This is a genomic window from Anaerovibrio sp. (assembly GCF_045637405.1).
Taxonomy (GTDB): domain Bacteria; phylum Bacillota; class Negativicutes; order Selenomonadales; family Selenomonadaceae; genus Anaerovibrio.
The window spans coordinates 1-57671 of sequence record NZ_JAZTZI010000091.1; the positions used below are offsets into that span (position 1 = coordinate 1).

General features: G+C 44.7%; 52 protein-coding genes and 1 riboswitch (1 of these 53 running past the window's edge). Of the genes, 3 read left to right on the forward strand and 49 right to left on the reverse strand.

Going from position 1 to position 57671, the window contains the following annotated elements; all coding sequences use genetic code 11:
- Positions 1-86: 86 nt before the first annotated feature.
- From hemZ to ACKI5G_RS06610, 24 genes are all read right to left on the reverse strand, one after another.
- Positions 87-1580, reverse strand: a complete 1494-nt coding sequence (hemZ, locus tag ACKI5G_RS06495; protein ID WP_407398749.1) for a coproporphyrinogen dehydrogenase HemZ — start codon at positions 1578-1580, stop codon at positions 87-89.
- Positions 1570-2034 carry a Fur family transcriptional regulator gene (locus tag ACKI5G_RS06500; protein WP_407398751.1) on the reverse strand — a complete coding sequence of 155 codons (465 nt, stop codon included), beginning with the start codon at positions 2032-2034 and terminating at the stop codon, positions 1570-1572. The genes hemZ and ACKI5G_RS06500 overlap by 11 nt, the downstream gene beginning before the upstream one ends.
- Positions 2035-2329: 295 nt before the next feature.
- Entirely contained in the window at positions 2330-3154 is an 825-nt protein-coding gene (locus tag ACKI5G_RS06505; protein WP_407398753.1) for a PD-(D/E)XK nuclease family transposase, read from the reverse strand.
- A 308-nt stretch (positions 3155-3462) separates the two neighbouring features.
- Positions 3463-4449 carry a group II intron maturase-specific domain-containing protein gene (locus tag ACKI5G_RS06510; RefSeq protein WP_407398755.1) on the reverse strand — a complete coding sequence of 329 codons (987 nt, stop codon included), beginning with the start codon at positions 4447-4449 and terminating at the stop codon, positions 3463-3465.
- Between the two features lie 178 nt (positions 4450-4627).
- Positions 4628-5251, reverse strand: a complete 624-nt coding sequence (locus ACKI5G_RS06515) for an MBL fold metallo-hydrolase (protein WP_407398757.1) — start codon at positions 5249-5251, stop codon at positions 4628-4630.
- A gap of 17 nt (positions 5252-5268) precedes the next feature.
- On the reverse strand, positions 5269-7554 hold the full coding sequence (locus ACKI5G_RS06520) for a RelA/SpoT family protein (protein WP_407398759.1): 2286 nt from the start codon (positions 7552-7554) through the stop codon (positions 5269-5271).
- 205 nt (positions 7555-7759) lie between these two features.
- Positions 7760-9739 carry a single-stranded-DNA-specific exonuclease RecJ gene (recJ, locus tag ACKI5G_RS06525; RefSeq protein WP_407398761.1) on the reverse strand — a complete coding sequence of 660 codons (1980 nt, stop codon included), beginning with the start codon at positions 9737-9739 and terminating at the stop codon, positions 7760-7762.
- A gap of 145 nt (positions 9740-9884) precedes the next feature.
- Positions 9885-10382 carry a cob(I)yrinic acid a,c-diamide adenosyltransferase gene (locus tag ACKI5G_RS06530; RefSeq protein ID WP_407398763.1) on the reverse strand — a complete coding sequence of 166 codons (498 nt, stop codon included), beginning with the start codon at positions 10380-10382 and terminating at the stop codon, positions 9885-9887.
- Positions 10383-10430: 48 nt separating this feature from the next.
- Positions 10431-10847, reverse strand: coding sequence for a nucleoside-diphosphate kinase (gene ndk / locus ACKI5G_RS06535; protein WP_027396191.1), 417 nt, complete (start codon positions 10845-10847; stop codon positions 10431-10433).
- 46 nt (positions 10848-10893) lie between these two features.
- A complete protein-coding gene (locus tag ACKI5G_RS06540; RefSeq protein WP_407398765.1) occupies positions 10894-11418 on the reverse strand; it encodes a gamma carbonic anhydrase family protein in 525 nt (174 codons plus the stop codon).
- A 59-nt stretch (positions 11419-11477) separates the two neighbouring features.
- Complete coding sequence (locus ACKI5G_RS06545; protein ID WP_407398767.1) at positions 11478-12710, reverse strand: HD domain-containing protein; 1233 nt, start codon at positions 12708-12710, stop codon at positions 11478-11480.
- A gap of 122 nt (positions 12711-12832) precedes the next feature.
- Positions 12833-13750: a homoserine kinase gene (gene thrB, locus ACKI5G_RS06550; protein WP_407398769.1), complete on the reverse strand. Its 918-nt coding sequence runs from the start codon at positions 13748-13750 to the stop codon at positions 12833-12835.
- Positions 13751-13774: 24 nt separating this feature from the next.
- Entirely contained in the window at positions 13775-15064 is a 1290-nt protein-coding gene (locus ACKI5G_RS06555) for a homoserine dehydrogenase (RefSeq protein ID WP_407398771.1), read from the reverse strand.
- Between the two features lie 18 nt (positions 15065-15082).
- On the reverse strand, positions 15083-15538 hold the full coding sequence (locus ACKI5G_RS06560) for an ACT domain-containing protein (RefSeq protein WP_407398773.1): 456 nt from the start codon (positions 15536-15538) through the stop codon (positions 15083-15085).
- A gap of 157 nt (positions 15539-15695) precedes the next feature.
- A complete protein-coding gene (plsY, locus tag ACKI5G_RS06565) occupies positions 15696-16301 on the reverse strand; it encodes a glycerol-3-phosphate 1-O-acyltransferase PlsY (protein ID WP_407398775.1) in 606 nt (201 codons plus the stop codon).
- Positions 16301-17632, reverse strand: coding sequence for a ribosome biogenesis GTPase Der (gene der / locus ACKI5G_RS06570; RefSeq protein WP_407398777.1), 1332 nt, complete (start codon positions 17630-17632; stop codon positions 16301-16303). The genes plsY and der overlap by 1 nt, the downstream gene beginning before the upstream one ends.
- Positions 17625-19028, reverse strand: coding sequence for a DUF512 domain-containing protein (locus ACKI5G_RS06575; protein ID WP_407398779.1), 1404 nt, complete (start codon positions 19026-19028; stop codon positions 17625-17627). Before ACKI5G_RS06575 ends, der begins: the two co-directional genes overlap by 8 nt.
- A 121-nt stretch (positions 19029-19149) precedes the next feature.
- Positions 19150-20232: a 30S ribosomal protein S1 gene (locus ACKI5G_RS06580; protein ID WP_407398781.1), complete on the reverse strand. Its 1083-nt coding sequence runs from the start codon at positions 20230-20232 to the stop codon at positions 19150-19152.
- Entirely contained in the window at positions 20217-21044 is an 828-nt protein-coding gene (gene ispH / locus ACKI5G_RS06585) for a 4-hydroxy-3-methylbut-2-enyl diphosphate reductase (RefSeq protein WP_407398783.1), read from the reverse strand. Before ispH ends, ACKI5G_RS06580 begins: the two co-directional genes overlap by 16 nt.
- A gap of 70 nt (positions 21045-21114) precedes the next feature.
- A complete protein-coding gene (locus ACKI5G_RS06590; RefSeq protein WP_407398785.1) occupies positions 21115-21717 on the reverse strand; it encodes a lysophospholipid acyltransferase family protein in 603 nt (200 codons plus the stop codon).
- 4 nt (positions 21718-21721) lie between these two features.
- Entirely contained in the window at positions 21722-22378 is a 657-nt protein-coding gene (cmk, locus tag ACKI5G_RS06595; RefSeq protein ID WP_407398787.1) for a (d)CMP kinase, read from the reverse strand.
- Between the two features lie 25 nt (positions 22379-22403).
- Positions 22404-23720 carry a 3-phosphoshikimate 1-carboxyvinyltransferase gene (gene aroA / locus ACKI5G_RS06600; RefSeq protein ID WP_407398870.1) on the reverse strand — a complete coding sequence of 439 codons (1317 nt, stop codon included), beginning with the start codon at positions 23718-23720 and terminating at the stop codon, positions 22404-22406.
- Positions 23707-24957, reverse strand: a complete 1251-nt coding sequence (locus ACKI5G_RS06605; protein WP_407398789.1) for an NAD(P)/FAD-dependent oxidoreductase — start codon at positions 24955-24957, stop codon at positions 23707-23709. Before ACKI5G_RS06605 ends, aroA begins: the two co-directional genes overlap by 14 nt.
- The gene (locus ACKI5G_RS06610) at positions 24950-25690 is read right to left on the reverse strand and encodes a pseudouridine synthase (protein WP_027396205.1); all 741 of its coding nucleotides are present in this window, start codon (positions 25688-25690) and stop codon (positions 24950-24952) included. Before ACKI5G_RS06610 ends, ACKI5G_RS06605 begins: the two co-directional genes overlap by 8 nt.
- A 273-nt stretch (positions 25691-25963) precedes the next feature.
- On the opposite strand from ACKI5G_RS06610, the gene ACKI5G_RS06615 reads away from it, so the two are divergent.
- Together ACKI5G_RS06615 and ACKI5G_RS06620 are read left to right on the forward strand one after the other, a co-directional pair.
- The gene (locus ACKI5G_RS06615) at positions 25964-27913 is read left to right on the forward strand and encodes a peptidase U32 family protein (RefSeq protein WP_407398791.1); all 1950 of its coding nucleotides are present in this window, start codon (positions 25964-25966) and stop codon (positions 27911-27913) included.
- 32 nt (positions 27914-27945) lie between these two features.
- Positions 27946-29238: an aspartate aminotransferase family protein gene (locus ACKI5G_RS06620; RefSeq protein ID WP_407398872.1), complete on the forward strand. Its 1293-nt coding sequence runs from the start codon at positions 27946-27948 to the stop codon at positions 29236-29238.
- A gap of 76 nt (positions 29239-29314) precedes the next feature.
- On the opposite strand, the gene ACKI5G_RS06625 is transcribed toward ACKI5G_RS06620, so the two are convergent.
- Positions 29315-31075, reverse strand: coding sequence for a diguanylate cyclase domain-containing protein (locus ACKI5G_RS06625; protein ID WP_407398793.1), 1761 nt, complete (start codon positions 31073-31075; stop codon positions 29315-29317).
- Between the two features lie 211 nt (positions 31076-31286).
- Between ACKI5G_RS06625 and lexA the strand changes: the two genes are divergently transcribed.
- Entirely contained in the window at positions 31287-31901 is a 615-nt protein-coding gene (gene lexA / locus ACKI5G_RS06630; protein WP_027396209.1) for a transcriptional repressor LexA, read from the forward strand.
- 110 nt (positions 31902-32011) lie between these two features.
- On the opposite strand, the gene ACKI5G_RS06635 is transcribed toward lexA, so the two are convergent.
- The 24 genes from ACKI5G_RS06635 to yqeK all read right to left on the reverse strand — a co-directional run.
- Complete coding sequence (locus tag ACKI5G_RS06635; RefSeq protein ID WP_407398796.1) at positions 32012-33259, reverse strand: aminotransferase class I/II-fold pyridoxal phosphate-dependent enzyme; 1248 nt, start codon at positions 33257-33259, stop codon at positions 32012-32014.
- 21 nt (positions 33260-33280) lie between these two features.
- Complete coding sequence (hflX, locus tag ACKI5G_RS06640; RefSeq protein WP_407398798.1) at positions 33281-34600, reverse strand: GTPase HflX; 1320 nt, start codon at positions 34598-34600, stop codon at positions 33281-33283.
- Between the two features lie 14 nt (positions 34601-34614).
- Positions 34615-35616 carry a nucleoid-associated protein gene (locus ACKI5G_RS06645; protein WP_407398800.1) on the reverse strand — a complete coding sequence of 334 codons (1002 nt, stop codon included), beginning with the start codon at positions 35614-35616 and terminating at the stop codon, positions 34615-34617.
- Between the two features lie 137 nt (positions 35617-35753).
- Complete coding sequence (locus ACKI5G_RS06650) at positions 35754-36437, reverse strand: DUF554 domain-containing protein (protein WP_407398874.1); 684 nt, start codon at positions 36435-36437, stop codon at positions 35754-35756.
- A gap of 65 nt (positions 36438-36502) precedes the next feature.
- Entirely contained in the window at positions 36503-39364 is a 2862-nt protein-coding gene (locus tag ACKI5G_RS06655; RefSeq protein WP_407398802.1) for an ATP-binding protein, read from the reverse strand.
- A 315-nt stretch (positions 39365-39679) separates the two neighbouring features.
- Positions 39680-40360 carry a hypothetical protein gene (locus ACKI5G_RS06660; protein WP_407398804.1) on the reverse strand — a complete coding sequence of 227 codons (681 nt, stop codon included), beginning with the start codon at positions 40358-40360 and terminating at the stop codon, positions 39680-39682.
- A gap of 18 nt (positions 40361-40378) precedes the next feature.
- On the reverse strand, positions 40379-41344 hold the full coding sequence (locus ACKI5G_RS06665; RefSeq protein ID WP_407398806.1) for a GTP-binding protein: 966 nt from the start codon (positions 41342-41344) through the stop codon (positions 40379-40381).
- A gap of 24 nt (positions 41345-41368) precedes the next feature.
- Positions 41369-42496, reverse strand: coding sequence for a CobW family GTP-binding protein (locus tag ACKI5G_RS06670; RefSeq protein ID WP_407398808.1), 1128 nt, complete (start codon positions 42494-42496; stop codon positions 41369-41371).
- 170 nt (positions 42497-42666) lie between these two features.
- Positions 42667-44103, reverse strand: a complete 1437-nt coding sequence (locus ACKI5G_RS06675; protein ID WP_407398809.1) for a carbon starvation protein A — start codon at positions 44101-44103, stop codon at positions 42667-42669.
- A 198-nt stretch (positions 44104-44301) separates the two neighbouring features.
- Positions 44302-45576 carry an MATE family efflux transporter gene (locus tag ACKI5G_RS06680; protein WP_407398811.1) on the reverse strand — a complete coding sequence of 425 codons (1275 nt, stop codon included), beginning with the start codon at positions 45574-45576 and terminating at the stop codon, positions 44302-44304.
- Positions 45577-45695: 119 nt separating this feature from the next.
- Positions 45696-46484, reverse strand: a complete 789-nt coding sequence (locus tag ACKI5G_RS06685; RefSeq protein WP_407398813.1) for an ABC transporter ATP-binding protein — start codon at positions 46482-46484, stop codon at positions 45696-45698.
- A complete protein-coding gene (locus ACKI5G_RS06690; RefSeq protein WP_407398815.1) occupies positions 46477-47265 on the reverse strand; it encodes an ABC transporter ATP-binding protein in 789 nt (262 codons plus the stop codon). Before ACKI5G_RS06690 ends, ACKI5G_RS06685 begins: the two co-directional genes overlap by 8 nt.
- A gap of 10 nt (positions 47266-47275) precedes the next feature.
- On the reverse strand, positions 47276-48865 hold the full coding sequence (locus ACKI5G_RS06695) for an ABC transporter substrate-binding protein (RefSeq protein ID WP_407398817.1): 1590 nt from the start codon (positions 48863-48865) through the stop codon (positions 47276-47278).
- 37 nt (positions 48866-48902) lie between these two features.
- Positions 48903-49802: a nickel transporter permease gene (gene nikC, locus ACKI5G_RS06700; RefSeq protein WP_407398819.1), complete on the reverse strand. Its 900-nt coding sequence runs from the start codon at positions 49800-49802 to the stop codon at positions 48903-48905.
- Positions 49802-50737, reverse strand: a complete 936-nt coding sequence (nikB, locus tag ACKI5G_RS06705) for a nickel ABC transporter permease (protein ID WP_407398821.1) — start codon at positions 50735-50737, stop codon at positions 49802-49804. Before nikB ends, nikC begins: the two co-directional genes overlap by 1 nt.
- A 134-nt stretch (positions 50738-50871) precedes the next feature.
- Positions 50872-51079: riboswitch (cobalamin riboswitch) on the reverse strand.
- Between the two features lie 172 nt (positions 51080-51251).
- Positions 51252-51644, reverse strand: a complete 393-nt coding sequence (gene rpsI, locus ACKI5G_RS06710) for a 30S ribosomal protein S9 (protein ID WP_027396224.1) — start codon at positions 51642-51644, stop codon at positions 51252-51254.
- Positions 51645-51668: 24 nt separating this feature from the next.
- Entirely contained in the window at positions 51669-52109 is a 441-nt protein-coding gene (gene rplM, locus ACKI5G_RS06715) for a 50S ribosomal protein L13 (RefSeq protein WP_027396225.1), read from the reverse strand.
- 266 nt (positions 52110-52375) lie between these two features.
- Complete coding sequence (gene thiM / locus ACKI5G_RS06720) at positions 52376-53206, reverse strand: hydroxyethylthiazole kinase (RefSeq protein WP_407398824.1); 831 nt, start codon at positions 53204-53206, stop codon at positions 52376-52378.
- Positions 53106-53684: an energy coupling factor transporter S component ThiW gene (gene thiW / locus ACKI5G_RS06725; RefSeq protein ID WP_407398826.1), complete on the reverse strand. Its 579-nt coding sequence runs from the start codon at positions 53682-53684 to the stop codon at positions 53106-53108. Before thiW ends, thiM begins: the two co-directional genes overlap by 101 nt.
- A 343-nt stretch (positions 53685-54027) precedes the next feature.
- The gene (locus ACKI5G_RS06730) at positions 54028-54957 is read right to left on the reverse strand and encodes a chemotaxis protein (RefSeq protein ID WP_407398828.1); all 930 of its coding nucleotides are present in this window, start codon (positions 54955-54957) and stop codon (positions 54028-54030) included.
- 157 nt (positions 54958-55114) lie between these two features.
- Positions 55115-55987, reverse strand: a complete 873-nt coding sequence (locus ACKI5G_RS06735; RefSeq protein WP_407398830.1) for a S1 RNA-binding domain-containing protein — start codon at positions 55985-55987, stop codon at positions 55115-55117.
- Position 55988: 1 nt separating this feature from the next.
- Positions 55989-56339 carry a ribosome silencing factor gene (gene rsfS, locus ACKI5G_RS06740; RefSeq protein ID WP_037329628.1) on the reverse strand — a complete coding sequence of 117 codons (351 nt, stop codon included), beginning with the start codon at positions 56337-56339 and terminating at the stop codon, positions 55989-55991.
- A 21-nt stretch (positions 56340-56360) separates the two neighbouring features.
- The gene (locus ACKI5G_RS06745) at positions 56361-57371 is read right to left on the reverse strand and encodes an LCP family protein (RefSeq protein ID WP_407398832.1); all 1011 of its coding nucleotides are present in this window, start codon (positions 57369-57371) and stop codon (positions 56361-56363) included.
- Between the two features lie 9 nt (positions 57372-57380).
- A protein-coding gene (yqeK, locus tag ACKI5G_RS06750) for a bis(5'-nucleosyl)-tetraphosphatase (symmetrical) YqeK (RefSeq protein ID WP_407398876.1) crosses the window boundary here: on the reverse strand, positions 57381-57671 show its 3' portion. 282 nt of this gene lie beyond the right edge of the window; only the last 291 of its 573 coding nucleotides appear in the window; its start codon lies off the right edge, out of view; the stop codon is at positions 57381-57383.

A 57671-nucleotide genomic window follows, 5' to 3' on the forward strand; every position in this document is an offset into this window, starting at 1 on the left:
GTCCTTGGTGCCCCGTGGAGCATTTGTCAACATATCTTATAAAACCTCCTTTGCTTTGTAAAAAGCAAGGTATTGCAATCTATTTATTATTCAGGACCGCCGTAAGCCTCAGCTATCAGCTTTGCCCTTTTATCAATGTAAATATCAATATCCCTTAGATAAGTAATCAGATCCTTGGCATTAAATGAAGATTTCAGCCGCTTTTCACGGAAATTTACCACCTTGCTGGTGGCCGCCCCGCCAATACCAAGTATGGTCTGATGTTCCTCCATTATCTGGATATTGTAAATGCTCTCTGCCCCTTCACGGCAGCAGCCAACATTTTCCAGCTGACCGCTCATGTACCCCTGACGATAGAGGTAATATGGCTTCATGCCAGCCTCATCAATATAGCTCATGGCAGTATGGAACATCTCCCGACAGGTCTTGTCATCCGGCAGCTCGTATTCCTCAAGGTTCATTTTTAAAACTGAACCCCGTTTCAGTGCCAGAGAATGAAGGGTGATGTCATCCGGGCCAAGGGCCACTATTTTCTTCATTGTATCCTCAATATCAGCCACCCCTTCACCGGGAAGGCCAATAATAAGGTCCATATTTATTTCCGGAATGCCAGCCGACCTTAAGTCGTTAAACATGGTCACAATGGCCTCCGGAGTATGATTGCGCCCAATACGCTTTAGTGTACGGGGCTGCATGGTTTGCGGATTTACACTGACTCTGGTGACATTCATATCCACCATGGTCTGAATTTTATCCGGGGACATACTGTCTGGACGTCCGGCTTCTACAGTGAACTCAATAGTATGCTCACAGTAAAAAGCCTCCCGTACTGCACTAAGCATTTCCCGGAAATATTTATCCGGCAGGCTGGTGGGAGTACCTCCGCCTACATAAATGGACTGAACCTTAAAGCCATAGTCAGCCACGGCCTGCTTTACTGCCGCCAAATCCTTATGGAATACCTCCATAAACTCCTTTAGGCCATCCTCTTTTGGAAGAATATTGGCTGGGAAGGAACAATAGAGGCAACGGCTCAGACAGAAGGGAATACCCACATAAATACTGATAGTCTTTTCATCAGATTTTGCCAAAAATGGCAGCTGACGAATAGCCATATCCACAATGGTGGTTGCCTTTTCCTCACTGGCCTCATAATCGTGAAGCAAGCGCTCCACCACCTCATCCCTGGATAGGCCACCATCCAAAAGGCGATGAACTATCTTGGTGGGACGAACCCCGTGAAGAATTCCCCAAGGGGCAGCCTCAAAGCCAAATTCCTTCCTAAAGAGCTGATAGAGATTCAGCTTTATCAGGCGATGCTTACCGGCAGCAAACCTTTCATCACTGCGTCCTCTGGTAGTCTGGGTGAGATGAACTCTCTCCCCCGCCATACCATTCATGGTAATAATGGTTTCCACAATAGGCACATCACCCGGCTTAAGGTTATTTTCTATATTCAGTGTCTCCCAGCAGTAGTCTTCCTGGCAGCCTGTCTCAATCTTAAAAAGATTCAGGACTTCGCGGACAACCTTGACCACCACCTGGTCCTCACTATTTAGGGTAAACTCTTTAATTTTCAAGCTTCTTGGCACACTCCTGACAGTATCCGTAGAATAGCACCTGATGATCGATAATGTTGAAGTTACAGGTTTCAGCAATCTTCTGCTCCAACCCCTCCAGCATATCCTCAGAGAATTCTATAACCTTATCGCAATTTTTGCAAATAAGATGATGGTGCTGATGACCATTTTCCTCGATTTTCTTCAGCTCATAACGGGCACGCTTCTCACCGAATTCCATCTTTTGGAGAATGTTCATTTCAGGGCTGCACATTAATTCGAGAGTACGATATACAGTGGCCAGACCAATGTCATATCCCTTATCTCGGAGAGTACGGTGTACTTCCTCAGCACTAAGGTGTTCTCCTGTACTATTTAAGAAAACCTCCAGCACGTCCTGTCTCTGATGAGTCAGCTTGTACCGGCTGTTCTGGAGTCTTTTTTTCAGTTCTTCAATGCTAAATCCATCACGCATTTCTATATCCCCCGCATGCCAAAATTTTGTAATTAACATTACTCTCCCAATTTACACTCCAATTATTGTATTATAACGTAATTGTTCAAGAATTTCCATAACTAGATGGAAATTCTTCCTATTAGACGTTTCGACGAGCCCAAAAGCTTACTCGTCATAACGCAAAAATTCAATATTTTCCATAACTAATATGGAAATCAAATTAAAAAGAACTACAGCCCTCACGGATGTAGTCCTTTTTTATTGGCATATTAAGTTTTAGGCCGCCAGCGGCATTAGCCCTATGCAATGCGAATTAGTTCTGACCAGCAAGCTCCAAAATTTCATCTTTAGACAAATTAACACATTCCAATACTTCTTCAACGGACATATTTTTGGCGAGCAATTTGGAGGCAGTGCGACGGTCAGCAATCTTTTCACCCTCAGCGAGTCCAGCCTGATGGCCCTCACGACGGCCCTCTTCCTGTAGCTTTTCCATTATTTCACACAAGGTGGACACCCCCTTCTCATCATTTTTAAAGAAATCTACACGTTTTGCTAATTCCGGATAATGCATTTTAGATGGATCAGGACAGAAGAAATCACGCATCAACAGTCCTAATTCATCATTTGCTTTGTAGTCACCGTTTACATAGATAACGTGAGCAGCGTCACTAAAAGGTTTGTTGAGTTCCATAATATTTCGCTCTACATGATACATCGGTAAATTCGCACCGAAAATGTCATGTTCAGTAATGAAAATAATCCAAACTTCCGGGAAATCCTTATATGCTGTATTTTTGTTAATTTCCCTGGAATCTATTAGTGAGTTATTAAATCTGGCCCTTTTGGGATTTGCGCCTTCATTGGAACGCTGAATTTCAACATTGTAAATTTTCCCCTTGCTATCCACAGCAATTACATCAAAACTGGTACTACGTCCATAAAGATTAGTGGCTGAACGTTGAGATATAACCTCTTTTACAATAATGTCATCCCGATGGAAGAATATACGCAGCAAAAGCTGCATACCTTCGATATTGCCATCAAAGCACACATCAAAAAAGGTGTCATCAATAAGGCGAAACTGCCCAATAAGTTCGAGATACCTTTGGGGCGGGTCAAATTCAAGCAGGCCCATACAGATCATCCTTTCCTAAAGTATAACATATTATAAAAAATGTAAAAACAACGCAGATGTCGTTTTTTGATATTTTGATTATATCACGATTATTATTAAATATCTATTGTGTGTATATAAAACCAGATAATATTATTATGTATCACGCATATAGATATATATTATATTTAGATAGTAACAATTTTAAGCACTCCTTCGAACCTCTTTATTGCCCACCATTTTCACAATTAATCGAGTAGGAGGGAAATTTGAATAAATTTCCCGACCTCTCACACCACCGTGCGTACCGTTCGGTACACGGCGGTTCTCTAGTTTTCAAAAATTTGCAGATAATAGCTAGTCATAGGTGTATAGCCTTGGCTGGCTATTTCTTTATCTGAAAGAATTTGGTTCAGCATCAGTGCCGCTCGCCATGGGCCTTTGCGACAATTTGCCAGCTCGTGTACCTTCCACTCAGAGATGTTATACCTGTGTATCATGCGGTATCTCGTTTTTACCTTCTTCCATTGTTTCCAGTACACCGCTCTAATCCTGCGCCTAATCCAGCCGTCAGTTTCTCTTAATATCTCCTTCATGTCGGCCATTTTGAAATATTGAAGCCAACCACTTATAAATTGTAGATATTTTCTTTGACGCGCCTCATTACTAACCCCTTTGTTACGGTTTAGAATTTCGCGTAGTCTGCTTTTCATCTTCGTCTTGGATTTAGAATGAAGCCTCAGACGGCATTTTCCCTTGTAAATGTAAAACCCATATCCAAGGAATTTTACCTTGTTTATGTGTGCCACAACGGTTTTATCCCTGTTGACCTTAAGAAATAATTTTCTTTCAATAAACTTGGTTATGCTTAACATAAGTCGCTGATTGATCCACTCTTTGGTATATCCCTTTCGTTCATAGGTAACCACCAATCTATCAGCTATAAGCTCCGGATCGAGGGTTTCATCAATACGCTCTTTGCCCACCTGGGCCAGCCATAATTTAAACGGTTCTGCCTTTTTCGATGGTATTGACTGTATAATACGCAGCAGCTGCTCTGTATTTGCCACATCAGTACGTCTACGTTTACCATCGGCGGCTTTCATTTTCAATGCGTTACAATTTGTAACGGTTTCATTTCCTTCATCTTTTAATCTTTTTTTCAGAACACGCCAATACGTTTGCGGATTATCACTTTCTGTTAATACCCGCACCACATCCACAATAGAAAAATACCATTCTCCCTCCGCCTCATTCCAAGCAGTGCGAATAGGCTGGTCCTCAAACAGCTGCATATTTTCCATTTTTTCACTCATTATCCGTTTCTGCCTTTCTTACGTCCTCAAAACAGAACAACAATTCTTTTATCTCTATTATATAAAACACATATTCTATAAATCAAGTTTTTTATCAGAAATGTGCAATTTCCAAAAAAATACCCTGTAGCTTCAATTACAAAGCTGCAGGGTATCTTGCGTATAAATTATCAATTTTTCAGAAAAATGGATTTGTTTCCCGCTCTATTCCCATGGTTGAAGCCGGGCCGTGGCCTGGGAAGACCTTGGTGGCATCGGATACCTTTGCCAGCCTGTTGCGTATGGAATCCAAAATTTCCTCGGTACTGCTGCCGGGGAAATCCGTGCGGCCGATGGAGCCGACAAAGAGGGTATCACCACTAAATAAGGCACCTCCCCCATAGAAGCACACACCGCCTGGGGTATGTCCCGGAGTATGGATAACCCTGAGGCTGCAGCCACCAAAGGAAATATTGTCACCATCCTTCAACAGCACCTCTGCTCCTTCCATTTCGCCTGGTGCACCTACAAATGCCGACAAATTCTTCTTTGCATCTGTCAGCATTTCCCCATCTTCCTCATGAATTGCCACAGGCACATTCAAGGCTTTCTTCACCTTATCCAGTCCCCCGATATGGTCAAAGTGACCATGGGTCAGGGCAATGAGCTTCACCTCTACGCCCATTTCCTTAATGGCGGATAATATCTTCTCCGGATTTCCGCCGGGATCTATTACCATTCCCTCGTTGGAGCTGTTGTCTTTAAGTATATAACAATTAGCGGCCACAGGGCCCACCTCAAAGCTCTTTACAGAAAAATCCATAGGCTGCGAACCTCCCATCAGTCATTGCGCTTATCCGGATTGCTGGTCATGGCACGGCTTACGCTGTAAATATCCTTCAAACGACGGATTTTAGCCATAATCTGTTCCACCTGAGAAGTAGCATGAACCTCAATACCCAGAATAATCATGGAAGTCTTATTGTTGCGGTTAGTCTTGGCATTTACAGAGGAAACATTAATCTTCATTTCTGTAGGAACTGCCAAAATACTTGCCAAAATACCAGGATTATCATTGCAGTGAATCTCGATCTCTACTGTATAGTCACGGTCAAGGCCCACATCCCAGTTTACGGCAATAACTCTGGTGGCCGCATCACTGGTAACTGCCACATTCGGACAATCCGCACGATGAACAGATACGCCACGTCCTTTGGTAATAAATCCAGTAATCGGATCTCCCGGAATCGGGTTACAGCACTTGGCAAGACGCACCAGCATACCGCCTTCGCCCTCAACCAAAATTCCATGGCTGGCCCTGGACTTCTTGGATGATCCCTGCCCCTGAGGACGCTTCAGCTTCTCCAGCATTTCAGAAACATCCTGTGGAGTATTCTCCTTCACCAGCTTTTTATGCAGCTCAATGAGCTTGGCAATAACCCCGCTTACGGTAACACCACCATAGCCAATGGCTGCCAATAAATCCTCGGCATTATTAATATTAAATCTGAGACATACCTCATTAAGCCACTCATCGCGAAGAAGGTCCTTAGGTTCATAGCCCAGCTTCTTGCCTTCCTTCTCCAGAAGCTCCTGGCCCTTGGCCACATTTTCCTCGCGGCGTACCTTCTTGAACCAGCCACGAATCTTGCTCCTGGTATCTGATGCTGCCACAATATTAAGCCAGTCACGGCTTGGCCCCTGATTGGCCTTGTTGGTAATAATGGAAACAATATCGCCGTTTTTCAGCTTGTACTCCAATGGCACAATCTTGCCGTTTACCTTGGCACCAACGCAGTGATGACCGATTTCCGTATGGATTCTGTAGGCAAAATCAATTGGTACAGACCCCTTTGGAAGGTCAATAACATCCCCCCGGGGAGTAAATACAAACACCTCGTCGGAGAAAATATCCATTTTCAAGGCCTGAATGTACTCACTTGGGTCGTTAAGCTCCTGCTGGAGATTTACCATCTGACGCAGCCAGGACAGCTTTTTGTCGTAATCATTGGCTGCAGTGGCTCCCCTGCCATTTTCCTTGTACTTCCAATGGGCCGCAACGCCGTACTCGGAAATCTTGTGCATGGCAAAGGTACGAATCTGAATTTCCAACGGAAAGCCACGGGTCATAACAGTGGTATGCAATGACTGATAGCCGTTGGATTTTGGCATGGCAATATAATCCTTGAACCGCCCCGGAATCGGCTTCCACATGGCGTGGATAACACCAAGAACCGCATAGCAGTCCTTGACACTTTGAACCAAAACCCGGATAGCTGACAAGTCATAAATTTCACTTATATCCTTATTATCCCGCTTCATCTTGCGGTAAATACTGTAAAAATGCTTGGCACGACCGCTGATTTCTGCTTTTATGCCGCTTCTTATGAGCTTAGTATGAATCTGTAAAATAGAATCCTCAATAAAACGCTGACGCTCCTGCCGCTTTTGCTTGACCTTTTCCACAAGATCATAGTAATGCTCACGGTCAAGATAGCGCAGGCACAAATCCTCCAGCTCCCATTTAATGCTGGAAATACCCAGACGATTTGCCAAGGGTGCATAAACCTCAATGGTTTCCCGGGCAATACGCTGCTGTTTTTCCTCCTTCACGAACTTCAGGGTACGCATATTATGAAGCCGGTCCGCCAGCTTTATAATAATTACGCGAATATCCTTGGCCATGGCCAAAAACAGCTTGCGGTAGTTCTCTGACTGCTGCTCCACCTTGGACTGAAATTTAATTTTGCCCAATTTGGTAACACCGTCAATCAACATGGCCACTTCAGGACCAAACATTTCCTCCATCTGCTTAATATCGTAGATGGTATCCTCCACCACATCATGTAGCAGAGCTGCTGTAATGGTTACGGCATCAATCTGAAGCTCTGTGAGTATCTTGGCCACACAGAGAGGATGAATAATATATTCTTCACCAGAAGCCCTTTTCTGCCCCTCATGGGCCGAGTGAGCCAGTTCATAAGCCCTGCGGACGAGGTCCACATCCGCATTGGGCTGGTATTTCAACAACGCATTTATAATATCATCAATTGTAACATCCGCCGTTGCTCCGGCTGGAACTGGGGTATAAATATTCACATTTACAGAAGTTGAATTGGCATCCATTGTTATCACCGCCATTCAAAACACAAATTAAAGTCAAACTTTTAATAATTATAACGCCATTGTTCAAATTTTGCCACAGGCAAATATTCCAATTAGCGTTTTCCTTACAGGACCAGATTCGCATCACACGAGGTTCGGAGACATCATAAAGGAAAGGGAATAGCACCTGGCTATCCCCCATGCTTTAATCATAAGATTATCTAAACTATCCATTGAGACGGCAAAAGGTCTCAGAGTCCTGTAAATTCATTTTGCCGGTGCCTTCCACCAAATGACACACACCAGCATTATCCACACTCATCAGCCCCAGCTCCTGAAATATTGTTAATCCATATTCTGTAGCCTTGCTCTCTGACTGTCTGCCATCCATACGCATCCTCATAGCCAGCCAGGCCGGATCCTTTAACACGGGCTTTTCTTCATCGTTACACTGTTTGAGATACAGATAAAGCTCCTTTAAAAACTCCCTGTCAACGTTTATAGGCTTTTCATCCTCCAGAGGAGTGTCCAGACTTCTTACTATACACTGAAGGTTACGGTTGCCTTCCCATTCGTTTATCCCCAGTTCATATACAAGATTCTGAGGCTGAGAATTCATTTTATCAAGATCCTCATTCATATTGAAGGCAACAGCCTTTACATAACGATTACCGTCTGTAATGCTAAAACGCATGTGGCGGTTTTCTGTTCCCATATAGGAAGCATAAGCAGTCCTGACGCCCTTACAGCCAAATAACGGACTATCATTTTTCATGCCGCAGGGCTCCAACAACGCTAGTTCATCCACCATTTCCATGGTAACATCCAATGGGGAAATCTCCTGATCCAATTCATAAAATGGAATGTATTGCTCTGCTGCCATCTGGCGCTTGGCCTCAAGCTCCATAAGCCGTCTGAACTCTGGAATGTTTTCTTCTTTAATTGTAAGACCTGCCGCCCCTTCATGACCACCGAACTGCACCAGCACATCCTTGCAATGTTCCAGGGCCTCATAGAGATTAAAGCCCTCTATACTACGGGCAGAGCCCTTTCCTATGCCATTCTTCAAGCTGATAACAATGGTTGGCTTATAATATTTGGAATCCAGCCCTGCTGCTGTTAGTCCAATAACGCCATGGTGCCAGTCCTCTCCGGCTACTACCAACACTCTGGTATTGTCCACGTCCATACCTTTAAGCTGTTCCTCAGCCTCCTGCTGCATATCATCCTTCAGCTTTTTCCGTTCTTCATTGATACCATTAAGCTCCAATGCTATGGCATCCGCTTTGGTGCTGTCCACAGCAGTCAAAAGGTCAACTCCCAGTGTTGCACTGCTAAGCCTCCCTGCTGCATTAATACGTGGGGCCAGCATAAAGCCCACCACCATACTGGTAACAGGCTTACCAAGGCATCCTGCAGCTACCAGCAGGGCTTTTACCCCCACCATATTGGAGTTTTCTATAGCCTTCAATCCCAAGCTTACAATTCTTCGGTTTTCCTTGGTAAGGGGCACCGCATCGGCCACCGTCCCCAGGGCAACCAGCTCCAAGCCACGGTCATTGAGGGGCTCTCCCTTTATTCTTTGCCAAAGGGCCTGACACAGCTTAAAGGCAACACCAACACCTGCCAGCTCAGGGCATGGATACTTGGAATCCTTTCTGTGGGCATCCACTACAGCCACTGCCTCCGGAAGCTCATCTCCCGGAAGATGGTGGTCAGTAACAATAACGTCCATTCGCCCGGCAACGCTCTTTATTTCATCCACGGATTTAACACCGCAGTCCACAGTGATTAGAAGTTCAATTCCCTTATCCACCAGCTTCTCTATGGCATCAGCATGAAGGCCATATCCCTCTGTGAGCCTGTCAGGAATATAGTAGTCCACCTTCACCCCCAGCTCCTTAAAGGTAATCATCAACAGGGAGGTGGCGGTAATTCCATCACAATCATAGTCGCCATATATGGCAATATTTTCTCCTTTATCAATGGCGTCAACTATACGCTCTATTGCCTTATCCATATCCGGCAGCAAATAGGGATCGCAATATTCAAACCTTTCAGGATGAAGAAATATCTCTCCCTTTTCCCTGGTATCAATTCCCCGATTTATCAAGGCCCCTGCCAGCAGCTGGGATATGCCCAGCTCAGCCGCCAGCTCTGCGGTTCGTTCCCCGGAATAGGGCTTAATTCTCCATTTTTTTAACATCAAAAACCAACTCCTATAACTATTACCTTAAAAACTTCGAGAAAACTTTTCAAAATCCTCTTTTATGTACAAAACACCCAGAGAGTCAGTTTTCAATAAAATACTCATTAAAAAGGAGCCCCAAAATTTTGGAGCTCCGATTATTTCACCGATTTTCCTCAAGTCTCATAAGTACGAAGCACAGGTCTGAAACCCTGTTAATATATAATCTGTCACTATCATGGACTATCTCCTGCTCCGCCAGGTCCAAAATAGCCCTTTCAGCTCTTCTTATAAAGGTTCTGGCCAAATCCAAACATGAGCCTCCCTGGGATTCTCCCGCAATCAGGAACTCATGCAAAGACGGAATCTTTGCCTCAATGCCGTCAATTATTGACTCCAGTTCATTCACATGCTCATTGGTAATCAACGGCTCTTGATCCAGAGAGGCCAAATCTGCCATGAGCAAGCCATTGTATTTCTGAAGCTTCAGAATAATTTCCTTTACCTCATCATTTTTACAAAAGGCTCTTGCCATACCAAGGGCTGAACATACCTCATCAATTGTACCGTAGGCTTTAACCCGCAGGGAATTCTTCGCAACACGCTGACCTGTAAACAGGCCAGTGGTACCCTTATCACCGGTTTTGGTATAAACACTCATAACTTCATAGCCTCCTATTTCATATTTCTTATGCCTATCCTATACTTATCAGTCAAAAATCTCAGTAGCACTAAAGTATAAGGAAATCTCTCTTGCTGCACTCTCAGGTGAGTCGGAAGCATGAACTGCATTGCGGCTGCCACTGGAAGCATAGAGCTTACGGATAGTTCCCTCATCAGCATCTGCCGGATTAGTTTTACCGTTAATCTTACGTACATTGGCAATAGCATCCTCACCAGCCAATACCATGGCAATAATAGGACCAGAGGTCATAAAGCCTACCAGATCGTCATAATATGGGCGGCCAATATGCTCCACATAGTGCTGGGACGCCAGCTTCTCATCCATCTGAAGCATCTTGACAGCCAGAACCTCCAGGCCCTTTTCCTCGTAAATCTTGAAAATGTCACCAATGTGATGTGCCTTCATGGCATCTGGCTTAATGAGTACCAATGTCTTTTCCATTTTGATATAAATCTCCTTTTTAATACCTCAATTTATTAACTTGTTTTTACAAGTCCTTTAGCCCCTCACTGTACATCTTGGCAATATCACTATAGGCATCGGCAGATTCCTGAAGGGCACTGATTTCCTCTTCTGTGAGAGGTCTGATCAGCTTGGCAGGATTGCCGTATACCATAGAGTTTGGCGGAATCTTCTTGTTCTGTGGAATAAATGAGTTTGCACCAATAATACAGTTTTCGCCAATCTCAGTATACCCCATAATCACTGTTCCCATACCAATAAGGCAATTATCATTTATCTTGCTGCAATGAACCACCACATTATGGCCAATGGTAACATTGTTGCCAATAATTGTCGGCGTATCCCACATTGTGTGAATGGTGCTGTTATCCTGGATATTGGAGTTATTGCCAATAACCACCTTGTTGATATCACCACGGACAACGGAGCTGAACCAAACACTGCTGTTATCACCGATTTTAACATCACCGACCACTACAGCATTAGGTGCAACATAAACATTCTTGCCTAACTCAGGCTTTTTATCAGCCAATGCAAAAACATTTCCCATAAAAAAACCTCCCTCAAGATGTATCCTTAATTAATTATAGCAAAGTTGTCATACAAATTCTAGTCTTTCAGCCATTGTGCACAGGCCCTGACCCGCTTTTGCCATAGCCAGTCTCCCAGTGCCTTTCCCCTGACTCCTTCAGGAGCCATATTTCCATCAATAGATAAGAGCTCATCCCTAAGCTCTGTGTACCGCTCCAAATATTTTGGTAGCTGCCCATGGTCAGCCCGTATAATATGGCAAAAATCCTCAGGCGGAAGATAACTGGACATTTTGTGCAAATGAAGAATCAGCTCTGTTATTTTTCCAGGCTTTTGCATCAGTGGAGCCCGCATGTGCTCCTCAATAACCAGATTACCTGCCCGTATCCACTGATTCGGAAACCTTGCCCGTTTATTCCACTCCTTAAGGACCTCCAACCCCTTTTTTTCGTGGTCATAATGATGTGGCAGCATTTCTTCCGGAGTAACACTTTTTCCAATATCGTGGACAAGGCCCGCAAAGACTGCCACCACATTATCTGTGGAGGTTGCCACCTTATCTGCCAACAGCATGGTGTGATTATAGGCATCTCCCTCCGGGTGGAAGTCCACAGGCTGAATCTTTCCAATGAGAGCATAAATCTCAGGAAATAGTGTTTCCAAAAGCTCTGACTTCCTAAGGACTTGGAAGAACACTGACGGCTTGCTGGTTTCCAATGCCTTCTTCAACTCCCCAAAAATTCTTTCCGGTGGCTCACCCTTTAGCTCCTCACGGCAACCTTTCATGGCATCTATAAGCTCATCTGAAACATCAAAGCCCAACTGCGTTGCCTGTCGTGCAACTCTTAAAGCCCGCACCGGATCCTCGGAAAAGTGCTTTGATATAGGGCGCAGCATTTTATCTTCAATATCACGTCTACCCCCATATAAATCAATGATATTTCCAGTGAGCACCTCCATAGCTATGCTGTTCACCGTGGTATCACGCCTATAAAGATCCTCCTCAATGGTAATATCCTCATGGGCCAATATTTCAAAGCCTGTGTAGCCTGTACCAACCTTTCGTTCCTTTCTGGCAAAGGCCACCTCACAGCTTATTCCATCTATTTTTACAAGAAAAACGGGGAACGCATTACCTATAAGCTTGGCCTCAGGAAAGCATATTGCAAAATTCTCCTTGGATAAGCCCACTACCACATAATCCTTGTCATGGGGATCCTTGCCCATGAGCTTGTCTCGAACCCAGCCTCCCACTATATACAGGGTTCCCCCGGCATCTCTTATCTGTATGGCGAATTCATTTTCTGTCATTTATTCACCGCCCTAACTCTTTTATCTTTTAAAATTCGTTGCTTTAATTTAAATTCCTGCATAACTGCACCAAAAAACTGCCGCAACCATGTCACAGCAGTTTCCACATTGAAGCTCATTTTCTATTCAATAAGGCGGGCCCCTTCTTTATCAATATCAAGAATCATATAAGTGGACTCCACATTATTCTCCTTAAAGGCTCTCTGCATAGCTTCAGCTACCTTCCTCTCATCACCGGAGGCAAGCGCCATAAGGCATGGACCAGCCCCGCTCAGAAAAGCACCCAGGGCCCCTTCCTTCCTGGCTGCCTTAAACACATCATACATGCCTGGAATGAGTTCAGCCCGATAAGGCTGGTGGAGAGCATCGTCAAAGGCATTTCTCAGAAAATGTCTGCTCCCCTTTATAAAAGCCGCTATCATCATGGCCGTACTACCAATATTAACTATAGCATCAGCCCGATCCACCTTCTCTGGCAGCACTTCTCTGGCTGCCTTGGTAGGCAAAAAGAAATCCGGAACCACAACCACCATCTTGAAACGAATCTTTGGAATAAATCTGAAGGTTTCAGGCCAGCCATTTCTCACGGTGCTTATGGTCATGCCGCCAAAGATAGCCGGTGCCACATTATCTGGGTGACCCTCAATATCCGTGGCTATTTTTAAAAGGTCACGATTCTTTAATGGATTCCCCAGTGCCTCATTAGCTGCCTTAATACCGCCCACAATGGCTGTAGCACTGCTCCCCAGTCCTCTGGAGAGAGGCACATTGTTGTCCATCACAATTCTGGCACCCTTAAATTCATCAGTACAGCCCACTCTGCGAAGTACCTTCTGAATTGAACGCCATACAATATTGCGGGAGGTTCTGGGAATATTATCCGCACCCTCACCGTTAATCTCAATCTCCAGGCCTTCCTCCCTAAGGAGTGTAAGCTCCAGATCGTTGTAGCAGGAGCATGCTATTCCCAAAGTATCAAAGCCCGGCCCCAAATTTGCCGATGTTCCCGGAACTCTTACTTTAACTGTCTTTGCATCCATAACATTGCCCCCTAATAAATTTTATCAGTCTCCCTCAACGCGAATAATATTGCAGATTTTGTCCACAACCGAGAGACTGCGTAAAAGCTCTGCAGCCTTTTCCAATTTTTTATGCTTTACCACATGAGTAACAGCCACAATCTCCGCATGATTATTTACCATACGGGTCTGAATAACGGATTTTAAGCTTACCTTGCTGTCCCCAAAGGCTGTGGCAATGGCAGCCAGAACACCTGGCTCATCATCCACATGAAGACGAACATAATAAGAGGATTCCGTATCCGCCAAAGGGCAGATTTCCCGCTTATTATAGCAGGTACAGCTAACCACAGCAGAATTCCCCGTAACCATATTACGGGCCACTGCAATAATATCAGCCAACACAGCAGAAGCCGTTGGCAAGGAACCGGCACCACGACCGTAGAACATGGCATCACCGATGGCATTGCCCCTAAGGAATATGGCATTGAATACATCATTAACCGATGCCAACGGGTGAGTCTGTGGCAAAAATACAGGATGAACCCGTACATTAACCCCTTTATCACCATAATCCTTGGCCACAGCCAACAGCTTTATGACATAATCCAGCTGCTTGGCATAGGCAATATCAGCAGCCTCGATTTTGGTAATACCCTCCACGTAAACGCTGTCCAGATGAATTCTCGTGTTAAAGGCAATGGACCCCAAAATAGCAGCCTTTCTAGCTGCGTCCATTCCTTCCACATCAGCCGCCGGATTGGCCTCAGCATATCCCTTGGCCTGTGCCTCCTTTAGCACTTCATCATAATCACTGCCATCCTGGGTCATCTTTGTAAGCATATAATTGGTGGTGCCATTTACAATACCCATAATGGAGCTGATTTTATTGCCGGTAAGGCATTGCTTTAACGGGGTAATAATCGGAATACCGCCGCCTACGCTGGCCTCAAACATGAAGTCTACCTTATTGGCCTCTGCAGCAGAAAACAGCTCCTCCCCGGACTGGGCCACAGCATCCTTGTTGGCGGTTACCACATGCTTGCCAGCATTCATGGCCCTAACCATGTATTCAATGGCTGGGTGAAGTCCACCCATGAGCTCAACTACAATACTGATATCAGGGTCATTTAATATTTCATCGATGTTATCAGTGAGCTTAATACCATCGAGATTTTCCCGCTTCTTGGTCAAATCACGCACCAACACGGTTTTGATGCCAATTTCACAGCCCACGCGCTGCTCGATATCCCTTACATTTTTCTTTAAGACCTCAACAACTCCGGATCCTACTGTACCGGAGCCCAACAGTCCAATCTGAATTTTTTTCCCCATAAAGCCCTGTTACTCCCCTCACGCCTGAGCCTGTCCAAGAACCTCTAATCTCTTAACTCCATCAACCATACGAAGCTTATCAAGTAAGGCCTCCAGGTCTACAGACAGATTTACAGTTTCAATGGAAACGGTAGCATTTGCCACACCCTGGAGAGGAATACCCTGATTAATGGTAAGAACGCTGCCAGAGTCACTGGAAATAGTATTGAGAACGCTGGAAAGAACTCCCTTCTTGTGCTCCAAAAGGAAGGTCAGGGTAACAATCTTGTTCTGACTTGCCTCATAAAATGGGAATACATAATCCTTGTACTTGTAATAAGCACTACGGCTAAGCTCCATCTTCTCAACTGCCTCATTAATGGTGCGGGCATTTCCACGCTTCAGCATTTCCTTAACACGAATGGTCTTTTTTATTGCTTCTGGTAAAATCTCTTCTCTAACAAGGAAAAATCCGCTTTTCTCTTTTGATGTCATATCTTTTCCTCCGTACACTATAAGTGGATATATTTCTACATACAAGGGATATTATACACTGTATCCTCTGGGATGACAATAGTGTTTTCACTTAAAACGTAAAAAATGGGCGCTCATTATACATACGAGCACCCATTTTGTCTACATATCAAATACATTATTTGGCAGCTTTAATCTTACTCTCCGTACCATTCAGGAGACGTTCAATATTTGATTTATGACGATAAATAATAAAGATTGCCGCCAGGGTACCAAAGCCGATATAAACCATCGGCATATCGAAAATAAAGGCCAGAACAGGCACCAGTGCTGCGCCCACGATAGAGCCCAAGGATACAAACCGGGTTACAAAGACAATTGCCAGCCAAACCAGAAAAACGATGGCCGCAACCACTGGCATAAGCATAATAAGAACGCCCAGACCAGTGGATACACTTTTTCCGCCCTTAAACTTAAGAAAAAGTGACCAGGAATGGCCTACAACGGCCAAAATTCCGCAAATAACGCCATACTCAGGATGATCAGGGAGACCGCCGGCGAAAAAAATACCCAAACCTGCCCCCAAAAAGCCCTTCAGCATATCCAATACGAAAATGGAGATGCCCGCAGGCTTGCCGATAATTCTCCAAGCATTAGTTGCACCAATATTTTTGCTGCCATGCTCCCTAAGGTCTACTCCCCAAACGGCCTTTCCTAAAATAAGACCATTTGGAATAGAACCAATTACATAGCTTAATAAACAGGCAATTATCAGTTCCAGCATCAGATATCCTCCTCTTCCTTACGACCACGAACAATCAGCTTCAACGGAGTACCCTCAAAGCCGAAGCTCTCACGCAGGCGGTTCTCCAAAAATCTCAGATAAGAGAAATGTATAAGCTCTGGGTCATTTACGAAAACAATGAACTTAGGAGGTCGGATATCCGCCTGAGTCATGAAATAAATCTTCAGCTGCTTGCCCCTATGGGATGGTGGCGGATTTACAGAAACCGCATCACGAATAAGCTCATTCAATACACTGGTCTGAATGCGCATGGACTGCTGATCAGCCACATACTTTACCAGCTCCACAATACGAGGAATACGCTGATGGGTCAGAGCAGAGGTATACAAAACTGGTGCATACTGCAAAAAACCCAGCTCATCGCGAAGATCCTCTGTAAATCTTAAGGTGGACTTATCATCCTTGTCCGGGAAAATATCCCATTTATTTACGATAATTACCACGCCCTTGCCAGACTCATGGGCATAGCCCGCAATTTTCTTGTCCTGCTCGGTAATTCCCTCAAAGGCATTAATAACCATAAGAACCACATCGGCACGGTCCACAGCACGGAGGGATCGCATTACGCTATAACGCTCCACTGCTTCATCAATTTTCCCCTTGCGACGCATACCAGCAGTATCAATAAGCATAAACTTGTTGTCATCGGACACAAAATGGGTATCAATGGCATCTCTGGTTGTACCGGCCACATCACTTACGATAACACGTTCTTCACCAATGAGGGCATTTACGATGGAGGACTTACCCACGTTTGGACGGCCGATAACAGCAATACTGATTTCGTCCTCTTCCTTTTCCTCATAATCATTCTTAGGGAAGGATTCTACTACCGCATCCAAAAGGTCACCAAGACCAAGGGCGTTGGAGGCAGAAATACCAATAGGGTCACCGAGGCCCAAATTATAGAACTCGTAAATATTGGCCTCAAGCTGAGGACTGTCAATCTTATTAATGGCCAAAACCACTGGCTTCTTGGCAGAACGCAGCATGTGTCCCACTTCTTCATCAGCGGAGGTGAGACCTACACGACCATCTACCACAAATACGATAACATCAGCCTCCTCCATGGCAATCTTTGCCTGCTGGCGCATAGAGCGAAGTATCTGATCGCTTTCATCAAATTCAATACCGCCTGTGTCAATCATGGTAAAGGTATGATTGAGCCATTCAGCATCCATATATATGCGGTCTCTGGTAACGCCTGGCATATCATCAACTATGGATACCCGGCGCTTGCCAATCTGATTAAATAAAGTGGACTTGCCCACATTCGGGCGTCCAACGATAGCTACTATAGGCTTACTCATTGTTGTGGCCTCCTCTCTTGGTATATGCAGCATTACTCTGCCACATATAAGCAGCTGCCTCACCATCTACTCCCTGATAATTCTCAAAACCAGCAAGGGCATTGAAATAGTCATTGCCATCTCCTACTGTCTCCACACGACCATGGAACCAGCTCTTGAAATCATCCAGAGAAACATCATCTAAAAATATATTATCTCCAGCTCTAAGGGCAGACTCAGGAATCAAAATCCCGTCAAAGGTCTCCCCTAAAGCATCCATTGCACTTTTCATATCATGGGCAGTCAGCAACCCGGATACATTTACTGTGGTTCCAAAATGGTGATTTGGAACCGGAACTATGGTAACCTCAAGATTTTCCACTGCCAGTTCATCAGCCAGCTTTCTGAACATTGGAGCTACAGCAGTTCCTGTCATAACTGCCAGCCTGATTCTTTTATCGTAACCCTTCTGCTGATGTTCAGCTTCGTTACGGGCAGAGGAAAACTCCTCCATAAAATTACGGGCCAGACCTATACCATTATCCAGCTGTGGAAACCCATCATAAGCTTCTGCAGGAGGTACCTCTTTTCCTGCCAAAAAATAGAATTCGTCACCTAAATATACAAAGGTTCTGCCTGTAGCCTCACGTTCCTGCTTCTGGAACTTTTCCACTTGTTCAATCACCCTTAGGGCGCTTTCCCTATCAAATCCCTTTAAAGGGTATTTATCCTGTCGAAACTTTGTAAGTCCCACGGGAACAATAGCCATGGACAGGGCATGGGGCTTTCTTGCCAGAATATCCCGTATGGATCGGTCCAATTCCTCACCGTCATTGAGGTCACGGCAAAGGACAATCTGGGTGTGATACTCCACATCAGCCTTCTCCAGCTTATCCAGCTGGGTCATCAGATTTCCCGCCGTTTTACAGCGAAGGATCTGACATCTAAGCTCCGGATTGGTACACTGTACTGAAACAAACAAGGGTGACAAATGATATTGCTTTATGCGCTTAAAATCATTGTCCACCATATTCGTCATGGTAACAAAATTACCGTACAAAAATGACAGACGATAGTCGTCATCCTTTATATTCAAAGTCTCACGCATACCGGGAGCCACTTGGTCCACGAAGCAAAAATAGCAGTTGTTGGCACACTTGCGGATACCATCAAATACTGCAGATTCGAACTCAACCCCCAGCTCCTCATCGTAATCCTTATCAAATTCCAGCATTTCCTGATCGCCATTCTCATGTTCAACCAGCATATCTATTTCTTCATCAGCGAAGGCAAAGCTAAGGTCTATAATGTCCCGGAGCTTCATACCATTCACTTCGATTATCTTGTCTCCCGGAACCAGCTCCAGCTCCTCAGCCAGACTACCAGGCTCCACGGACAGTATTTTACCGTAGCCCATACATTCTCCTGTTTTTTATCTATAAACATATCTGATTAAACTGTAAATAGGGAGTGATGAAATCATCACTCCCCAATAATAATCGTTATACAATTAAAACCTAAGGCTGCAATCCCTTTGATTACTCAGCCTCGTTGGACTCGCCAGCCTGCTTAATGCTGAGAGAAATACGCTTTCTGTCAACATCGATGTTCAGGATCTTAACAGTAACCTTGTCACCGATAGCAACTACTTCATCAGCACTCTTGATGCGTCTGTCAGCAAGCTCACCCATAGGAATGAGGCCATCGAGACCCTGCTCAATGCGCATGAAAGCACCGAAAGCCTTCAGGCCAACGATCTCACCGGAGATAACATCGCCAGCATTATACTTCTCAGCCTTAACTACCCATGGATCTGGCATGGTGTCCTTAACGCTCAGGGAAATACGAACCTTGCCATCCTCAGTCTCAGCAATGCTCTTAATCTTAACGTCAAGCTCCTGGCCCTCTTCCAGAACATCTGCTGGATCCTTAACACGGTTCCAGGAGAGATCAGAAATGTGAACCAGACCATCGATACCACCGATATCAATAAACGCACCGTAGTTAACAAGTCTCTTAACAGTACCCTTAACTACATCGCCTTCCTTAACGTTCTCCAACCAGGACTTGAGCTCAGTCTCAAGAAGCTGACGACGGGAGAGAACCAAACGCTGTTTAGCTGGGTCCAAATCAATTGGAACAACCTTTACAGTCTGGCCAACATACTTGGAGAGATCCTTAACAAAGTTAAGCTCAATCTGGGATGCTGGGATAAATGCACGAACGCCGAGAGCACGGGCAACCAAACCACCCTTAACAACCTGAGTAATCTCAGCCTCTATTGGCTCAGCCTTCTCAACGATGCCATCCAGCTCCTTCCAGGATGCAAGGCGATCAGCCTTAACCTTGGAAACAGTGAGGCCATTCTCGCCACCCTTGGCAACTACAAGAACCTCAATAACATCATCAACCTTAACAATGTCCTTTGCGGACTCTGGAGCAGGCTCAGCAAGCTCAAACTTGGAAATTGGAACATCGTTCTTGTTGCCCTGAATATTAACGATTGCTTCGCTATCATTTACAGCAACGACTGTAGCCTTAACTAAATCGCGCTCATGTATCTCCTTCATAGAATCTTCTGCTGCTAACCAAGCTTCCATTGAATTCATTTCTTCTGACACTTTTTATAAACCTCCTTGATAATCCAGTCCGGTGTAGAAGCACCAGCTGTGATACCAATTTTTTTAATTTTATCAAACCAATCGTCACGAAGCTCATCTGCTGTTTCGATGTGGTAAGTTTTGCATTTATCACCGCAAAGCTGAGCCAGCCTTGTAGTGTTGGCGCTGTTCTTGCCGCCAATAACAATCATCAGGTCAACCTCAGCTGCCAGCTTCATGGCTGCCGACTGACGCTGATCCGTTGCTGTACAGATAGTTCTCAGTATCTTCATGTCGCTGGACTTGTCCAAAAGCCGCTCAACAATCAGCTTAAATTTTGGAGCAGAAAAGGTTGTTTGAGCAACGATGCCCAGCTTACCATATTTTGGTAAAGCATCAGCCTCTTCCTCTGTCTCAATTGCAACGGCTCCATCACCAGCCCATTCGATAATACTCTTTACCTCCGGGTGACGCTTTTCGCCGATGATAACTACCTGATATCCTTCATCAGCAAGCATTTGGGCTGATGACTGGGCTTTGCGAACATGTGGGCACGTGGCATCAACCATATTCAGTCCCATGGCTTCAACACGGTCATATATCTCAGGACCTACGCCATGTGATCTGATAATAATGGTCCCTTCCTTGACCTCATCCAGGGAATCCACCGTTCCTACGCCATTTTCCGCAAGCTTTGCAACCATCTGGGGATTATGGATAATCGGACCAAGTGTATTGGTCACCTGACCAGGAGCCGCTGAATCTTCTGCCAGCTGTATGGCTCTCTTCACTCCATAACAAAAGCCCAGGTTGTCTGCAAGGATCACTTCCATAACATATCACCTTGTATGCTGATTATTGTTATTATTTGTCCAACATACCTATGTATTATATCATTATTTTTCAAGCTTGGCTATTCATTTTTATTAAATTATCAATTTTCTCCATAATTTTTTTAGAAAAATCTACCAAAGCTTCCTTATCATTGTGTTTTCCTTCAAAATACATTGGCTCTCCATAAATTATTTGGAGTTGTGGCAAAAAACCACCATTTTGAAGGATTTTGTTTGTGCCAATAATAGCCGTTGGCACCACAGGAACCTTTGACATAGCTGCCAAAAGGGCCACTCCGGACTCTGCCTTGTGGGTTTTGCCATCCTTACTGCGAGTTCCCTCCGGGAATACCCCAAGACAAAGGCCCTGCTTTAAGATTCCCAAAGCTGTTTTTATAGCCCCCCGATCAGCGGCACCACGCTTTACAGGGAAAGCATACAAGCTTCTGATTATTGCCCCTGCAATGGCTGGCTTAAACAGCTCCTCTTTTGCCATATAGGCCACTGGTCGTGGCATATAGGTTCCAACAATTGGAGGATCCCAGTTACTGAGATGATTGGCAGCCATAATCATGCCACCTTCCATAGGAACATTTTCCTTGCCCTTAACCTTTGGACGGAACAAAATACCGAATAATATCTGAAATATAACCTTTAATATATTGTAAAACATCTAATCACCTGCATCTGTCAAGAATAGCCTTAACTACTTCCTCAATGCTCATATCACTGGTATCCAGCAGCTCCGCATCCTCGGCCTGCACCAGTGGGGAAATTTCACGCTCGCTGTCAGCCTTGTCCCTGGCAGCGATTTCCTCCTGAAGTTTTTTCAAATCCACATCATAGCCCTTGGCCTTCATTTCCTTGTAACGGCGGTCAGCACGCTCCTCAATGGAGGCTGTGAGGAAAATCTTAATATCCGCATTTGGCAATACATTGGTGGCAATATCACGGCCATCCATTATAACGGAGCCCTGAGTAGCCATTTTGCGCTGCAGGTCTGTGAGTCTTTCACGTACAGGACCAAGTGCTGCCACCTGGGAAACTATACCAGTTACCTCAGGAGTACGAATTTCAGCTGTTACCTCTGTGCCATCCACAAAAACCCTGGTTTTACCCTCTTTATAATCGAGAACAATATCGATATCCTTTACTACATCATTAATCAAATCATCAGTTACAGCTTTTCCCTGCTGAAGGCTCTTCCATGCCACAGCTCTGTACATGGCACCAGTATCAATATATGTAAATCCAAGCTCCTTTGCTGCCATCTGGGCAACAGTGCTCTTGCCTGCTCCTGCAGGACCATCAATTGCAACTACTAATTTTTTCATTTACAATTACCTCTTTTTGTATTTTTTATTTTGTTAATCTATCAAGTTCTTCATAAAAATTAGGATAAGAAATATCCACACAATCCGGGTTCTGAATTTCCACACCTGCCCCGGCAATACCCAATACTGCCAGGCACATGGCCATACGGTGGTCATCATAGCTGAAGCACTCCGCCAGCTTAGGGGTACTGCCACCATGTATAATCAGGCCGTCCTCTTTGCCTTCAATGCTGCCGCCCAGCTTGGTAAACTGATCACAGATAGCTTCCAACCGGTCTGTTTCCTTGACACGAAGCTCCCCGGCACCGGTAATAATTGTATCGCCCTCAGCAAACATTGCTGCCACAGCAATAATAGGGATCTCATCCACCAACCGGGGAATGATATCTGCCCCGAAGCTGGTGCCATGAAGCTTCGCATATTTCACCAAAATATCTGCCACCAGTTCACCGCCACTCTTGCGTCGGTTCTGAATTTTAAGCTCTGCCCCCATATCCTTCAGCACATCTATAATACCAGTTCTGGTTTCATTGATGCCCACATTTTTCAAAAGGAGCTCACTGCCCGGAATAATGGACGCCGCCACCAGCCAAAAGGCCGCAGAGCTAATGTCCCCTGGCACTACCAGCTCCTTTGGAGCAACCATCCGTTCAGGTGCCGTTATAGTAATGCTTGTCCCCTCATATTTCAGCTTTACGCCAAAGGCCTCCAGCATAAGCTCAGTGTGATTTCTGGAAGGATATGGCTCCACCACAGTGGTTTCTCCCTCGGCAAAAAGTCCCGCTAAAAGCATGGCTGATTTCACCTGGGCACTGGCCACAGGCATATTGTATTTATAGCCCTTCAGCTTCCCATCCACGGGAACTATGGTAATTGGCAATTTTGTATTATCCGCCCTGCCCACTATATGGGCCCCCATCTGGCTCAAAGGCTTGATAACCCTTCCCATTGGCCTCTTATGCAAGGAGCTGTCTCCCGTAAACACTGACACGAATTTCTGTGGGGCCAGCATCCCCATCATAAGGCGGAGAGTGGTACCGGAATTTCCTGCATCCAGAATAGTGGCTGGCTCCTGCAAGCCATGAAGGCCATTACCTTTTACAATAAGCTCAGTATCACTTATTATATCCACCTTGGCACCCAAAGCCCGCATAACCCCCACAGTAGACAAGCAATCCGCTGAAGGAAGGAAATTTGTAATATGTACAGGAGTATCACCCAAAGCAGAAAGCATTACACTTCTATGGGAAACGGACTTGTCCCCCGGAATTATAACCTCGCCCCTTAATGCCTTTAAGGCCTTATTTATAACTCGATTTCCCACTTGCTTACTCCTCCTCATCATTCCATACAGACCAGTTACCAGCTGCCGCCCCCATAGAAAAGGCTGCCTGCAGATTATAGCCCCCGGTATAGCCGTCCACATCCACTACCTCACCGGCAAAATACAAACGCTTTATCAGCTTGGATTCCATGGTCTTGGGATTTATTTCCTTTACATCCACGCCCCCGGCTGTAACGATAGCCTCTGCTATAGGCCGTGTTTTGGTTACAGTTACCAGCAAGCCCTTTAATACATTTACAAGACGGTGACGCTCCTCCTTGGTTATGGAATTCACCATTCTGTCCGGCTCAATATATGCTCCGTCAAGGACAGGCGGAATCAACCTTCCAGGCAGTAAATCCTTCAGGGCATTCTTCATTTCCTTACGCTGATACTTTTCAAAATCCCTTAAAACTCTGGCATCCAATTGCTCGAAGGAAAGAGCAGGCTTCAGATCAATCATCAGCTCCACAAAGCTGCCATCCTCCAACAGCTGGGCAGTTTTACGACTAAGGGATAGAATTATAGGACCGCTAACCCCAAAATGGGTAAACAGCATCTCCCCAAACATATCCGTTACTTTCTTTTCATCAGCAAAAAGAGTAACCCGCACATTTTTTAGTGATAAGCCCTGTAAATCCTTCACCCATTCCTCCTCCAGCTCCAGAGGAACCAGGGCTGGAAGGGGTGTCACCACCTTATGGCCGATTTTATCTGCCATTTTATAGCCATCCCCTGTGGAGCCAGTTCCAGGATAAGATGAACCGCCTGTGGCAATAATTACCGCCTCTGCCTCGAATTTTTGTCCATCATCAGTTTTCACACCCACAGCTTTATTATCCTGTACCAGTATTTCTGAAACCTTCACATCAGTGTACAGCTTAACTCCCAGCTCATGAACCTGAAGCACCATGGCATCCACCACATCGGCAGCCTTGTCGCTGACCGGGAACACCCGGCCTCCCCGCTCCACCTTGGTGGGCACCTCGATTCCATTAAAGAAGTATTGCACATCCTCATTATCAAAGGCCCGAATACAGCTGTTCAAAAACTTGCCATTACCAGGAATATTTTTTATCAGCTCGGGGATTTCCGCAACATTGGTAATGTTGCAGCGTCCCTTGCCTGTTATTAGCATTTTCTTGCCGGCCCGCTTCATTTTTTCCAGTAGCACCACACTGGCACCGTTTTCCGCCGCCTTTATGGCCGCCATCATGCCAGCTGGACCTGCTCCAACAACAACAATTTTATCCATTGGTTGCACCTTGCTTTCCCGCAATATGCTTTAGCATTGACAATTCGTCGGTGGTAAGCTCACGATACTTTCCCCGACTAACCCCCTCCAGAGTTAGCCCTCCAAAGGCAATACGCTTTAAGGCGGTAACCTCGTGACCAACTGCGCTAAACATTCGTCTCACCTGACGGTTACGGCCCTCATGGATTACCACCTTAACCTTGGACCAATGCCCCTGCTCATTATATTCCACCAGCTTTGCCTCCGCTGGGGCTGTCATGCCGTCCTCCAGCTTGATGCCACTGCGGAATTTCTGCAGTGTTTCCGGGGTAACCATGCCTCTCACTTTAGCAAGATAGGTTTTCTTTACCTCATAACGGGGATGCAGCAAACCGTTCATCAGCTCACCATCGTTTGTCAGCAATAGCAAGCCTTCCGTATCATAGTCCAGCCGACCGATAGGGTAAATGTATTCCTGCACATCCGCCAGCAGATCAACCACCGTTTTCCTGCCCCTATCGTCCTTTACGGTACTCAGATATCCCTTTGGTTTATTCAATAAAAAATACAGCTTGGCCTTTTCCTTACCAATGGCCACGCCGTCTATAGCTATTTCATCAGTTTCATCGGCCTGAATGCCCAGTTCTGTAACCACCTGGCCATTAAGACTTACTCTGCCTTCTTTAATCAGCCGCTCTGCCTCACGGCGTGATGCCGCCCCAGCCCGGCTGATGAGTTTTTGTATCCGTTCCATCTGTAGACACTCCTTCGTATAGATTAAAGCATAAGCCTTAATATGTGTCTAGTTTTTTGTTAAATTTAAAGAAGACAATGGCGACAAAATCCACTGTCTTCTCTTGCATTGTTTATTTGCTTGTTACTTAGAAATTATACTACAGAATTGCAAAACTGGTCGGAATTTGAAAAGCTTTATTATTTACCCAAAAATTGTTATACTAGGAGTTAGTATGCAAAAATACTATCTTCCAAAACAAACTATTCTTAATTGATAAAGGAGTACCATAATATGATTTTAAGCCGTAAATCTGTGGAGCTGTTGGCCCCTGCCGGAAACTGGGATGCGCTGGTAGCTGCTGTTGAAGCCGGTGCCGACGCTGTTTATCTCGGTGGCAAGCATTTCAATATGCGGATGCACCGCAACAAGGAAACCAACTTCGATGATGAAATGCTGAAAAAGGCGATTGAATATACCCACTCCCACGGGGTACATCTCTATATCACCCTGAACAACCTCATCAGCGATGACGAAATTGAACCTTTGAAGGAATATCTGGCTTATCTCAATGAAATCCGTCCAGATGCAATTTTGGTCCAGGACTTTGCAGTGTTGGAAATTGCCAAGGAAATGGGCATAACTATTCCGTTCCATACCTCTGTTATGATGAATACCCATAACGAGCACGCCATCAAAAAGCTGAAGGAGTATGGCATTACCAGAATCGTTGTGGGACGTGAGATGACCCTCTCTGAAATGTCTCTTTTCAAGGAAAGAACAGGTCTGGAAATCGAGTATTTCATGCATGGTGATATGTGCATCGCTGAAAGCGGTCAGTGCATTCACTCCGGGGTGCTCTTTGGGCAGAGCGGTAACCGGGGCCGTTGTCTAAAGCCTTGCCGTTGGGCATACAAGCTCATTGACGAGAAAACAGGAGAAATCCTTGATAAGGATGACCAGCATGACTACAAGCTGGCTCTCAAGGATATGTGTATGTACAGAAACATCCCTGAGCTCATCCAGGCCGGGGTGTTCTCCTTTAAGATTGAAGGCCGTATGCGCCCGGCTGATTTTGTCCGCCGCATTGTGGCCACCTACAGAAAGGCTATTGATGCCTATATTGAGGACCCTTATGGATATCAGGTGGATGAAGAGGGCTGGAAGGACCTTTACGAGAACCGGGCCCGTGATTTTACCACCACTTTTGCTCTGGGACAGCCTGATGCCAGTGATATTGGCTTTGATGGTTCCCGCGAGCCTCGTTTCTTCAGTGATGCTGTAGAAGAGGCAGGCTTCCAGGATGAAATTTTAAAGGCTGAGCCAGCTATTGATAAGGAAAACAAGGGCAAACGTCAGCTGGCCGTACAGGTGGCAGATATTGCTTCCGTGGAGGCTGCCTGCTCCAATGGTGCTGATATTGTATACTTATCCGGTGAGGCATACAAGCCAAAGAAGCCTTGGTCCCTTAAAAATGTGGCAAAAGCCATTGAAATTGGCAATAAATACAACACTAAAATAGTTATCGGTACCCCACGTACCACCATGCGCCGTGAATGTGGCGAGCTGGAGCAGTATCTCAAGGCAGTCAATGAGCTGAAGCCAGCCGGTGTGCTGGTAAGCAATCTGGGCTCACTGAAGCTGGCCCAGGAATGTACTGATTTACCGGTACAGGCAGATTTTTCCTTTAATCTCTTTAACCATAAGGCTGCCAGCTTTATGAAGAAGAACGGCATATCCATGGGTACTGCTTCTCTTGAGCTTTCCTTTGCTCAGGTAAAGAATCTTGTGGAACAGTCTGAGCTTCCTATTGAGGTTATCATTCACGGCTCTTACGAATCCATGATCTGTGACCACAATTTTGCTGCCATGATTCTCCCATACAAGCATTTGATCAACCCTGAGTTCGTAAATCGCCATTATGCGCTGAAGGATACTGCTGGTGGTGTTCATCCACTTCGTATGGACCAGTTTGGCCGCAACCACATTCTCTTTACCAAGGATCTTTGCTACTATCCATATCTGGAGAAATTCAACGGCGTAGCGGCTTTCCGCATTGAGGCCAAGGATTATGAGCCGGAGCTGGTGGGCGAGTTGACCAAGGCTTACCGCACTGCCCTTGATAATCTGGATGCCGGCAAGCCAGCCTTTGACGAGGCTGCCTTTAAGAAAATGCAGGAAGCTGGCCCTAGAAAGCTGGGTATCGGGGTATACCGCTTCCGCCAGTCCCAGGATTCACTATGATAAAGGTATAAAAAGGAGATGCGCTTATGTCCATGGAAAAGCCTATTGGCCCTGAGGCCATTCTGGAAAAGAAAAAGAAATACATTATGCCTTGTCTGGCTCACTTCTACAAGGAACCACGTCAGTTTGTAAAGGGAGATATGCAGTTTTTATATGACAGCGAGGGACGCAAATATCTTGATATGTTCGCCGGTGTATCCGTTATGAACTGCGGTCACTGCAATCCGGAAATCACGGAAAATGTGGTGAAGCAGGTTCAGTCCCTGCAGCATGTCTGCAATATCTATCTCACGGAAAATTTCGTTAATCTGGCAGAAAAGCTGGCCGAGGTTACCCCTGGTGACTTGCAGAAAACCTTCTTCTGCTCCACTGGAACCGAGGCTAATGAAGGTGCTATGTTATTGGCTTCCATTTATACAGGCAATGACGAATTTATCAGCCTAAGAAATGGTCTCCACGGCCGTACCAAGCTCACCATGAGTGTTACCGGTATTCAGATGTGGCGTACTGATCCTCACCCATGTGGAGGTATTCACTTTGCTCCAAATGCTTATTGCTATCGCTGCCCACTGGGCAAGAAATATCCTGAATGTGATTTGGCCTGTGCCAACGCTGTTGAGGACCTGATAAAGTATTCCACCAGCGGCCACCCGGCAGCTCTGATTGCTGAGCCTATTCAGGGCAATGCGGGTATTGTTACTCCACCAAAGGGTTACTTTAAGCGGGTTAAGGAAATCCTTGAAAAGTACAATGCTCTGCTGATTATCGATGAAGTGCAGACCGGCTTTGCCCGTACCGGAAAAATGTTTGCTATCGAAAACTTCGATGTGGTGCCTGATATTATGACCATGGCCAAGGCTCTGGGCAACGGTGCACCGATTTCCGCCTTTACTGCATCAGCAAAAATTGCTGATACCTATACAAAGCCAGGTGCCTCCACTTTGGGTGGCAACCCTGTATCCTCCATTGCAGGTCTTAGTGTTATCAACTACATTCAGAAGTATAATCTCATGCAAAATGCCCAGAACCGTGGTCAGCAGTTGTATGAGGGTCTGGTTGAGCTTCAGAAAAAGCACCCTATTATTGGTGACATCCGTGGACTGGGACTTATGCGGGGTGCTGAATTCGTACACGCTGATAAGAGCCCGGCTCCAGAGGAGCTGGATATGGTTCTTGAGGAAATGAAGAATCGGGGCTTCATCATCGGCAAAAACGGTATTGAGCGCAATGTGATGGCCTTCCAGCCGCCACTTGTAGTTACCGAAGAGGATATTAACAACGTGCTTAACGCCCTTGATGATGTCCTGACTGAAGTAATTAAATAAATAATCATAGACAGAACAATGCCCTGATGGAAGGATTATCTCCTACCCATCAGGGCATTTTTTATACAGCGAAATTTTAAATTACAGTTACACAGTTCTTCCCTGCCTGATGCTTGGATTTATACATAGCCGCATCAACCCTCTGGAACAGGGACAGAATAGTATCATCCTTCTTGGCAGCGGTAATACCGATGCTCACCGTCACATTTTCCACCTTGAATAATGCAGCCAGCCCCATAATCTTATTTCTTATGCGTTCTGCCACACTGGTGGCCACCGCCACATCGCAATTATTAAAGACAATGATAAACTCATCGCCACCCCACCGTCCGGCCTTATCTGTTGAGCGGATATTCTGTTTGATAAGGTCCGCCACACCCTTTAGAACCTCATCGCCTGTATCATGGCCCAGGGTATCATTGATACTCTTAAAATTATCTATATCCAGCATCATTATGGACAATGAATTTCCCGACAATTGACACCTGTACAGAGAATTTGCCATTTCAGATTCCAGCTCACCACGATTGAGGAGATTGGTAAGAAAATCAATTTTGGCAATATCATAAAGGCGTCTGTTGCTTTCCTCCAATTCATTTGACACAGCCTGTACAAAATGCATCATATGACTAAGTACGCTGTTTTGATGCTCCAAACGGATTGGCTGCAGTGATTCATCCCCGCTTGATACCACCTCATGACCGCCCTCCCTGAAGCCGATTATGGACAGACACATATTATTAAGGTATATATCTCCCATTTGGGTTCTCATATACTCGCCAAAGGCATAAAGTCCCGTAGAAGGCACGCCCCTGCGGCAGGTCTCCAGCTCCTGATTAACATCCTTATGAAGATGAATTTTTCTGGCCCAACAGCTTACAGCAAATAATCCCTCAGGGTTAAATTTAATCACTTCCAGCTGGATATTGCGGGCCTCCTGAATTATAACCGCCGGATCACCATAACATAAACGAACCTTGTCACCTACATAAAAATCCGCTCCATAGCTGGCACTACCGTCACTGTCAAGTCGTCTTGGCAATCTGGACAGAAAAGCACCATTTCTGATAATGGAAAACGGAAAGGCCAGGGATTCACTTAGAAATTCCTCATTCCAACTGCTAATACCCAAATATTTATCGTAAATCGTCCTGACCGGTACATCATCAATTTCACAAATGGTATGGTAGTTGCTCAATCTGGTCACGGTCATGGTCTTGCCTAATGGCTTCCAGCCGCTGCTATACCCCACATGAACATTTAATGTGCTACCGCTGAAGGCTACCATCACATGTCCCCGGTAAATGACATCATCCCCGGTAAACACAAAGCCCTGCCCTGCCGGCGTCGTACCATCATCCACCACCCCGCCAAAAAAGACGACTTCTGGAGACAGCTTGGATAATTCTTCAAAAAAAGGCATGGCATTAATGGCATAACCGGAGGTAAGCATCTCAACTGCGGCCAAATTCTCTACTTTGACCAGTCTTTTCAGGGTTTCCTCACCGATTTCCTTGCTTTTATCATCATCCCAAAATACCGGAAAAACCTCAGCCTGGCCTTCACTAAACACGGAAAAAGTCAATGAGATACCATAATAATTAATGACACCTGCCGTAATCATGGCGGATGCCGTTCCACCAGCGATTTTAGCCTCAGGTAACACCTCCCGAACCTTACGAATTAAATCGGGAACTTTATCCTTTAAATGGATACTGGCGTAAATCGTAACCAGCACACAGGAATACTCCTCCATGCCAGCTAACTGACCGGAAAATTCATCCATCTTATCAAAAAATGACTGTACATCTTCGCATAAAAACGGAATGTGCTTCATATAATTCACCCCAAAATTAGACGATGGTGCTATTGACAAAATTATACCATAAGATATTAGTTCACTGCGAGGAAAGATTTTTGAAAAGTAAAAGGATGATATCTATTAAGGAGAAATAAAATAATCAGCACTTTTGTTTGTAGAACACTTGCAATAGAACATATATATGATATACTATAGGTACAGAATTATTATGTAAGGAGTGTGGCTAATGGGACGTAAACGCTGTGCCGATGAACGCATGAGCCAAATTTACAAGTACATCAAGGAATTTCTTTTATCAAAGGGCTATCCACCTTCTGTTCGTGAGATAGGAAAGGCTGTTGGACTAAAATCATCATCCACCGTACATGGATATCTCAATCAATTGGAGGATGCTGGTCTTATTCGCCGTGATCCAACTAAGCCTCGCGCCATCGATCTCTTGGAGGACAAACCTTGGGAGCGTACTGTCAATGTTCCGTTGGTTGGCGCAGTAACTGCCGGTACTCCTATTTTGGCTCAGGAGAACATTGAGGAGGTATTTGCTTTCCCACAGAACCTTCTGGGCACCACCTCAGAAACCTTTATGCTGAAGGTTGACGGCGAAAGCATGATTAATGCCGGTATATATGACGGCGACTATATCATGGTAAAGCAACAGAGCACTGCCAACAACAGTGATATTGTGGTGGCATTGGTAAATGGAGAGGCCGCCACAGTAAAACGCTTCTTTAAGGAAAAGGATTGCATCCGCCTCCAGCCGGAGAATGACTCCATGGAGCCATTCTATGAAAAAAATGTCACTATTCTTGGAAAAGTAATCGGCATCTACCGTCAGATGTAATTGTATAGTTTACCCAAAATAAGAGAGCAGTTGGATGTAGTTATCCACCTGCTCTCTTTTTCGTATGCTATATTTTATTACTCTTGGATACGTCCATTTACCAATCGGTTTCACCTCTTGGATACGTCCGCAATAGCCTGGGCTGCGCCCATAATGCCAATTACGGCATGCTCGAAGGTTACGCCGCCCTGCATATAAACGTTATACGGTGCACGCATAGGCCCATCGGCGCTCAGCTCAATGGATGCGCCCTGTACAAAGGTACCTGCCGCCATAATAATCTGGTCCTCATAGCCCGGCATATCCCATGGTTCGGGAGCCGCAAAGGAATCCACCGGCGAATATTTCTGAATCCCACCACAAAAGGCAATGAGATTTTCCGGGGTATCAAGCTGCACGGCCTGAATAATATCACCACGCACATCAGTTGGCAATGGTAGAGTTTTATATCCTAATTTGCTGAACAAACCTGCTGCAAACACTGCTCCTTTTATGGCCTGGGCCACCACATGAGGGGCCAGGAACAATCCCTGGAATATCATGCGGTTATTTGCCAGAGATGCTCCCAGCTCATCACCCATGCCCGGGGAAGTCATTCTGTAGGAAGCCAGCTCCACCAACTCATCCTTACCACAAATATAACCACCAGTAAGGGCTATACCACCACCCGGGTTCTTGATAAGGGAGCCCGCCATGATATCTGCTCCCACCTGTACCGGCTCTCTGGTATCCACAAATTCACCGTAGCAATTATCAACAAAGCACACACAATCAGGCTTAATACGATGTACCTCAGCACAAATATCCTCAATATCATCAATACTCAATGGATCACGCATAGAATAACCACGGGAGCGCTGGATAAGCACCATCTTGGTATCAGGTGTCAGCTTGCCTTCAATACCGGCCATGTCCACCTTGCCATCCACCATATCAAGCTCGTCATATTTTATCCCAAATTCCTTTAGGGAGCCTTTACTTTCAGAGGCATAACCTATCACAGTCTGCATAGTGTCGTATGGAGCACCGGTAATGGACAGCAGCTTGTCCCCGGGACGAAGAATACCAAAGAGTACAGTAGCCAAAGTGTGGGTACCGGATACAAACTGGGTACGAACCAAAGCCCTTTCTGCCCCAAACACCTTGGCGAACAGCTCATCTGCCTTCATACGACCCACATCACTATATGCGTATCCCGATGTGGTATTAAAATGGGATTCCCCCACCTGACACTCCCGCATAGCATCCAACACCTTTAAGGTATTGGCCTCGGCAATAGAGTCAATGCGTTCAAACATAGGCTGACTTTCAGCCAGCACCTGTTTTTTTAATTCAATTAATTTTTCAGAAAATGCCATTAGATATAATTACTCCCTAAATTAAATTTCATATTGCTTATATGCTTCAGCATCGGTTACAGGAAGCTCAACCTCCAAAACCGTACCATTTTCATCATAATCTGTTTTAAGAACATTGCCATCTTCATGGAGACGGGTGATTACATTTCCCTCAGTATATGGAATGCACAATTTCATGATCACCTTCCCCTGATTAAAGAAGGAGGCCAGCTTTTCCCTCAGCCTTTGCAAATCCTCAGAATTCTTGGCAGAAATAACCACACCTTCACGCCCCTGCAGCATACGCTGGGCATCAAAATCCGTACCGCCCTTTTCCATTAGCCTGTCAGCCTTATTAAACACGAAAATAGCGGGCTTTTCCTTTGCCCCGATTTCGTCCAGCACCTTAATAACGGCCTTTATTTGCAGCTCGTAATTAGGGTCGCTGGCATCCACCACATGGACCAGCAAATCTGCCTCCGTAGTTTCCTCCAAGGTAGCCTGAAAGGCACTTACCAAGGTATGAGGTAATTTCTGAATAAAGCCTACAGTATCCGTAAGAAGAATCTGGAGCTTTTCATCCAGATCCACCAGACGGGTTGTGGGGTCAAGGGTTGCAAACAGCTTGTCCTCAGCCAAAACATCAGAATCCGACAAAGCATTGAGAATGGTAGACTTGCCCGCATTGGTATATCCCACCAATGCCGCAGAAGCAAGTCTTGACTGTTTGCGCTGATTACGGTGCAGCTTACGCTGATTTTTCAGCTTCTTAAGCTGTTCCTCCAAATCGTGGATTCGGCCGTGAATCCGACGACGATCCATTTCCAGCTTGGTTTCACCGGGACCACGAGTACCTATACCGCCCCCCAGTCTGGACATAACCAGTCCCTGGCCCCCCCGTCTGGGCAGATTGTACTTCAGCTGAGCCAGCTCAACCTGTAATTTGCCGGCACTGGAACGGGCCCGTTGGGCAAAAATATCCAATATCAGAGCTGTCCTGTCCACCACCCGAAGGCCGGTACTCAGCTCCAGATTACGCTGCTGGGAAGGGGAAATTTCGTCATCAATTACCAACAGGTCTGCCTCCACATTCTGGGCCAGCATGGCGATTTCCTCCACCTTGCCCTTCCCCAGAAAATAAGCATTATCCGGCTTATCCTTGTTTTGGATAACCTCACCCACTATTTCTGCCCCGGCAGTTTCCACCAGGCCACGAAGCTCTGCCAGGGAGTCCTCCACCTGCCAGTCATCTCTGCGGGAACTAAAGGCTACACCTGCCAAAATGGCCTTTTCCGTCTGTTCCTCTGTATCCTTGAGGCGATTCTTGCCTAATACACTATTAACAAGCTCATTTACAACCATAAATCACCTTAAAATTATCTATTAATAATGTTTTGAATATTTTTCAAAGTAATGGACATGGAACCGTCCTCCTCCTTGAAAAATTCCACAAAATCCGTATTTTCAAAATAATCCGTAGGAATAGTAATCTCAATCCCGGTATCGGTGCTGAGCTTATGCTTTTTCATCTTTTTCAGGGTGGCCTCCTGATTTACCTCCACAGGCTCTGAAAAACCTGCTGTTTCAATAGCATGATTGTAGTCCGCCGCCATGGAAGGATTATCCTGAAAAACCTCACGGCCAACGGCCACAGGGTCCAGCACAGCATCCTTTTCCATATTTTCAGCAATAAAGTTCTTTACAGCAGTAACCGCCGCCACCTCATCCTGACAATAGGCTTCAGTGACCTTCTTCACCGCCTTGTTAATTTCCTTTATGGTCTCGGCAGGAGACGGGGCCTGGGCACATTCCAGAAACAGCTCCGGGATAAGATAAATGCTGTTGCCATTCACATTATATTTCCGCGACTTGGAAAGGATCTCCATGGTCTCACAGTTAATAAATACAAATTCATCAATTTTCTGAGTAAGACCGGGAAGAATTGCGTAATTATTGACCAATTCAGTGGACACCTTGCCATTTTCATCCACATTAATCTGATGAACATAGCCCTGATGGTTGTTACATTTAAAAATCACCAAGTATCTGGCTTCATCAATGCGGGCGTCACAGATAAGCAAATCCGTGGAGGACACTGCCTCTGCTGTGGTCAGCACCTTGTAAAGAGCTCCCGCCGCCTGACGGGAAAATTCCACGAACTCCATTTCCCCGCCAATATACCCATCAAGCATAACCTTAAATTCGCTGTTACCATAGAAGCTGCCCCTCTTGGCATCCTGACTGGAAATGGTCTTTTCCACATGCTTAATAATGAATTCCGCAACAGCTTCATTCATTTCCAATAAAGCGTCAGAAAAAACCTCATTGGATTCATTTACATCTAAAATATGAAGAATAGCCTTTTCAATAACTACCATGTTTTGTCACCTCAAAAAAGAAGCTGCTGTATTTCACAGCAGCACCAAAATAGCTATATCATTTTATCACGATGGGAATTTACACGCAACTTTAAAAACAGCAAAAAGCAGAGTCATCAAAGGCCCTGCTTTCTATTTTAATATATAATCCAATAAAGTACAGGTGCCACCAACAGGGCCGGTAAATAATCCAGCACCTTTATTTTTGTCAAATTAAGCATATTAAGGCCGATGGCCAAAATCAGCAGACAACCTGTGGATGATATTTCAGCAATAAGCTCATCGGACAGAAAGGGGGCTATATACTCTGCCAACAGCACAATACCTCCCTGAAAGAAAAAAGTAAAAACTGCTGAGCCCATAACACCGATTCCCATGGTAGCAGTAAACATAATCCCCGATACAAAATCCAACAACGACTTGGTGTACAGCATGGCAAAATCAGCCCGCAGGCCGGCATTCAGGGAGCCCACAATAACCATGGCCCCAACATTCATAATTAGGCAGGAGGTAACAAAGGCATTCGCCATCCTCGCCGCCTCACCGGCACCGGCAAAGTGAGAAGTTATACGGGCAGCTGCCCTGTTTATACGGCCATCAAGGTCACATAATTTTCCTATAAATACACCTATTACAACCGCCACAATCAGCAATAATATATTCTTTTCCACAATGGTTCCCTGAATACCTATAACCACAGTACAAAGACCAAGAGCTTCCATAATGGCATCAGAAATTCGCTGTGGAATTCCCTTTCTCAGAACCAATCCGATAAGGACGCCAATGATAATGGCAACAGTGTTTACAATAACAGCAAAAATGAGATATCACTCCTCAAAAACTCACAACTGCCACCATTATAGCACTAAGACAAAATATATTACAATTAATTGTTTCTAAACTTCTCCAGGGTAGACAGCAACACCTCTACATTTAACGGCTTGCCTATATGGGCATTCATGCCGGCCTCCTTGGATTTTTGAATATCCTCTGCAAAGGTATTGGCCGTCATGGCAATAATTGGTATGCTCTGGGCATCTGACTTATCAGCCTTCCTTATCTGCACAGTAGCCTCATAGCCGTTCCACTCCGGCATCATTATATCCATCAAAATAGCATCAAAGGTACCGGATGGCTTCTCCATGAAAATATCATAGGCCTCCCGGCCATTTCCTGCCTTCGTCAATATGACTCCTGCATCCTCCAATATCATGGTGACAATTTCCATATTCAGCTCATTGTCCTCCACCACCAGAACCCGCATGCCCTCAACGGATTTGCCGGATTGCTCTGCCTCCTCATGCTGTTCTACAATATTATGATTAATCTTAAACGGCAAGGTAACTCCGAAAGTAGTACCATGTCCCACCAGACTATCCACTACAATCTTGCCCTGCATCTTCTCCACCAAAGCCTTAACAATGGCCATACCCATACCAGTGCCCTGATAACGGCTGCGGGCATCGTCCTTTTCCTGGGTAAATGGCTCAAAGATATGGCGCAAAAACTCCTCGCTTATGCCAATACCGGTATCCTCTACAAAAATATCATAGGTTACCGTATCCTCATCCTCAAATCCAAGCTGAGCAGAAATATCAATGCTGCCATTAGGCTTATTGTACTTGATGGCATTGTTTATTAAATTCATCAGTATCTGCTTGAAATGTAATGGACTTCCAATTACATCAGGATATTTCATGCCGCCATTATCATTATACTTGATAGTGATTCCATTCTCCTGTGCTCTGATACTGCAAATAGCAATTACCTCTGCCATTAATTCTTCAATATTAAATGGGTCTTCAGCCAATTCAACATTGTCACTTTCCAGCTTGCTCATATCAAGGACATCGTTGATAAGGCTAAGCAAATGATTGGCCGCCACCTTGGCCTTAACTCTGTTGGCATTCAACAGCTCCACGTCATTAGGGTGACGATCAGCAATTTCCATAAGACCAATGATACCATTTAAAGGCGTCCTTATATCGTGGGACATTCGGGAAAGGAATTCCGATTTTGCCTTGCTGGCTCTTTCAGCCCTTTCCAAAGCCCTTTCCAAATCACGATGCTGTTTTTTCTCAGTCTTTACAAGCTCCTCATTTCGCTTAAGCTGTATATCAACTTCTTTTTTAGCCCGCTTCAGTCCGGTAAGGTATGCGTACAATCCAACCAGAACCAAAATAAACACCAGGCCGCCACTAAATATGAATATAACACTATTTTCTCTGATAAAATCCTCAAATGTATACTTGGCATTGGACTGAATATATTTAAAAACATAATCAGAAACCACAGATTTATCAATTAGGGCAATTCCTCTGTTAAGTATGGAAAAAAGCTCCGGATTATTTCTTGGCACACAGATACAGTAGGATAGGCTGATGCCTAAAGGCATAGTCTTTATATTGTGATACTTGTAATCATTCAGCCGGTCCTGCAAGAACAACGAGGACATAATCGTACAGGTTGCATCCCCGGACAGTATGGCGTCAAAACACTCCTCCACACTGTCATATTGCTTAATCTCTCTATCCTTATATGGCTTCATAACCTTTTTAATCGGATTATGATACAGTCCAATAGTGGTAAAGGTTTTATCAGAATATTCCCCCCTATATGCCACATTCATAGGAACACTTAATATTTCCGAGGTATAGCTGTATTGTTTATCCTCGCTATAACGCACATCTCCAAATGAAGGGAAGGACACATCAATCTCGTTACGGTCAAAGCCCTGTATCAAATCGTTTACGGAATCATACGCCACATACTCTATAGTTACCTTATCTTCAATATTAAGATTTTTCAGTATCATATTAAAGACATCAGTGATTATGCCAGTTGGCGAACCATCGCTGTTCTGCCCGCAAAATGGCATATAGTCCTTAAAATAACCGACCCGCCATACCTTATGATTATTGAGCCATTTGCTTTCATCATCGGAAAGAGTACTGTTAATCAAGGTGGCGCCATAATTGTTAAGCTGCAATTTTTTTATAAAGAATGGATCCGCCCTGTCAATATCGGTCAAAGCATAATTCAACTCATACAGCAAATCCGGTCTCTTATTGCTGACAGCCAAATAAAACGGTTCCTGTCCCACCTTGACCACAGGTGCATAACCGGCATCCACTTTGATATTATTATCTGTTGCTACCACACCATCAATGAGGCCGGCTGCAAAATCTTTATCCCTTTCGTTAAACCCATCATAATAAACAATATCTAGATCGACTTTATTTTTTGCAGCCCATAACTCCAAAAAATAAGTCATACGGTTGTTTTTGATGCCGCCTATTTTCTTCCCATTCATAGTAGAAAAATCATAGGCATTCATGGTCTGATTATCATCATGCTGAAAAACCCAATAATTATCATTACCCATAAGATAGTCAGGATACAGCATATATTTTTTTCGTTCTTCAGTAACAGATACACCAGCCAGCAGGTCTATTTCGCCACTTTGCAGCTTTTCAATAAGCTCTGACCATTCGCCGTCGACAAATTCGTAATCCCAATTGGTATAATTGGCTACCCTGAAAAGGTATTCATAGCAGTAGCCACTTCTTACACCCTCAGTATCCGTTTCCTGGAAGCCATAGCTGTCAAACCAGCCAACCTTCACTACCTTTGTATGAAGATTCCCGGCAGAATAGGCCGTCAACGGAAAGACGCAAAAAAGAAGGATAAAAAAGCTCGTCAAAGCAACAAACAGCCTTATGAATTTTTTATTTAACATATTTATCATGAAGTATCACCTCATATAACTGCCATAAAGGTATACCTGCCTCCAATAAATTTCGACAAAGCACCAATTATGTCCTTCTTTTCTACGAATTAAAATATATAAAAAGCGATTCCCAAAGAAACAGCACTTCCAGGAAATCGCTTTATCAAAGATTAATGTTATTAAAATTATAACGCCATTATTCAAATTTTTCTTCTTTAGAAGAAAAATCTTCCAATTAGCGTTTCAACGAGCTGGGAGATATGCTCGCCAGCTATTGTATTTTGTTTTCCCCCACCTAAAGAGGAAGGGGACATCTTAAAGCTCGTTATAAATTTACTGTGTTGCCCGTTGACGGATTTCCCGCAAGCGATCCACCATGTGAGCCCTCAGCTTTTCCTCCAGCTCCTCCAAATTTTTGGAGTCAAAGGTGTAATTCATTTCAGGAATATTTCTGATACGGGCCTCACCAAAAAATTCACTGCGAAATTCATTATAGTAAATAATGAAGTTACTCTCAATGTCAAAATCCGAATAATCAAATACTATATAGGAACCATTTAGTACCCGGACCATCTGGGTAGGGTTAATAAACAGCTTATAGCCCTCCAGCTCCTCCGGCAAAATATCCTTATAGTCCCATTCAGTAATATTAAGAGCCTTAGTTACATAGCTTATGGAATCAGGATTGTATACTGCCAGATCATGGACAGCGGCTTCCAGATATTTTTTCAGATGCTGCTCAAATTCACTGAAAGAAGCAGTTATAAACTGCATCAGACAAAATTCTGTAAGTCCACGACGAATTTTCAGCTTATATTCCTTTGTTTCCTGATGATAATACGCCACAAGGGCCAGATGCTTATCCTCATTAACATAGGAAAAGAGCTCGAAGGTATCTCCTACCTCTTCATAGCGTTTGGTATAAACCAGGCCATACATTTCCTTAGGCAGCTCATCAAGATACTTCCAATCAGCAGCTTCCTGCTGTATTTTTTCCAAAATATCAGGCTTCATAAGTAGAACCTCTACATTTTAGTTAAAGTACACAATGGTGTCTTCAGGCTTCTTTTCCTCAATAAAGGCCTCTACCTTCATCTTAAGATTGTCAATCTCACCATTGCTGTCATACTTTACATGTATAACGCCGGTTACCTTGCCCCACTTACGTTCATTCTTTCTATGGTTAAGCTGCTTGAATGGGGCACCAGTACCGGATATTCCCAAAAACATCATGTCATCAGCACAGCAGGCCATACCCACACGGCCTACACCATAGTGAATGACCCCATCCTTTTGGGCAGAACAGAGATAACCATCAAAGATAATACGCTTTTTGTCATAGTGGTCAGGGTGGTCCTGCATGTCTACAAACCAAGTGCCATAGTCATCAAGCTCCAGCTCAATTTCATCCTTGTCAATGGAAAATGGCAGCTCCGGCTCCTCCTCCACAAAGTCCTCCAGATCAGATTCAAAAATAACCTGAGCACGGCGATTTACTACCCGGACATTACGACGAATATCCTGCTGACGGGTTTCGTGGTCACAACGGTTAAATATAATCAGCTCGCAATAACGGAACAAATCCACAAAGCGATCCTTCATATTCTTTTGGTAAACCTCGAAGGTCTCTGCGTTAACCATGCCGATATTCTGGAAATCAAACCATTCCACCGGAAGGGGAATATTCATATAATCTCCCGCACTCCACATACCATTGGCCTCAATTAAAACGCTGGAAGGATTGTATTTTTCTTGAAGCTCCTGATAAAACTCAGTGGAAAGCTCCTCCACATCCTCTACCACAATAATCTTGGAGTGGCTCTCCTGCAGAAGCTCCTCGTCAATTTCTTCCTCGCCTTCCTCACCTAAGATAATAAGGTTGCACTCTGCTTTGGCGAACTGATTATTCTGTAAAAAGTCCTTGATTACACTGGTCTTGCCACTTTCCAGCAGACCCATAAAGTAATACACAGGAACATTTGGTTTTTCTTTACTCATTATGTATCTCCCAATTAAGATATTTTACTCACCCAGGAAAAGCTCCTTCAGGCTGCCTTCATGCAGCTTGCTGCCAATAACGCAAAAACGTCCGGTATAATCAGCCGCACCGGTTACCACACTGCTCTCTCCCGGTACATAGTTGAAATGGAGCCACTCCCCATCGTTGGCGGACATAACAATGCCCTTTGCCCTGAGGATAACACCATACTCGTCAGCATTAACCAGCTCTGCCAAAATATCCTTAAGCTCATCGATGGTGAATTTCTTGGTGGTTTCCTGACCCCAGCTGCCAAATACATCATCTGCATGGTGATGATGGTGATGATCGTGATCATGATGATGGTGCTCATGGTCATGATCGTGGCAGCCACAATCAGGGTCATCACATTCATGGTCATGGTGATGATGCTCGTGATCGTGATCATGATGTTCATGCTCATCATGGTGATGATGCTCATGGTCATGATGATGCTCGTGATCATGACACCCACATTCAGGATCATCGCACTCGTGTTCATGATGATGATGCTCCTCAGCCACCTCATCCACATTCAATAATTCACTGTGATGCAGGGCATCCAAAATCTGCTCCCCGGAAATTTTATCCCAAGGAGTGGTTACAATAGGAGCCTTTGGATTATGCTCGCGAATAATATCAATGGTCTCCTGGAGCTTCTTCTCATTGACATCCTGGCTGCGGCTAAGAACAATGCAGTCAGCGTGAGCAATCTGATCAATGAAAAATTCACCATAATTTCTGGCATACATCTTGCATTTCTTGGCATGAACTACGGCAATGCTGCCATCAATTACCACATCATCATTGCAAACCTTGGAAACAGCTACCTTTACATCAGATAACTTACCTACACCAGATGGCTCAATAATAATACGGTCAGGATTATAGGTTTCCATAACCTGTTTTAGTGACTCCTCAAAGTCACCTACCAAAGAGCAGCAGATGCAGCCAGAGTTTATTTCCTTAACCTGAACTCCCGCTTCCTTCATGAAGCCACCGTCAATAGCAATCTCACCGAACTCATTTTCAATAAGGCAAATTTTATCATTAAAGCCCTCATTGATGAGCTTCTGAATCAATGTTGTCTTGCCGGCGCCTAAAAAGCCGGAGAATATATTAATTTTAGTCATTCTGTAAAACCTCCATTGTATGATAAAAAACTAAAGGTAGTCTTCACGTCACCGCAAAAACAACCTGTAATATTATACATCATTTGATCTTTTTTTTCCATGAAAGACAAGCAAAAAGGAGTCAGCAATCGCTGACCCCTTTATCGGTATTATCATGTATTATTCAGTTTTTACTCCTTGGCACGAAGAACCTTTGTAGTAAACAAAATAACGCATACAACAGCAAAAACAATACCAGCAGGATAGCTTATTTCAGTCCCAAGCTGTAAGCCTTCCTTGGCCTGAAGTATATAAGTAGAGGTTACAGCCGACATAAAGGTAGCCGGTATAGCTGCCATCAACCAGGCCTTACTGCCCTTTTTCATCCTGAACAAATAGGTCGCACCAGTCCACAGAACAATCATTGCCAAAGTCTGGTTGGTCCAGGAGAAGTATCTCCAGATAATATCAAAATTCATCTGGGACAGAATACCACCCACTGCCAAAAGTGGCACTGCGAAAAGCAAACGCTTTACTGCCTTGGACTGGGAAACACCAAACCAGTCAGCCAAGGTAAGACGGGCACTACGGAACGCAGTATCACCAGAAGTAATAGGACAGGCAATTACACCCAGCATAGCCAGAGTTGCACCTATGTAGCCGGTCATACTGCCATCGCCGCCCATAAACCCAACGCAAATATCATATACCACGGTACCAGCACCGCCAGCCTTCATGGCTGCAGCCAAGCCACCAGTGCTGTCATAGAAGGTCACACCAGCTGCTGCCCAAACCAAGGCAATAATACCTTCAGCTACCATGGCTCCATAAAATACAGGACGACCAAGGCGCTCAGTAGTAAGGCAACGGGACATAATTGGTGACTGGGTAGAATGGAAACCGGAAATAGCTCCGCAAGCCACTGTAATGAACATCAATGGCCAAATAGGCATCGCATCACCCTGTGGATGCAGGTTTGCCAGCTGCATCTCAGGCATGGTATGACCACCAACCCCCATGAGCATACCAGCCATAATGCCCAGTGCCATGATAATAAGGCAGGCACCAAACAATGGATAGAAACGTGCAATCAGAGTGTCAATTGGCAACAAAGTAGCCAGGAAATAGTACAGCAATACACATGGTAATACAACAGTTACCGCCACTCCTGTCAGCTTTGCCAAAAGACCTGCCGGGCCTGTCATAAATACAGTACCAACCAATACCAAAAGAACAACGGAGAACACGCGCATGATAAACAGCATTGTGCCTCCCATGTGATGTCCTACTACCTCGGAAATGCTCTTACCATCCTCACGCAAAGAGATCATTCCTGACAGATAATCGTGAACACCACCTGCAAAGATAGTACCTAGTACTATCCAAAAGTAAACGGAAGGGCCCCAAAGAGCACCACCCAAGGCGCCAAATATTGGGCCGAGACCAGCAATATTTAACAGCTGAATCATGAAAACCTTCCAGGTAGGCAAAGGAATATAATCCACACCATCATTGTGAACTGTTGCGGGAGTTGGATTATCAGTAGGACCAAATATATTGTCCACTATCTTGCCATAAACGGCATAACCCAAAATCAATGCAACCAGTGCACACAAAAAAGTAACCATATACTCTCCCTCTCTTTCCCCCTATTACTTCTCCACCTGACATTTTTTTTTACAGGCTCGCATTAATTATGACATAAAATTCAGAATATTTAAATCTTTTTTTGAAAAAATGTCACAATCATTATTATCAAAAGTAAAAAATGACTTTACAAAATAAAAAGGACTGCCGAAGCAGTCCAAATTTCATCTGGATTTTATTTATGTTCCCTCAACTGTTTCCAAACACCATTTTTCCGTTTTCTGCAACCTCCATAAGAGGAAGCTGGCACATATTGCCCTGGTAGACTGATCCAAAGCCAAGGCTATCCAGGCGCCTACCAGTCCCATCTCCAGGTAATACAGGAAAAAAGCTGTGATTATTGGGCGCAATACCGTAATACTTACAAATGAGTATATGGCCACATGAGCTGATTTGCCACTCCCACGCAGGATACCGGCACACACCATCTGCTGAGCTTCCGGAAAGCTCACCAATGCCACTATAAACATTACAAGACTCCCCAATGGAAGCAAGGAGGCATCAGATGTATAAAGGGAGAATATTTCTTCCCGGAAACAGGCCGTCAGCACAAAGGACACCATTGAAAATATGGCACTCCATTTTATGCTTACTGCCAATAAGGTTTTCCATTCAACCATATCCTTGCGCCCCTTGGCATGACCGGCAATAACCGTGCTGCCCTTCCCCAGTCCTCCTGCAAAGCAGTAATAAAAATCACAGAAGTTCATGCAAATGGCATGGATAGCATAAGGAATCATTCCCAGCTCAGCCACCATACGGGTATAGATTACCATACCTATACGTTCAAAGCCCTGCTCAGAGAAAATACTGCCAAAAATGGGTATAAATTCACGAAAATATAATCTGGTAGGAATAAAGCCACCAGGCAGCATTATACCCGCCTGCTTTAATTGCCATGACGCAAAACCAAAGGTATACAGGGTACCAACCAACGTACCGATGGCTGCTCCCCTTACTCCCATTTCCGGGAATGGTCCCAAGCCAAAAATCAGTAATGCGTTGACGATGACATTTATAACATTGCCCTGAAGGTTTGTCTTCAATACAACTGCCGTTTCCCCAAAGCCCAACTGAATGGCCTGCAAAATAGCCGTCAGCGATGTCATATACACCGCCGTCAAAGCAATCCAGGCATAATCAAGAGCCAGCTGAAGATAATATTCCTCCGCACCCATCCAAATGAGCAGCTCCGGCAGATAAGCAAAAAAGGCAATATGAAATATCAGCATCACTATAGCCCCTAAAAAAAGGGACTGGCGCAGTACCTTACCGGCACGCATTTTACGGCCGGCACCAAAATATTCTGCCGTCAGTAAAGTAACTGCCGCAGCCAGTGATCTAGCCACCGTAAGCAGCATCATTCGTGGCTGGGTAAATATACTGACAGCGGCAATGGCTGATGCTCCCAGCACGCCAACCATAATCAGGTCCACATTGCTGAGGAGTATCATAAATACCCCCTCCATAGCCGCTGGCAGTGATATCTTAAGGTATTTACGATCCATTGAGGATGAAAAATATCTTTGAAGCATATAAAACTCGCTGAAAATCCTATAATAACTTATTGGCATCAGTGAACAGAGAAAACAGCATTCAGCAAATCCCGGGTATATGGATGAGTGGACTCAGCCAATTTGTCTCCATCCAACTGCTCCATCACTGTTCCCTTTTGCATAACTACTACCTTATGGCTAAACAGGCTAACCAAAGCCAAATCATGGCAGATAAAAATATAGGTAATACCCTTTTCCTGCTGCAATTTCACAAGTAGCTTAATAATGCTGTCCTGAACGGATACATCCAGGGCACTGGTGGCCTCGTCACAGACAATTACCTCTGGTTCCAAAGCCAAGGCCCGGGCAATGCCCACGCGCTGGCGCTGTCCACCACTCATGCTGTGGGGATAACGGTTCGCAAATTCCTCCGGCAGGTCAACCTGCTTAAGGAGCTCCCTGGCCCGTTGTTCTACCTCACCCTTGCTGATAATGCCAAAGCTTCTTAATGGTTCGCAGATAATATCCTTGACCTTCATTTTTGGATTAAAGGCCGTAGCCGGATCCTGAAAAACCATTTGAATATGACGATAATTTTGGCGTTTTTCCTTACCGCTCAGCTTGGTAATATCCTGGCCATGGAACATTACACGGCCAGAGGTTGGTTCATGAATTCCCATAATGGTCTTCACCAAGGTGGATTTTCCGCAACCGGATTCACCGACGATGGCTGTGGTTTTCCCATTGGGAATATCAACGCAAATATCATTGCAGGCCCTAAGCACATTACCATCGGACAGCTTGAACTCCTTGGTAATATGCTCAATACTCATAAGGCAATCATCAGCAGTATTAATTTCAGACATAACGCTTGCCTCCAATCTCCGGTACAGCGGCCAGCAATAACTTCGTATAATTTGACTGTGGATTAGTCAGGATATCCTTGGCATTACCGTATTCCAGCACCCTGCCGCCAGCCATAACCATAAGCTTGTCCGACATATAGGATGCCACGCCAAGATTATGTGTCACCATAATCATGGCAGTACCTGACTCCTTTACCACCTGCATCAGTTCCTTTACAATCTGGGCCTGAGTGGTGACGTCAAGAGCCGAGGTAGGCTCATCAGCCAGCAAAAGCTGTGGATGAAAGGCTATTGCCATGGCAATACCTACTCGCTGACGCATACCACCCGAAAGCTCAAAGGCATAGGATGACAGTATATTCCCAGCATTTGGAAGGTGCATTCTGTTAAGCATCTCCAACGCCTTGTCATCTGCCTCTGAATCGCTCATATCGCTATGAAGCTGAATGTACTCTCTAAACTGATGACCAATGGTCTGAACCGGGTTCAGCATATTACCAGAATCCTGAAAAATCATGGAAATATCCTTGCCCCGCAGTTCACGCCATTCAGCATGGGAAAGACCATAAAGGTCTTTCCCCTTAAAATTAATTTTACCTTTACTTACATGACCATCCCCGGATAACAACCCAAGGACAGAGCGAATAACTGTAGTTTTACCGCTACCGGATTCACCAACAATAGTCAGTATCTCACCTTCATTTAAAGAAAGCTGTACATTTTCAACTGTTGGAGAACCATCTCCATAGGTGATATCCAGATCATTAATTTCTAGTAACATGGATTGCTCCTTACTTGGATGCTGGCTTAATCAGGCTGGTAACCCAATAATAATCGGAAGGGAACATCTTTACACCAGCCAACGCATTGTTAAAGATAATATTGGTCTGAGGGTAACCCAGGAACAGGCCTGCACCATCATCCATGATAATCTGCTGAATTTCAATAATGAGCTGACGGCGCTTCTGCTTGTCAAACTCTACAGCCAGCTCATTGAACTTGGCATCGAGAACAGGATTGCTGTAGCCGGAACCATTCTGAGGGTTCTCGCCGTTTAAGTTGGACTTCCAGTACCAGGTGAGATAAATCTCAGGGTCACCGGTATTAGCAGTAGTGATGTTGGAAATCAGAAGGTCATACTCACCCTTGATACCCATCTGGTCAACCAGGTTATAATCTACACTCTTGATGTTAATATCAAAGCCAAGCTTCTTCAAATCAGCCTGAACTGCCTCAGCATAAAGAGGTAACTCAGCACGGCTGTTATAAACCACAAAGTCGAGCTTCAATGGCTTACCATCCTTATCCAGGATACCATCACCATTGGTATCAGTCCAACCAGCCTCCTTCAGGAGCTTAGCTGCACGCTCAGGGTTGTAGGCGTTAGGGTCCTTCAACTGATCAAAGCCATAATCCATGGATGGTGGTACAGGAGCCTTGCCTGGGATGAAGGTGCCCTTTAACAATACCTTATTATAGGTTTCACGGTCGCAGCCACTGATTAAGGCAGCACGTACCTTAGGGTCCTTAAGAATACCCTTCTGGTTCAAACGGGCCACTACAGTACGCAGGGAGGAAATCTCATCAATGGTAAAGCTGCTGTTGCCACGGAAGGAATCCATGTCACCGGCAGCAATATTAACCGCCATATCAACATCACCGGACTGGAGTGCCATAGCACGGGTGTTAGGATCGTCAATGGAAGGAATCTCTACAGTGTCAAATGGAACCTCGCCGCCCCAATAATTAGGGTTCTTCTTCATAACGGACTTTTCCTTGACAAAGGATTCAACCATGTATGGACCAGTGCAGATTGGACCCTCCTTGGAGAAGTCACGGCTGGCCTCAGCTTTTGTATCAACAATGATAAACAAAGGATCAGCCAGGAAGCCGGCCATATTAGGGGATGGCTTATCAGTGGTGATAATAAGGTTCTGACCCTCGGCCTTAATGGAAGTATATTTAAAGAAGGTAGCTGCACGGCTGTTCTTGGCAAATGCACGCTCAATAGAGTCCTTAACAGCTTCAGCAGTCAACGGATCACCATTGGAGAATTTTACACCGTCACGAATCTTAAAGGTCCAGGTCAGCTTATCGTCACTAACCTTCCATTCCTCAGCCAACCAAGGCTGAACATTCATTTTTTCATCAAACTTGGTAAGGCACTCACCTAAGCCATAACGCATAACAACCCAACCAAAAAAGTTCTCAGTTGGCTCCAGGGTATCAGCGAAGTTGGTAACGCCTACCTTCAAAACACCCTTATTGACAGCATCACTACCGGCAGAGCCGCCACAACCGGCAATTACTACCGCAGCCATAGCAGTACACAATCCCACACTAATGGCTTTCCAGATTTTCTTTGTCCTGAAAAAATTCATTTTTTTCATCCTTTCCATTTTCAGAAAATAATATAAATCAAGTCTGACGGGGATCTAAAATATCCCGCAGACTATCTCCCCAAAGGTTAAAGATGGCTACCACAATAAATATTGCCATACCAGGATACACCATAAGCCATGGGGCTGTCTGAATATACTGGCGTCCCTCATTGAGCATCAGGCCCCACTCAGGGGTTGGTGGCTGCGCCCCAAAGCCCAGGAAGGAAAGTCCGGCAATCTCCATCATCATGGTACCAATATCCATGGCAGCAGTAATAACCACCATTGGCAATGTGTTAGGTAAAATATGCTGCCAAATAATCATCTTGGTACTGGTGCCACACAGTTGGGCGGCCGTAATAAAATCCTGATTACGGATTTTCAATACCAAGCTACGCACCAAACGGGCATATTTAGCCCAGCTTACTACACACAGGGCCAATATTGTATTGATAACACTTCCGCCCATAATACCGGCAATGGCAATAGCCAGCACGATACCAGGGAAGGACAGCATCATATCGGTAAACCGCATGAGCACCATTTCGACCTTCCCGCCGAAATAACCAGCCATGGTTCCCACGAGGGTTCCTACCACAGCTACCAAAACAACAAGACAGATAGTCATAAACAACGAGGTTTGGGTACCGCAAATGATTCTTGAAAGGGTATCACGTCCCATCTTGTCCGTACCCAGCAGATGCTCAGCCGAAGGAGTCTGCAGGGCGTTTTTCATCTCCCCCACCAATGGGTCCTGGGGAGCCAACCATGGTGCAAAAATCGCAACCAAGATTACGAGTACCACCAAGGCAGAATATATTGAAAACTGCCTGTTAGCCTTGATGCGCGCTAATAAGCTGCTGTCAACATCTATATTAAGGTCAACATTTACATTGTCTGCCCCATGTCCATGGGAAAGGGTCTTAATTGTGGCCATTATCTTGCCTCCTTCTTCAACCGGGGATCAAGCCATGAATATGACATATCTACAAGTAAATTAATTACCATATAAACAATGGCAATCCACAGTACAAAGCCTTCAATTAAAGGATAGTCACGCATGGAAATAGCCCGCACTGCCATATTGCCAATGCCCGGCCAGGAGAAGACCATCTCAATAACAGCCACACCACCTAAAAGCCAGCCAATAGACATGCCCAATAAGGTAATAAGGGGTAAAATCGCATTTGGCAGCACATGCTTCCACAAAATTGTGGTTTCTGAAAGGCCTCGGGCTCTGGCCCCTACCACATAATCATGATTTAATTCCTCTAAGATTACGGTACGCACCTGACGCATGTATTTTGAAGACATATAAATAGCCAAAGTCAGTGCTGGCAAGACGATCCCAGCTGCCGTTACTTCAGACTGGGCAATTGGGAACAAGCGTAGCTTTAATCCAAAGAAATAAAGAAGGAGCAAGCCTATCCAAAAGCTAGGCATCGATACTCCTATAAACGAAATACCTCTGACAATATAATCAGGCAGCTTATTACGCTGTACTGCCGACCATATACCAAGGGGCAGGGAAATAATAAGCACAAATATAATCGTTACTATTGCCAACAGCAGGGTCCCGGCAAAGCCCTCCAGCAGCTTATCCACCACTGGCTTTTTTGCCGAATAAGACATGCCCATATCTCCGTGGAGCACACCTCCGGCCCAGTTAACATACTGTACTAAGAATGGTTGATCCAAGCCTAAATCATGGCGGGTCTGTTCCACCAGTTCAGCAGATACCACAGTATCTGCCGTTTCCAGCAGCATGGATACAGGATCTCCCGGTGCCAACCAGGTCAAACAGAAGGTGAGAAAGCTAACACCTATCAACGTGCCCAGCATCTGCAATAATCGTCCTACAATCCTTTTCAAAAAAAATCCTCTCCTTGTCAAAGCATCAAAAAAGCCTGTCTGCTACACACAGACAGGCAAAGAGATTTCAGGCCGCAAAAATACCAGACAGGTACCCCCTGAAATATCCAGCCTCCCTGTCGCTCGCAGGTCCAAAAGGCGAATGTTAATCAGGCAGTTCTCCTGGCTCCAGATCATCATAACACCATGCCTTCCCAAAGAAGCTTTGCCTTCTTCAGTGACCGGGATACGAGCAGCTGCTCTCACCCCAATGGTATTACTCCCTGTTACAGTGGCGGGACCGCTCCGGCTTAAACCGGATTTTCTATTAAGTCTTCCGACACCTGATTCTCCATATACTTTTTAGTGAAACATCGGTAGTATATCATTTTTAATCATTATTTGTCAAACAATTTAATGTTATTATTCTAAGCTAATTGTCCTATACTAATTATTATTTTTTGGTTAAAAAATAATAATTACATTCAAAAAGCCCTGTAGTATAACCACAGGGCTTTGTTTCGATAATATATAATTATCTCTTGGAGAACTGGGACGCCTTACGGGCCTTCTTGAGACCGTACTTACGACGCTCCTTCTCTCTAGGATCGCGGGTTACGAAACCAGCCTTCTTCAGTGCTGGACGAAGATCGCCATCGAGAACCATGAGTGCACGGGTGATGCCGTGACGGATAGCGCCTGCCTGACCGGAAGCACCGCCGCCCTTTACATCAGCGATTACATCATACTTATCAACAGTCTCAGTCAGCTCCAAAGGCTGTCTTACGATCAGCTCAAGAGTCTTGAGACCAAAATACTCATCCATTGCGCGACCATTGATGGTCACCTTGCCTTCACCTGGAACAAGACGAACTCTTGCAATGGAAGACTTTCTGCGGCCTGTGCCGTAGTAGCTAGCTAATGCCATTTTAAATGTTCCTCCTTCCAAGTATTAGCGAATGTTCAGCTTGAGCTCTTCTGGCTGCTGTGCAGCATGAGGATGCTCGGAACCAGCGTATACATTCAGCTTTCTATACATCTGCTCACCAAGACGGTTGTGTGGAAGCATGCCACGGATAGCCTTCTCAACAACGCGGGTTGGGAACTTCTCCATCATCTGTCCAGCAGGGGTGAAAGTAGTTCCACCAGTGTAACCGGAATGACGGAAATAAATCTTATCAGTTAACTTCTTACCAGTGAATACAACCTTCTCTGCATTGATAACGATAACGAAATCACCACAATCAACATGTGGAGTGAAGGTTGGTTTATGTTTACCGCGAAGAACTTTTGCAACTTCAGCAGCTAATCTACCTACAGTCTGACCTTCAGCGTCTACAACATACCATTTACGCTCTACGTTCTGAGCATTTGCCATAAACGTTGTCTTCATGCGATATATCCCTCCCATTAATTTTAATTTTATTTTCTAAATTTGGGTTGTGAAGTGCAGTCGGCCTCCGGGGCTAATGGAAGCGGCTCTACAAAGCCTCACTTGAACTATTTTACTCAAGTTTCCATAGGAAGTCAAGCATTTTCTTGCCGACCTGATAAGAAGCCGAAGAAAACGCCTCACCTGTTATCCACAGAATTACTGTGAATAAAATAGCTTATGCCCGAATATAATACACTATTTTGGAGTACCATTTCAACTACTTTTTAAAGTTTTCTGATTTTTCCCCTAGTGATTATATCAGCATCTTTCAAGTTATACACTTCATCAAATAGCTTCATATGGAAGGTGCCAGGTCCATCACTGACCTGTTCTGCCTTTTCCCCGGCAATCCCCAAAAGCATTGCCGCCAACAGGGCGGACATCAAAGGGTTACCACTTGGAAGTAAGGCCGCTGCCATGGCATTTAGCATGCATCCTGTTCCAGTAATATTTCCCAGCATTGGAACACCATTGTACACCATATAGGAATTCTCCCCATCGGTAATAAAATCTATGGGGCCACTGACCAGAAGTACCGCGGAATGTTCTTTGGCCCACTGACCTAAAAATTTAGCATATTCGTCTATATTAGTTTCATCTATAAGCTGCTCCCTATTGGCCTCTACTCCGGAGCTATGGCAATCTATACCACAGGTAGAAAGAATCTCAGTAATATTGCCCTTTAATATAGCTGGCTTATATTTAGTGATAAAATCCTGTAAAAAGTTTTTCCGTAATGTACTGCAGGCAGCACCAACTAAATCAATTATCATCGGAATGCCATGATCTCTGGCAGAAGCTGCTGATATCCCCATGGCCAGCAATCTGTCCCTTGTTATTGAGCCTAAATTTAAGCAGAGGGCATTGGCCATAGAGGTGATTTCATCGACCTCCTCCGGGTGCTCAGCCATCATTGGCCGACCTCCAAGGGCCAATATCATATTCGCGCAATCATTAATGGATATTGGATTGGTGATACAATGAATCAGAGGACTGGTTTTCCTGATAAAGTGGCTCACTTCCAGTATCTCTTGGAAAATCTTGTAATTTATCATAGGTTCTCGCTCCCAGCTTCTTTTGAATTTCAGTCAGGGTATTGTTCTTCTTCAAAGCAGTAAGGAAAATAAAAGCAATGGTACCTCCTATAAGGGTGCCCATAATAAATGATGGCACGTAGAACATCCATGTCAGCCCCGTGCGACCTACTAAAAATGCCATTACAGGATAGGACACAATGGCACCTATAATTCCGGTTCCAATAACCTCACCCAGGACAGCACCTATCAGTTTTCCCTTAGTCATTCTATATAACAGGCCGGACAAGGTGGCTCCAAAGATGGCACCTGTCAAGGCCAAAGGAGGTATTCCCATTACAACCATTCTAATAATACCTATAATAAAGGCACAGGTAAAGGCCTCCACCGGCCCAAGCATGACGGCACACACAATATTAATGAGGTGAGCCATAGGACACATACCTTCAACCCGCAATATAGGAGAAATAACAACTCCCAAACCGATCATCATGGCCATAAAGACCATCCTTAAAATTTTCTGGTGATTTGACATAAAAAAACTTCACTCCTTTAGCTAAATTCCCCGGGATTTCAGCTGCAGTCAGTGAAGTGCTTATTTATAAACATAAATAGACAGTCATACAGCACAAAATCTGCCGAGGCAGGCGGTCGAAGCTCACTAGCTTCCTCTCAACCCGAAACACGGGCTCCCTCGCTATACATCTGTCTGTCAAAAAATCGAAGGCGCTCCCCTACGATTTCATTAGTTTAACGACACTATTAGTTTAAAATCTTCCGTTTAATTTGTCAACGTAAAATAAAAATAACTCCCGCCAAAGGCGGGAGTCTTTGCGTTAATGTTATTCTTCTGGTTTCTTATAGTTGAACACAAGCTCATCAATAAGACCAATCAACTGATTAATCTCCGGCTTACTAATCTGTCCATTTGCACCAAGCTGTTCACCCTTGCGGCGCATTTCCTCACTAATAAGGGAGGAGAACAGGATAAATGGAATATTGGAATACCTCTGATCTTCACGAACCAGCTTCAGGAGGCGATGACCATCCATCTGTGGCATCTCAATATCGGAAATAATAACACGAACCTGATCCTCAATAGGAGCATTTTTGTCAATACCATCAGACAAATACTTCCAGGCATCGGCACCATTATTAAAGTCACGAACATATCTGTAGCCGGACTCATGGAGAGTGGATACCAACAGCTCACGAAGCAATGGGGAATCCTCTGCACATACAACATGTACATTGTTTCTCTTTGCCTTAACATCCACAGTAGCATCCTCAAAGGTGGTGAGCTTCTGATTAATTTCAGGATTAATCTCAGCAATAATTGTCTCGAAGTCCAATAAGAGAATAATCTTGCCTTCCATCTTAATGATACCAACTACACGGGACTGATCGCCAACCTCAGGAGATGGCTCCATGTTCTTCCAGGAAATACGGTGAATACGGGATACACTGTCTACCAGGAAGCCGATATTATAATTGTTAATTTCAGTAACAATTATATTCTTTGGCTCATCAGGAGTCTGGACATTAAGACATCTTGGCAGATTAACCAATGGAATAGCCTTACCACGCAAGGTAAACAGACCATCTACATAAGGATGGGCCTGTGGCATCTCTGTAACAGGAGTGCGGGTAATAACCTCGCGGACCTTTGCTACGTTAATACCATAGTTAACCTCACCAATATTAAACTCAACAATCTCAAACTCATTAGTACCGGTCTCTAAAAGAATACCCTTCTTTTCTTCAGTTGCCATTCAATCGCCCCCATAATATCTATTTTCCCACAAAACACGTGGAAAACATTCACTATACAAACCTAAATAATTAGTTACTACAATACACAAAATTACTATATACTGTAATATTCGTTATTCATAAACTAATTCCTGCTAAAGATACAGAAAAACTTTTTTATTTCAAAAAAGTCCAGCCGTCCCTTTCTTCTACCAGCCCGTCCTTCATCAGCCGGCCCAATGCCCTCTTAAATGCAGCCTTGCTAATATTGAATTTTCCCTTAATAAGCTCCGGCGAGCTCTCATCGGAATATGGCATTTTTCCATCATGATTCTGGAGAAACATCAACAGCTTATCAGAATCTGAACTCATTGCCTTTTCCTTTGCCTCCCTGAGAGAAGCATTTAATCTTCCATCCTGACGGATATAGATTACTCTGGCCGTAATTTCCTCACCAACCCGCGGACGATAAGGAGCCTCCTGGTGAGGAATAAAAGCAATATAACGCTCCTTGGTCAGCATAAATATGCCACTGTCTGTAATATTATATATAGAACCGGATATTTCCTGCCCCTTATGCACACTTTTATCTGCCTTTACAGAGGCCCGGCGTATCTCGTCTTCTACCTTCATGGTCACAGCCAAACGCCCTGATTTATCAGTATACAGCTTTGCCCAGACCACTTCACCAACCTGAAGGTTGCCGCGCATGCCGGCAAAAGGCATAAATATACCACGCTCAGCCCCCACATCAAGGAAGGCACCATCCTTGGACACATTGATTACCTTCAATCTGGCAATCTGGCCCTCCCGCATCTTAGGAACCCGCATACTGGCAGTAAGACGGCGCTTCGGGTCAAGATACAAAAATACCCTTACTTCATCCCCCACCTTTACCTCTGATGTTTGCTGAGTCTTATGAAGTAAAATATCATCATTGGTATTGCCGGTTTCCGCATCCAGGAACACGCCCATTTCTGACTCACGGACTGCCTTAAGGGTCACAACAGTACTGGGCCCGTACTTCTTACGTGGTTTTTCCCTTTCCATATTAGTCCTCATATACTGTCAGCTCTGCATCGCCCCAAAGGCTTTCCAGAGAATAATACTCACGGCTTTCCTGAAGGAAAATGTGGGCCACACAGTCACCATAATCCAAAAGCACCCACTCAGCCTCCCTATAGCCTTCACGGTGCAGCATGTCGTGACCTGCCTCGTGGAGCTGTTCTTCAATATTATCAGAAATAGCCTTTACCTGGGTGGTACTATTAGCAGAACAAACTACAAAATAATCTGTGGCCGGGCTAAGCTCGGTCATGTTCATCAGTACCACATCACGGGCTTTCTTGTCATCGGCGGCCTTTGCGATAGCATTGGCTAATTCTAATGAAGTTTTGTACAAATCAATTCCTCCTTGTATTGGTTAATCTTCTTCCCCGGAACCTTCCTGAGGAAATAATTCATCTATTAATTCAGTGGTTTTCACCGGATTATAAATCCAGCTTCCATCATGCTGTAATTCCCCCGGCAAAATAGTTACAACAGGCCTTGTCCCCTGCATATTTGTCAACAGGCTGGCAAAATGGCCTGAGTCGAAGGCCTCTATACTGGATTTTATGCGCTTATCACATATTTCCACCAGCTCCGGAATCTTTGAAAGGCTATCCGGCTCCATGAGCTTGCTACAGAATGCCTTCAAAAATTTTTGCTGCCGCAAGCTACGTCCATAGGCCCCCAGATCATCACTGGCAAATCGCAGATACTTTTGCGCCATATCCCCTTCCATGTGCTGTATCCCCTTTGGAATGTGGATGTACAAATCACCCTCAGGGTCATCATAATTAAGGTCATTATCAACGTAAATATCAATGCCGCCCATTACATCCACAATTTCAGCCAAAGCCTCAGTATCGATGGCAACATAATGGTGAAGGGTTATCCCCAGATTTTTGGAAACCGTCTGCTCCATAAGAGGAATTCCCCCATAATAATAGGCATTGTTCAGTGGTTCAGGAGCATTGCGCCCTTGGATATTCACCATGGTGTATCTGGGAATAGTGATAAATCTTACTTCCCCCGTATTATGCTTAAAGCTCATAATAATAACGGAGTCCGCCGACTGACCGCTATCCTCCTTGCCAGGGTCGAGTCCCAAAACCAGAATATTGGTATATCCATCAAAGCGGGGATCAAAGCTGGCTGCCCGCAAATCCTTTCTTTGCTTGTAGCCATCGTATATTTCCATGTAAACAGCCATCCTCTGGCTTCCCCAATGATATATCTGCATGGATAACCAGCCCACACCGGTCAGCACCACCATAACAATAAGGGTAGCCATGAAAATTCTTGCTATTTTAACATTACGCTTACGGCGCTTCTGTGCTTGTTTATGTTTAATTCTTTCTCTAGTCTCACTATATGGCTTTTTGCTCATATTTTATGCTCATTTCTTGAGTTTTAAAAGAATCTCATTTCTGGCAACAACAGTATCAGGATGAATCAGGTGATTTTTGTTCAATACAAATTCTATGGATTGGGATAAGCCTGCCAAAACCATTTCATCCAAGCTAGCAGTTCTGGAAAGCTCCCTCAGATGCTCCACTGCCGGATAGTCCCGGGCTGGTTCAATCATATCAGCAAAATATATAATCTTATCCAGCTCTGTCATTGCTGCTCCACCTACTGTATGGCGATAGACAGCCTGAGCAATATCCGGATCATCTACATCATATTC

Bases quoted from the DNA above. Each gene is read 5' to 3' on its own strand.
- ACKI5G_RS06615 (WP_407398791.1), top strand. From the start codon at position 25,964: ATGATTTTAAGCCGTAAATCTGTGGAGCTGTTGGCCCCTGCCGGAAAC.
- ACKI5G_RS06500 (WP_407398751.1), bottom strand. From the start codon at position 2,034: ATGCGTGATGGATTTAGCATTGAAGAACTGAAAAAAAGACTCCAGAAC.
- rpsI (WP_027396224.1), bottom strand. From the start codon at position 51,644: ATGGCATTAGCTAGCTACTACGGCACAGGCCGCAGAAAGTCTTCCATT.
- ACKI5G_RS06555 (WP_407398771.1), bottom strand. From the start codon at position 15,064: ATGGGGAAAAAAATTCAGATTGGACTGTTGGGCTCCGGTACAGTAGGA.
- ACKI5G_RS06560 (WP_407398773.1), bottom strand. From the start codon at position 15,538: ATGACATCAAAAGAGAAAAGCGGATTTTTCCTTGTTAGAGAAGAGATT.
- thrB (WP_407398769.1), bottom strand. From the start codon at position 13,750: ATGGATGCAAAGACAGTTAAAGTAAGAGTTCCGGGAACATCGGCAAAT.
- ACKI5G_RS06670 (WP_407398808.1), bottom strand. From the start codon at position 42,496: ATGACTAAAATTAATATATTCTCCGGCTTTTTAGGCGCCGGCAAGACA.
- cmk (WP_407398787.1), bottom strand. From the start codon at position 22,378: ATGAAAAAATTAGTAGTTGCAATTGATGGTCCTGCAGGAGCAGGCAAG.
- ACKI5G_RS06695 (WP_407398817.1), bottom strand. From the start codon at position 48,865: ATGAATTTTTTCAGGACAAAGAAAATCTGGAAAGCCATTAGTGTGGGA.
- ACKI5G_RS06745 (WP_407398832.1), bottom strand. From the start codon at position 57,371: ATGAGCAAAAAGCCATATAGTGAGACTAGAGAAAGAATTAAACATAAA.
- ACKI5G_RS06620 (WP_407398872.1), top strand. From the start codon at position 27,946: ATGGAAAAGCCTATTGGCCCTGAGGCCATTCTGGAAAAGAAAAAGAAA.
- ispH (WP_407398783.1), bottom strand. From the start codon at position 21,044: ATGGAAGTGATCCTTGCAGACAACCTGGGCTTTTGTTATGGAGTGAAG.
- rplM (WP_027396225.1), bottom strand. From the start codon at position 52,109: ATGAAGACAACGTTTATGGCAAATGCTCAGAACGTAGAGCGTAAATGG.
- ACKI5G_RS06505 (WP_407398753.1), bottom strand. From the start codon at position 3,154: ATGGGCCTGCTTGAATTTGACCCGCCCCAAAGGTATCTCGAACTTATT.
- ACKI5G_RS06590 (WP_407398785.1), bottom strand. From the start codon at position 21,717: ATGTTTTACAATATATTAAAGGTTATATTTCAGATATTATTCGGTATT.
- ACKI5G_RS06545 (WP_407398767.1), bottom strand. From the start codon at position 12,710: ATGACAGAAAATGAATTCGCCATACAGATAAGAGATGCCGGGGGAACC.
- ACKI5G_RS06665 (WP_407398806.1), bottom strand. From the start codon at position 41,344: ATGAGTAAAGAAAAACCAAATGTTCCTGTGTATTACTTTATGGGTCTG.
- nikC (WP_407398819.1), bottom strand. From the start codon at position 49,802: ATGGCCACAATTAAGACCCTTTCCCATGGACATGGGGCAGACAATGTA.
- aroA (WP_407398870.1), bottom strand. From the start codon at position 23,720: ATGAGGAGGAGTAAGCAAGTGGGAAATCGAGTTATAAATAAGGCCTTA.
- recJ (WP_407398761.1), bottom strand. From the start codon at position 9,739: ATGTTAAAAAAATGGAGAATTAAGCCCTATTCCGGGGAACGAACCGCA.
- ACKI5G_RS06610 (WP_027396205.1), bottom strand. From the start codon at position 25,690: ATGGAACGGATACAAAAACTCATCAGCCGGGCTGGGGCGGCATCACGC.
- hflX (WP_407398798.1), bottom strand. From the start codon at position 34,600: ATGGTTGTAAATGAGCTTGTTAATAGTGTATTAGGCAAGAATCGCCTC.
- ACKI5G_RS06605 (WP_407398789.1), bottom strand. From the start codon at position 24,957: ATGGATAAAATTGTTGTTGTTGGAGCAGGTCCAGCTGGCATGATGGCG.
- ACKI5G_RS06660 (WP_407398804.1), bottom strand. From the start codon at position 40,360: ATGAAGCCTGATATTTTGGAAAAAATACAGCAGGAAGCTGCTGATTGG.
- lexA (WP_027396209.1), top strand. From the start codon at position 31,287: ATGGGACGTAAACGCTGTGCCGATGAACGCATGAGCCAAATTTACAAG.
- ACKI5G_RS06690 (WP_407398815.1), bottom strand. From the start codon at position 47,265: ATGTTACTAGAAATTAATGATCTGGATATCACCTATGGAGATGGTTCT.
- ACKI5G_RS06540 (WP_407398765.1), bottom strand. From the start codon at position 11,418: ATGGGAAATGTTTTTGCATTGGCTGATAAAAAGCCTGAGTTAGGCAAG.
- thiW (WP_407398826.1), bottom strand. From the start codon at position 53,684: ATGGCCATGATGATCGGTTTGGGAGTTGTTATTTCTCCTATATTGCGG.
- ACKI5G_RS06645 (WP_407398800.1), bottom strand. From the start codon at position 35,616: ATGGTAGTTATTGAAAAGGCTATTCTTCATATTTTAGATGTAAATGAA.
- plsY (WP_407398775.1), bottom strand. From the start codon at position 16,301: ATGCTGGAACTGATAATTGCCTGTTTATTAAGCTATGTAATTGGTTCT.
- ACKI5G_RS06575 (WP_407398779.1), bottom strand. From the start codon at position 19,028: ATGGGCTACGGTAAAATACTGTCCGTGGAGCCTGGTAGTCTGGCTGAG.
- ACKI5G_RS06735 (WP_407398830.1), bottom strand. From the start codon at position 55,987: ATGGAAAGGGAAAAACCACGTAAGAAGTACGGGCCCAGTACTGTTGTG.
- ACKI5G_RS06655 (WP_407398802.1), bottom strand. From the start codon at position 39,364: ATGATAAATATGTTAAATAAAAAATTCATAAGGCTGTTTGTTGCTTTG.
- ACKI5G_RS06730 (WP_407398828.1), bottom strand. From the start codon at position 54,957: ATGGCAACTGAAGAAAAGAAGGGTATTCTTTTAGAGACCGGTACTAAT.
- ACKI5G_RS06685 (WP_407398813.1), bottom strand. From the start codon at position 46,484: ATGTCTGAAATTAATACTGCTGATGATTGCCTTATGAGTATTGAGCAT.
- der (WP_407398777.1), bottom strand. From the start codon at position 17,632: ATGAGTAAGCCTATAGTAGCTATCGTTGGACGCCCGAATGTGGGCAAG.
- ACKI5G_RS06510 (WP_407398755.1), bottom strand. From the start codon at position 4,449: ATGAGTGAAAAAATGGAAAATATGCAGCTGTTTGAGGACCAGCCTATT.
- ACKI5G_RS06635 (WP_407398796.1), bottom strand. From the start codon at position 33,259: ATGGCATTTTCTGAAAAATTAATTGAATTAAAAAAACAGGTGCTGGCT.
- ACKI5G_RS06625 (WP_407398793.1), bottom strand. From the start codon at position 31,075: ATGAAGCACATTCCGTTTTTATGCGAAGATGTACAGTCATTTTTTGAT.
- ACKI5G_RS06675 (WP_407398809.1), bottom strand. From the start codon at position 44,103: ATGGTTACTTTTTTGTGTGCACTGGTTGCATTGATTTTGGGTTATGCC.
- ACKI5G_RS06530 (WP_407398763.1), bottom strand. From the start codon at position 10,382: ATGAGTGTTTATACCAAAACCGGTGATAAGGGTACCACTGGCCTGTTT.
- ACKI5G_RS06515 (WP_407398757.1), bottom strand. From the start codon at position 5,251: ATGGATTTTTCTGTAAAGAGCTTTGAGGTGGGCCCTGTGGCCGCTAAT.
- ACKI5G_RS06680 (WP_407398811.1), bottom strand. From the start codon at position 45,576: ATGATACTCCTCAGCAATGTGGACCTGATTATGGTTGGCGTGCTGGGA.
- ACKI5G_RS06520 (WP_407398759.1), bottom strand. From the start codon at position 7,554: ATGGATGCCAATTCAACTTCTGTAAATGTGAATATTTATACCCCAGTT.
- ndk (WP_027396191.1), bottom strand. From the start codon at position 10,847: ATGGAAAAGACATTGGTACTCATTAAGCCAGATGCCATGAAGGCACAT.
- thiM (WP_407398824.1), bottom strand. From the start codon at position 53,206: ATGATAAATTACAAGATTTTCCAAGAGATACTGGAAGTGAGCCACTTT.